This is a genomic window from Variovorax paradoxus B4, from assembly GCF_000463015.1.
GTDB lineage: Bacteria > Pseudomonadota > Gammaproteobacteria > Burkholderiales > Burkholderiaceae_C > Variovorax > Variovorax paradoxus_E.
In genome coordinates this window covers 56,625-111,357 of record NC_022234.1, presented here as the reverse complement: position 1 = coordinate 111,357, position 54,733 = coordinate 56,625, and the positions used below count along the sequence as shown (strand labels likewise).

Genomic DNA, 54,733 nt, shown 5'->3' with positions numbered 1-54,733 from the left:
CCGATCCAGCTCGTGCTGCCGTTTCCGCCGGGCGGCTCCTTCGACCCGATCTTCCGCACGCTGGCCGAGGCCGCCTCCAGGGACCTGGGCCAGCCCATCGTGCTGATGCACAAGCCGGGCGCGGGCGGCGTCACCGGCACCGCATCGCTGGCGACCATGAACGAAGCCGACGGCTACACGATCGCGGTGATGCACAACTCCGTGATCCGCGCGCCGCTGGTGCAGAAGGTGAGCTGGGACCCGCTCAAGGACTTCAGCTACCTGATCGGGCTGGCCGGCCTCACCACCGGCATCGTGGTGGCCACCGACGCGCCCTGGAAGACGCTGCCCGAGCTGCTGGCCGACGCCAGGAAGCGCCCCGGCGCCGTCAGCTGGGGCAACGTCGGTGCGATCAGCATCAACCGCATCTACGCCGAGCGGCTCGCCAGGCAGGCGGGCACCTCCTTCAACCTGGTGCCCTACAAGGGCGGCAGCGAGGCCTTCCAGGCGGTGATCGGCCGCCATCTCGACGTCTATGGCGACCCCGGCTTCGGGCCCCAGGTGCAGGGCGGCAAGGTGCGCCTGCTCGCCACCTTCACCGCCGAGCGCCTGAAGCGCTACGACGCGCCGACCGTGAAGGAACTGGGCCACGACATGGTGATCGAGTCGCCGGTGGGACTGGTGGCGCCGAAGAACCTCGATCCGAAGATCGCCGCCAGGCTGCACGCGGCCTTCGTCAAGGCTGCGGCAGACCCGGCCTACCTCCAGCAGCTGGAGCTGTTCGACATGCAGCCCAAGCTGATGACCGGCGAGAGCTATGCCGACTACGCCCGTGCGCAGTTCGAGCGCGATCGCAAGATGCTGGCCGAGATCGGCTTCAAGCCGGAGTGAACACAGCGATGAACACCATGGATTTTTCCGCCTTCGATTTCTCGGGCCGCCACGTGGCCGTGGCCGGTGGCTCCAGCGGCATCAACTTCGGCATCGCGCAGGCCTTCGCGCGCGCCGGCGCGCGCCTCACGGTGCTCAGCCGCTCGGCCGACAAGGTGGCCACGGCCGCGCAGCAGCTCGAAGCGCTCGGCACGCAGGCGCTGGGCATTCCGGCCGACGTGCGCCAGCCCGAGACGCTGGAAAGCGCCTTCGCGCAGGGCGCGCAGCGCTTCGGCCCCATCGACGTGCTGGTCTCGGGCGCCGCGGGCAACTTTCTCGCGAGTGCACTCGACATGTCGCCCAATGCCTTCAAGACGGTGGTCGACATCGACCTGCTGGGCAGCTTCAACGTCGCGCGGCTCGCGCATGCGCACCTGCGCCGGCCCGGTGCCTGCGTGATCCAGATCTCGGCCGGCCAGGCCTTCACGCCCACGCCTTTCCAGGCCCATGTGTGCGCGGCCAAGGCCGGGGTCGACATGCTGACGCAGGTGCTGGCGCTGGAGTGGGGGCCGCAGGGCATCCGCATCAACTCCATCGTGCCCGGGCCAATCGCCGACACCGAAGGCCTGAAGCGCCTCGCGCCGACCGACGACACGATGGCCGCGATGGCCCAGCGCGTGCCGCTCAAGCGCCTGGGCCGCATCGAGGACATCAGCCGCATGGCGATGATGCTCGCGAGCGACTGGGGCTCCTACATCACGGGCGCCGTCATTCCCGTGGACGGCGGACTTGCGTTGACCGGGCCGCGCGACTTCACGGCGGCGGCTGCCGCGTCGAAGCGGGAGTCCGCGTCATGAGCCTGCACCTCGCGAGCGCGCCGCAAGGAGGCGATGACCGGCCGCGCAGCGGACCGCAGCGCCATGTGCCCTTCTCCGAGCACCTGGGCCTGCGGGTCGAGCGCGCCCAAGGCGGCGAATCCCTGGTGTCGGTGGCGCTGCGCCCCGAACTGCTGAACAACCACGCGAGCGGCCATGGCGGCGTGCTGATGACCCTGCTCGACAGCGCCATGGCGCATGCCGCGCTCTCGCGCATCGACTATGCACGCGAGGTTGTCACCGTCGACATGCACATCGCCTTCATGCGGCCCGCGGGCGGGCTGCTGCAGGCGCAAGGGCGCGCCACCGGCGGCGGCCGCTCGGTGTGTTTTTGCGAAGCCACCGTCACGGACGCCAGCGGCGACGTGGCGGCGCGCGCGATGGGCACCTTCCGCTACCGCGATATCGCATGAGCGCAGCGCCGAGGGTGCCCCACTGAGCGTTTCGGCCAATCGTTTTGGGCCGATCCGCGATTGCCGAAGCCTGCGCACCGGCGGAGACTTCATTCCATCGTCACCGCGTCCCGCACAGGAGTTTCCATGACACGTATGCAGCGCCCCGTCCATGTGGTCGGCGTGGGCATGATCCCCTTCACCAAGCCCGGTGCCAGCGACCCTTACACCGTGATGGGTGCGCGCGCCGCGAAGCTCGCGCTCGACGATGCCGGCGTCGACTACGCGCTGGTGCAGCAGGCCTACGTCGGCTATGTCTACGGCGACTCCACCGCGGGGCAGGCCGCCATCTACGGCGTCGGCTTGAGCGGCATTCCGGTCTTCAACCTCAACAACAACTGCTCCACCGGCTCCAGCGCGCTGTTCCTCGCGCGCCAGGCGGTCGAAAGCGGCATGGTGGAATGCGCGATCGCGCTCGGCTTCGAGCAGATGCAGCCCGGCGCGCTCAAGGGCGCCTATGACGACCGCCCCTCGCCGATGGCGCGCTTCGCCGAGGTGATGGCCGAAAAGCAGGGCTACGTGCCCGAAGCGCCGCGCGCCGCGCAGTTCTTCGGCGGCGCGGGCCGCGACTACATGGCGCAGCACGGCATCCGCCGCGACACCTTCGGCCGCATCTCGGTGAAGGCGCGCCAGCATGCCGCGCGCAACCCGCTCGCGGTGTTCCGCCAGACGCTGACGCTGGACGAGGTGATGGCCTCGCCGCTGGTGTTCGATCCGCTCACGCGCTTCCAGTGCTGCCCGCCCACCTGCGGCGCAGCCGCGGCCATCGTCTGCTCGGCCGAGTTCGCGCAGAAGCACGGCCTCGACATGCGCGTGGTGATCGCCGCGCAGACCATGACCACCGACACGGCCTCCACCTTCGAGAGCAGGGACATGCGCAAGCTGGTCGGCTATGACATGACCGCCGCCGCGGCCCGCCAGGTGTACGAAGACGCCGGCATCGGCCCCGAGGAGCTCGACGTGGTGGAGCTGCACGACTGCTTCACCGCCAACGAGCTCATCACCTACGAGGCGCTGGGCCTCACGCCCGAGGGCACGGCCGAGCGCTTCATCGTCGAGGGCGACAACACCTATGGCGGGCGCGTGGTGACCAACCCGTCGGGCGGCCTGCTCTCGAAAGGCCATCCGCTCGGCGCCACCGGCCTTGCGCAATGCGCGGAACTGGTGTGGCAGCTGCGCGGCCAGGCCGAGCAGCGCCAGGTGGAAGGCGCGCGCCTCGCGCTGCAGCACAACCTGGGCCTGGGTGGTGCCTGCGTGGTGACGCTCTACCAGGCGACCTGAATGATCGACCGCCGCCACATCGGCCACACGCTCCCGCCCTTCCAGGCGGAAGCGGAGAAAGGCCGCCTGCGCTTCTTCGCCAAGGCCACGGGCCAGACGGACCCGATCTACATCGACGAGGCCGCCGCGCGCGATGCGGGGCACCCGGGCCTGCCGGTGCCGCCCACCTTTCTCTTCTGCCTGGAGATGGAGGCGCCCAACCCAGCTGCCATTCGCGAGCTGCTCGGCATGGACTACCGCAGCCTGCTGCACGGCGAGCAGGGCTTCAGCTACCACGCGATGGCCTATGCGGGCGACATGCTCACGTTCTGCCAGCGCATCGACGACATCTACGACAAGAAGAACGGCGCGCTCGAGTTCGTCGTGCGCAAGACCCGTGTCAGCAACCAGCAGGGCGAACTCGTGGCCGAGCTGCGCTGCGTGACCGTGGTGCGCAATCCATGACCGGAAGCCTCACGATGACGACCGCCACCTTTCCCGACTGGAATGCACTGCAGCCCGGCGACGCCCTGCCCCCGCTCGAATTGCCGCCGATCCGCCGGCTCGACCTGGCGCTCTACTGCGGCGCCTCGGGCGACCACAACCCGATCCACGTCGACATCGACTTCGCGAAATCTGCCGGCATGCCCGACGTGTTCGCGCACGGCATGCTGTCGGCGGCCTGGCTCGCGCGGCTGCTGACCCACTGGGTGCCTCAGTCGGCGATCCGTTCGCTCGACCTGCGCTTTGCCGCCATCACCCATGTGGGCGAACGCATCCGCTGCACCGGCACGGTGGCCGAGAAGTTCGAGCACGAGGGCCGGCGCAGCGTGCGGCTGAAGCTCATGACGGCCAACCACGAAGGCATCGCCAAACTGAGCGCCGAGGCACTCGTCGCCTGGCCCTGACACACCCCCGAGGAGACAACACGTGAACAGCAGCAACAGGAAACTCGAAGGCAAGGTGGCCATCGTCTCCGGCTCCGGCCGCGGCATCGGGCGCGAGATTGCGCTCAAACTGGCGAGCGACGGCGCGCGCGTGGTCATCAACGACCTCGACGCCGAACCGGCCGCGCAGACCGTCAATGACATCGTGGCCGCGGGCGGCAGCGCCATCGCCTGCGCCGGCAGCGTGACGGACGCCGGCTTTGCCGACCGCTTCGTGCGCACCGCGGTCGACAGCTATGGCGGCCTGGACATCGTCGTCAACAATGCCGGCTACACCTGGGACAACGTGGTGCAGAAGATGAGCGACGAGCAGTGGGAGGCGATGCTGGCCGTGCACCTGACCGCGCCCTTCCGCATCCTGCGCGCGGCCTCGAACTTCATCCGCGACGCGGCCAAGCGCGAGGCCGACGAAGGCCGTGAAGTGTTCCGCAAGGTGGTCAATATCTCGTCCACCTCGGGCGTGTACGGCAACGCGGGCCAGGCCAACTACGCAGCCGCCAAGGCCGGCATCAACGGCCTGACCAAGGCCATGGCCAAGGAATGGGGCCGCTACAAGGTCACGGTCAACAGCGTCGCCTTCGGCCTGATCAAGACCCGGCTGACCGAAGCCGATGCCAGCGCGGGCGCGAGCATCGACATCGAGGGCCGGCAGATCAAGGTCGGCGTCAACCCGCAGATCCTCAAGAATGCCGAGGCGCTGATTCCGCTCGGCCGCGGCGGCACGCCGCAGGAGGCGGCGGGCGCGGTCTACCTGTTCTGCATTCCGGAGTCGAACTACGTGAGCGGCCAGGTGCTGGTCTGCGGGGGCGGCCGGCCGTGAGCCGCCGGGCCGCTCCCAAGGCGAACAGCACCGCAGCGCGCAGCGCGGAGGTTTCCATATGAACGTCACCCGGCCGTGGATGAATGAAGAACTCGAGATGCTGCGCGCCAGCGCACGCCGCTTCTTCGAGCGCGAGTGCGTGCCGCATGAACCGCGATGGCGCGCGCAGCACCACGCCGACCGCGAGATCTGGACGAAGGCCGGCCGGGCCGGCCTGCTGTGCGCCAGCATCCCCGAGGCCTACGGCGGCGGCGGCGGCAGCTTCCTGCACGAGGCGGTGATCTGCGAGGAGCAGATGCGCGCCATGGCGCAGAGCTTCAGCAACAACGTGCACAGCGGCATCGTCGCCCACTACCTGCTGGCCTACGGCACGGAAGCGCAGAAGCAGCGCTGGCTGCCGCGCATGGCCAGCGGCGAGCTGGTGGCGGCCATCGCAATGACCGAGCCCGGCGCAGGCACCGACCTGCAGCGCATCAAGGCGCAGGCACGGCGCGACGGCGACCACTGGCGCATCAGCGGCAGCAAGACCTTCATCACCAACGGCATGCACGCGGGCCTGGTCTGCGTCGCGGCCAAGACCGATGCGGCGGCCGGCGGCAAGGGCATTTCTCTGCTGATGGTCGAGACCGAAGGCACGCCGGGTTTCCGCCGCGGACCGCTGCTCGACAAGATGGGCCAGAAGACGCTGGACACCACCGAGCTGTTCTTCGACGACGTGCGCGTGCCGGCCGACAGCCTGCTGGGCGGCGAAGAGGGCCGCGGCTTCGCCCAGCTCATGCAGCAGCTGCCGCGCGAGCGCCTGCTGATCGCGGTCGGCGCGGTGGCGACCATGAAGCGCGCGATCGGCGATACGCTGGAATACGTGCGCGACCGCCAGGTGTTCGGCCAACCGCTCTTGAAGATGCAGAACACCCGCTTCAAGCTGGCCGAGTGCGAGACGCAGGCGCAGGTGGCGCGCGCCTTCGTGGACGACTGCATCGCGCGCCTGATGCGCGGCGAGCTCGACGTGCCGACGGCCGCCATGGCCAAGTGGTGGACCACCGACGCCTGCTGCCGCATCGTCGACGAATGCCTGCAGCTGCATGGTGGCTACGGCTTCATGAACGAATACCCGATCGCGCGGCTCTATGCCGACGTGCGCGTGGGCCGCATCTACGGCGGCGCCAACGAGGTGATGAAGGAAATCATCGCCCGGGCGATGGAGAAGCAATGAACGCCAGGCCGCCGCACTTCCGCTTCTGGCCCAAGGGCGTGGCGCGCGAGCTGCGCGTGCCGCGCGCCACGCTGCTGGATTACCTGGACACCGCGGCGCGCCGCTATCCCGACAAGCCGGCCATCGTCTACTGCGGCGCGGCCACTTCCTATGCGCAGCTGCGCCAGCGCGTCGATGCGCTGGCCGGCTACCTGCAGCAGCGCCTGGGCGTCGCGCCCGGCGACCGCGTGCTGCTCGCGAGCCAGAACTCCCCGCAGTTCGTGACGGCCTTCTACGCCGTGCTGCGCGCCGGCGCCGTGGTGGTGCCGGTGAATCCGATGAGCAAGGCCGCGGAGGTGCGGCACTATGCGGCGGACAGCAGTGCGCGCATTGCCTTCGTCGCGCAAGAGCTGCTGCCCGCGCTCGCGTTCGGCGAAGGCGAAGGCGAGCTACGCGCCGCGCTCGTCCATGCCTATGTCGACGCGACCGATGCGTCGGCGAGCGACGACACGCTGCCCGACTGGGTCACGGCGCCACGCGCACCGCTCGACAACGCGTGCCTGCACGACTTCGAGCAGGCGATCGCGCTCGGCCTCGCGCCCGCGGCATTGCCCTTGTCGCCCGACGACCTCGCCGTGCTGCCCTACACCTCGGGCACCACCGGCCACCCCAAGGGCTGCATGCACACCCATGCGACGCTGCTGGCCTCGCTCGCTTCCTCGGCGGTGTGGAAGCAGCTGCATGTGGAGACGGTCACGCTGGCCGTCGCGCCGCTCTTTCACATGCTGGGCCTGCAGAATGGCATGAACCTGCCGATGTTCCTGGGCGCCACCGCGGTGATGATGCCGCGCTGGGACCCGGCGATGGCCGCGCGCCTGATCGAGCGCCATGCGGTCACCGCCTGGTCGGCCCCGCCGGCCATGGTGATCGACCTGTTCTCCCATCCCGAAGCCGAGCGGCGCGACCTCTCGAGCCTGGCGCTGCTATCGGGCGGCGGCGCCGCGATGCCCGAGGCCGTGGCCGCGATGCTCTCGCAGCGCCACGGCCTCTCGTACAACGAGGGCTATGGCCTGACCGAGACCGCGTCCTTCCTGCACGCCAACCCACCCGCGCGCGGCAAGCGCCAGTGCCTGGGCATGCCGACGCAGGGCGTGGATTCGCGCATTGTCGACCCGGTCACGTTCGAGGAACTGCCGGCCGGCGAGGTGGGCGAGCTGGTGACGCGCGGCGCGCAGCTCATGAAAGGCTACTGGCGCAACCCGGAAGCCGACCGCGAGGCCTTCATCGAGATCGGCGGCCGGCGCTTCTTCCGCACCGGCGACCTGGCGTCGATGGACGAAGACGGCTACTTCTTCCTGCGCGACCGGCTCAAGCGAATGATCAATGCCTCGGGCTACAAGGTCTGGCCCACCGAGGTGGAGAACGCGATGTACGAGCATCCGGCCATCCACGAGGCCTGCGTGATCGCGGTGCCCGACGGCAGGCGCGGAGAGTCGGTCAAGGCGCTGGTGGTGCTCAAGCCCCAAGAGCGCGGCCGCATCGGCGAAGACGACATCGTCACCTGGTGCCGCGAGCGCATGGCCGTCTACAAGGCGCCGCGCGTGGTCGAGTTCCTCGAGAGCCTGCCGAAGTCCGGCACCGGAAAGATCCTCTGGCGCGAGCTGCAGGAAGCGCACCGCGCTGCCGCCCAGGAGCAAGCACACCCATGAACGATTTCTCCGCACTGCGCTGCGAGCGCCACGGCAGCACCGCGCTGCTGACGCTGGACACGCCCGCCAACCGCAACGCCTTCACCCCCGCCATGCGCGAAGAACTCGCCCGGGCCATCGCGCAGGTGCGCGGCGACTCCGAGGTGCGCGCACTGGTGCTCGCGGGCGCCAACGGCCAGTTCTGCTCGGGCGGCGACCTGCGCGGCATTGCCGACGCGAAGCTCGACAACGCCGGCTGGCGCGAGCGCATGCAGGCCACGCAGCGCTGGTTCAGCGAACTGATCCAGCTCGACAAGCCCGTGATCGCCGCGGTCGATGGCGCGGCCTACGGCGCGGGCTTCAGCCTCGCGCTGGCGGCCGACTTCGTGCTCGCGAGCCCGCGCGCGCGCTTCTGCATGTCGTTCCTCAAACTCGGCCTGGTGCCGGACTGCGGCGCCTTCTACACGCTGCCGCGCGTGGTGGGCGCCCAGCGCGCCCGCGAGCTGATGCTGTCGGCGCGCGAGGTCGGCGCCGCCGAGGCGCTCGAACTCGGCATTGCCATGGAACTGCACGAACCCGAGCAACTGCTGCCGCGCGCGCTGGCGCTGGCCGAAAGCTTTGCCGGCGCCTCGCCGCTGGCCGTGAGCCTGGTGAAGCGCGCCACCGGCGATGCGGGCGCGCTGGCCGCGCTGCTCGACACCGAGGCGAACGTGCAGGCGCTGGCCTTCGGCAGTGCCGAGCACCGCGAGGCGGTGACCCGTTTCTTGAACAAGAAGCCGCTGCCCTTCCAGTGGCCGGCCCACAAGGAGCAAGCCCAATGAACGACCACGGCATCGGCGTGCAGGCCTTCCACCAGCGCGAGCTGGATGCCGGCCGCTTCCTGCTGCAGCGCTGCGGCGGCTGCGGCCGCCACGTCTACTACCCGCGCGAAAGCTGCCCGCACTGCGGCGGCGCGGCGCTCGAATGGAAGGCACCCGGCGGCCTCGGCACCGTGCATGCCGTGACGACCGTGCGGCGCAAGCCGGCCGATGGCGGCGACCTCAACGTGAGCCTGGTCGAACTCGACGAAGGCGTGCGGCTCATGAGCCGCATCGAGAACCTCGCGCCCGAAGCGGTGCGCATCGGCCAGCGCGTCCGCGCACGGGTGCTGGTGAAGGACGGCCGCGGCCTGGTGCTGTTCGATGCCGTCGAAGGAGCCACTCGATGAGCGCCGGACTCAAAGCCTTGCGCGGCAGCGCAGCCATTGCGGGCGCCGCCACCTTCGGCTGCGGCGAGACGCCGGGCTTCACCGACATGGAGCTGCTGGCGCGCGCCGCGCGGGCGGCCGTGGCGGATGCAGGCCTCGACATGCGCGACATCGACGGGCTGTGCACCGCCAGCGCCTCGGCCGCGATGTGGGCCCTGCCGGTGGTCGAATACCTGGGCCTCGATCCGCGCTACATCGACGGCACCATGCTGGGCGGCAGCAGCTTCATCGCGCACCTGCTGCCCGCGATGCAGGCCATCCGTTCCGGCCAGTGCAGTGCGGTGCTCATCTGCTACGGCAGCGCGCAGCGCAGCGCCGCCTTCGGCCGGCGCGAGATCGTGGCGGCGCGCCGCTTCCTCGATCCGCAGCCCTACGAGCATCCCTACGAGCCGATGCTGCCGGTGTCGGCCTACGCGCTGGCGGCTTCCCGCCATATGCACGAGTTCGGCACCACGCGCGAGCAACTCGCTGACGTGGCGGTGGCGGCGCGCGCATGGGCCGGACTCAACCCGGAGGCCTTCATGCGCGAGCCGCTCACACGCGAGGAGGTGCTGGGCGCCCGCATGGTGTCGGACCCGCTGAGCGTGCGCGACTGCTGCCTGGTCACCGACGGCGCCGGCGCCTGCGTGCTGGTGAGCGCCGAGCGCGCAAGGGACCTGCCGAAGCAGCCGGTCTACGTGCTGGGCAACGCCACGGCGGTGTGGAACCGGCAAATCTCCTCGATGGCAGACCTCACCGTCACGGCGGCGAGCCAGTCGGGCCGCGAGGCCTTCGCGATGGCCGGGCTCACCCCCAGGGACATGGACGTGGTGCAGCTGTACGACGCCTTCACCATCAACACGCTGCTGTTCCTCGAGGACCTGGGCTTCTGCCCCAAGGGCGAAGGCGGCCGCTTCGTCGCCGATGGCGCCATCGCACCGGGCGGGCGGCTGCCCGTGAACACCAACGGCGGTGGGCTGTCCTGCGTGCATCCCGGCATGTACGGCATCTTCGCGCTCATCGAGGCCGTGCGGCAGTTGCGCGGCGAATGCGGCGAGCGGCAGGTGAAGAACGCGCACACCGCGCTCGCGCATGGCAACGGCGGCATGTTGTCCAGCCAGGCCACCGCGATCCTGGGCACGGCCGAAGCGCTGCGTTGAGTTTTTCCCACCCCCGAAGAGGAGACAAGCCCATGAAGACAACATCGATACTGGTACGAAGGCTCTGCGCGGCCGCAGGCCTGGCGCTTCTGCTCGCCGCGCCGGCGCTGGCCCAAACAGCCACGCAAACGGCCGCGCAGCCCGCCTATCCAAGCCAGCCGCTCAAGCTGATCGTGCCCTACCCCGCCGGCGGCGCCACCGACTCCCTGGCGCGCACCATCGGCCAGAAGCTGCAGGAAGCCTGGGGGCAGCCTGCGATGGTGGAGAACCGCCCCGGCGCCGGCGGCACCATCGGCAATGGCTTCGTCGCCAAGGCGCCGGCCGACGGCCACACGCTGCTCATCGCCATCACCGCGCTGATCCAGCAGCCGCCGCTCATGGACAAGCTCGCCTACGACCCGCTGAAGGACTTCGCGCCCGTCACCATGATCGCGCGCAGCCCCAGCATGCTGGCCGTGCCGCTGGACTCGCCCGCAAGGAACCTGAAGGACTTCATCGCCATGGTGAAGCAGAGCCCCGGCAAGTACAACTTCGGCAGCTACGGCGCCGGCACCTCGTCGCACATCCAGGGCGCGCTCTTGAACATGCAGGCCGGCATCGACCTGGTGCACGTGCCCTTCCAGGGCGCCGCGCCGCTGGTCACCAACCTGGTAGGCGGCCAGCTCGCCTCGGCCTTCATCGACAGCGCCACCGCCCGGCCGCATCTCAAGTCGATGCGCCCGCTGGCCGTGACCGGCACGCAGCGCATGCCCGGCCTGCCCGACGTGCCCACTTTCGCCGAACTGGGCTTTCACTCCTTCGACCCCTATGGCTGGTTCGGCGTGTTCCTGCCAGCCGCCACGCCCGCGCCGGTGGTGCAGAAGCTGTCCGATGAGATCGACCGCATCGTGCACCTGCCCAACGTGAGCGCCAAGATCGAGGCGCTGGGCCTGCAGGTAGGCGGCGGCAAGCCGGAAGCGTTCCAGAAAGTAGTGCGCGCGGATGCCGCCATCTACGCGAAGATCATCAAGGACGCGAACATCCGCCTGGCGCAGTGAGCGCGGATGCAGCGCGCGCCGCTGCGGCTACGCCGGCGCCGTGCCCTTGACCGCCCACGCGAGCGCGGCATAGGAGCGAGCGCCATCGGCTTCGCCGTCGAGATAGGCCGCTTCGACGGCGTCGCGCAGCCGTGAGCGCGCGGCCGCATCCAGCGTGGCAACGTATTCCGCGCCGGGCCCGTCCTTTCCCTCGAAGGGTGCCCAGTAGTCGGCGAACGAGGCGAATTCCATGCGGATGGCGAGCGTCGTCTCCTCCACGCGCTTGAACCCGGCGTCGCGCCAGGCCCGCGCCAGTTCGCCGGGCCGCGTCAGGGGCCGCGTGTAGTTGCGGGCGCGGCGCTCGCCGGCCTCCGGGTCGAGCACGGCGGCAGTGTCGAAGAACAGGCGGTTGGAGACCCAGCCGCCGCGTGCGTCCCACACTGCCGCGCCGACCACCGCTCCCGGCTTGGCGACGCGGCGCATCTCGGCAATGGCCTTGCCTGCCTCCGGAACGAAGTGCAGGACCAACAGCGAGAGAACGCGGTCGAAGCTCTGCGCGGGGAACGGCAGCGCACAGGCGTCGGCCACCTCGAAAACAATGCGCGCATCCTCGTTGTGGCGCCTGGCATGTTCGATGTAGGGCTGCGCGATGTCCACGCCCCGCACTTCGCCGGCGCCGGTGCGGCGGGCCACGGCAAAGGCCAGATGGCCGGTGCCGCATCCGACGTCGAGGATGCGGTCGCCGTCCGCGGTGCCGACAAAGTCCAGGAAGGGCAGCGCGAGGAGGCGGCTCCAGCGGCCCATCAACCGTTCATAGCCATCGCCGTCAGCGGCGACGAAGGTCGAAGACGTGGTGCTCATGGAAATCCCTCCGCACGGCCGGGCGCATTGGAGATGCCGTGCAGGCAGATGCTATGCCTCGGCCGATGGCTGCGTCAACGCCGATGCGCCTGTCGGTTTTCAGCCTGGTTCGAATTTCTGCAGCACCGATGCTTGGATAGAGGTGCGGAATCGAAGCGGGCAAACTCTCAGGCTGCCCGACCAAGGACCCTGGAACGGAGCACTTGAAAAAATCCGTGCGCACGTCGGCCTCGGCGATTTTCCAACGAACGGCGAATGACGGCCTATGGCATAGGCCGTGGCCAGACGGGCATCAGTCGTAGCTGGCGGTCAGGCCGACCGACGAGTACGCGCTGCGTCCGTGGATCGCGATGTAGAAGTCACCGGGCAGGGGATTGCTGATCGCGATGGCTTCGTTGCTGCCGTTGACGTAGGGGCGATAGTCCCAGGCCGTCAACGACGGGAGTGCGCCGAGGCGGACGTACATGTCGCCATCACCACCGCCGACGGGGCCGGCCATGTTGATGTTCAGCTGCGCGATGCCGGGGGGGACCGTGATCCTGTAATAGCTCCAGCTGTCGGTGTCGCCTGCCAGGCCTTGGGCGGCCTGGTTGTTCAACAGTTGCGTAAGGGGCGGCCGGGTGTCCATCTTGAAGGAGTGCACCATGACGTCCCATCCGGTCGCAGCAGAGGTGCTGAGCCATGCCACTGCAAAATTCCCCACCGGATCCATTGCCAGGAGCGGGCTGGCTCCAAATTGGGGTTGCGGCGGGTCGACTCGAAATTCATCGGCAATTGGAGTTCCATCGCTGCGAAATTGTCTTGCCGCCAACGTAGAGCTCTGGGGGCCACCGACCACGCCACTTGATGCAATCCATGAAACGACAAAATCTCCATTCTCTGCAATCCCCGGATTTGGCCCGGGTTCGCCTTCGTGGATGCGTTGGTTGACTCGCACCAATCCGCCGGGGTTGCCATTCGCGTCATAGGGCCGCGCGTATATGTTCCAGGTGTAGTTGTCATCCTGGGAAGCGCTCCACGTGATGATGGATTTGCCCCCGGGTTCCACGGCAATACGGCCGCCTGAACTGTATATCGATCGGATGGCGCTGACGACAAGTGCCGGGGTCAGCGCAACACCTGCGCGGCTGAAGCGCTGCAACATGATGTTGGATTGGTTTGCCGTCGGACCGGGTCTGGTCGCAAATGACAATGCGATGTTTCCCGCATCGTCGGTGGCAATCGAACTCGGGCCGGAGAGTTTGTCCGGGGCATCCGATGCAACGATGACTTCAGGACCGATGGGCATCCCGCTGGGGTTGAATCGCCTGATTGCAATCGTCCGAGGCGCCCCTTCCGAGGCCGAGCGCGAGTAGGCTGCAGTGATATTGCCATCCGTATCCATGCTGGCGACTGTGCTCGATGAATCCGGGGTTGTTTGAAAACTGGAGAGCAGATTTCCGTCTCTGTCATAAGCCATGACTCTCCCAGGGTGGCTTCCAAAGACGAAATTACCGGCGCGATCAACCGAAAAGTTCGCATACGTCGGAGGCGCCTGGATCTGGTGTCTTGTCAGAAAAGGCGTTCCTGAGGACCTTATTCTTTGAGCGTATGTGGCATTTGCTGCGGCGTCGAACCAGATCAGAAGTTTTTCTCCGTTTGAGCCTGCGGAGAAGTAAGTCGGACGCTGATTGCCGGCCGTGGCGGTATTCACCATGACGGGATCGCCGAGCGGCGCGGCCTGCCCCTGAGAAGCAGTGACAAGTCCCGACAGGCAGCCCACTGACATCAAAAGTCGTCTCAGCAAGGTATGAGGCATGGATTCCTTCTTTCCCAGTTGTGATCTCGATGATTTGCTCTTCGATTGGCGGCTCGAAGTCATGATGTCTTGGTCGATGAAGTTGTCAACGTAGAGTTAAGTTGCCATCGGCGCTCCGCGTGGGTCCTTCCAGCAGCGGTGATGCACGGGTAATTCGAACCACGATCCCAGACATCGAGTTCGAAATGCACGGCTGCTCTCCTTGGGCGAGCGAATGACCGATTCGCAGTGATTGCCGGTATTCGAAGGGTTCGCGCAAATAGGTACTATCGACCAGGAGCAGTCGTTCGACTCAAGCCTCCAGTCGGGGCAGAATGACCGGCGTTCACGCACGAACGCTCACGGCCACGCCGTGCCATAGCTCCTCGAACTTGGTCACTACATCGGCTCCTCATTTCAACTTCGTCGGTGACTCATCCTGGGAGCGAACGTCAACCTCGAAGCTGGCAGCGTCGTCTGCAACTACCGCAATGAACGGCCCGAGCATGAAATTCTGGTTCGCCTAGGCTCGACGCTTCGTAGCATCGACTCCGAGAAGTTCGGCGCGATGCTGCGCGTATTGGCGCCAATGCCGTGCCCGCTCCCGGGACGCTTCTGCTGCCTTCGGCTGTCGTTCGAGCAGACTACGGCCGCTTTGAATGGGCCTCAGCACTCATCAAGCGAGTTGGTGAGACGCAATGTGCCAAGCAGAAGAAGCGTTGCCTTTGCTGGGACTCGATCGGATCCGTTGGCTCCAGCACATCAGAATGCTGTCACATTCCATTCGTAATCCATCGCGACTTCACTTAGCAGGCGTAAGCGCCCTGCCGGTTCGCATGCCAGTGCGGACAGAATCTTCTCGTTCATGCGACGCATTGTTGCCTTGGCTTCGTCAACGAATTCGGAGGAAAGTCCCTGGTCCTCATATCGCATCACAAATGCGCGTGCGGCAGTCCCGATGACGAAGTAGAGGCTCGCGTTGTCTGCATCCGCTTTCATGAGATCAATCGCTGACCTGTAGAGCGCCTTGAAGGCGTCGGTGCCCAGACTGGAGTCGTTGAATTGATCGCTGATTTGCCTGAAGTTCATGACGTTTCCTTTATGAGTGACTCATTGGCGCCCACCCCACCGCGAGCTTGTGACCACGCCGAAGGGTCCGATAGAAATTCATCCAGTTCGCCCAATGCGGCGGCGCCGAAGTCGTTGCGCGTCCGAGCAACGGCCAGGATGTCGCGCCAAGTGGCCAGCGCATGCACCTCGACGCCCAGCGTTGCAAGAAGCGCCCTGGCACCGAAGGTGCCGTAGTCGAAGATGACAAAGGCGTCCTGCACCTTGGCGCCGGCGCTGCGCAATGCGCCGATGAACGCGACTTTCGATGCACCCGCGGCCATCATGTCGTCCACCAGCAGCACCTTGGCGCCTTTGCGGATCACGCCCTCGACCTGGTTCATTCCAGCCGCCCGCTTGCGGACGTACTGCAAAGGCAGCTCGCGCGCCTGCGCAATCCAGGCGGCGAAGGCAATACCGCTGGCCTCGCCGCCTGCAATCGACGCAACCTCCCGCATGGCCTCGCCGGTCTGCAGTCGGTCGATGGCACGGGCGACGAGGTCTCTGCGAACAGCCGGAAATGAAATGAGCCGCCGGCAATCCATGTAGACAGGGCTGACCCAGCCGGACGGCAGGCGAAAAGGCTCGTCGGCACGAACCGTCACGCAGCCCGAGTCGATCAAGCAGGCGGCAACCGCCTGTGCTGGGTCTGGGGAAGCATGCGATGAGCTCATCCGTGGATTCCGATCTATTGAAGACGTTCGAGCAGCTTTCGCAGGTGCTGCGCACCCGCTTTGCCCTTGTAGGCAGACTTCCAGAGCTTGGCGATCATGTCCTCATACATGCGTACCGCCTCGGGAGATGCGGTGACGGTGGCGATACCATTCCTGACATTGGGCAATTCGCCGAGGCGGAACGGGCTGACCGCGAGCACGCTGCTTTCACGACCAGAAAACACCTGGAAGGTCGATGCCGGCATAGCGTCATCGATCAGTCCGATCTGCACGTCGATCGGCTCGCTTTCCATCAGGTCGGCGATTCGATCCACCTCGCGCCTTGCCGCGAGCCTGCGCACCGCCCGGGTCTTTTCTGGCAAGTCGACCCTGCCCACCAGGCCGGTCTGCACGAAGCGTTCGAGTTCGCGCAAACCGATCAGGCTGACGATGTGGGGCCTGCGCTTCTGGAAGAACGCGCGCCGCTCCGCCATGATCTGCAGCATCTTGTCGATGTCTGCCGCGCTGGGCGCCTTGGCTTGGCTCCCGGGCGAAGCTTCGACCAGCATCTCGCGCAAGAGCGGCAAGTAGCCGTCAGAGGTGAGCAGCAAGGAGATCGGCTCGAAGTGCGCCAGGATGCGATCGGCGGACTCTTCCAGCTGGCGCATTCGTTCGAACAGGCCAAGAGCGGTCGGGTAGTACTCGACTTCGACGCCGAGCAAGGACGCCATGGAGGTGTTCAGCAGCGCGGCCAGACGCTCCAGGGTCTCGATCTTGACGATCTCGCCCTTCTCCAGCCGATAGACCACCGCCCTGGAAATGCCCAGTTGTTCCGCGACGTCCTCGGCAAGCAAGGACGCGCCCACGCGATACGCCCTCAACCTGTTGCCCAGGGCCGCATAGTCGATGGACGACTTGTAGTCTCGGTCGGCAGCTTTCATCTCGTTTTTCACTCCCGGAGTCGAAAAAGAGACTATAGAGGATCGCGCACCGAAGGTCATCAGGAGGCGCTCCATGCGAGCTTGGTGCCGCCCAGGAACGGATGAATCGTGGCACCGCCCGGCACCGGAATGTCTTCAGGCACCAGATAGTCGGTGCGGGTCCACGTCACCTTGTCTTCATTCGGTGGCAAGCCGTAGAAGCGCGGGCCATTGAGGCTGGAGAAGGCTTCGAGACTGCCGAGCGCCTTCTCCTCGTCGAACACGGTGCAATAGCTGTGCATTGCAGCGGGCGCGTTGAAGATGCCAGCGCAGCCGCATCCCGCTTCCTTGAGCGCGCGGAAGTGAGGCGCCGAATCCGTGCCAAGAAAGAACCTTGGATCTCCCGAGGTGGCGGCCTTGCGCAGCGCCAGGTGATGGCGCTCCCGCTTGAGGACGGGAAGGCAATAGAAATGCGGCCGCAGCCCGCCAGTGAACATCGCGTTGCGGTTGAACATCAGGTGCTGCGGGGTGATCGTCGCGCCCAGGCGGCCGCTCGTATCGGCCAGCACGAAATCGGCGGCCGACTCGGTCGTGATGTGCTCCAGCACGACCTTGAGGGCAGGGAAGTCTTTCAGCAAGGGGCGAAGGATGGTCTCGATGAACACAGCCTCACCGGGGTCTAGCGCCGCGAGAATCCGCTCGCGGTAGTCCCGTGCCAGCGCAACCGTGGTGATCGGTGGCTTCAGGTTGGGCATGACGATGGCGCGAGCGAACTGCTTCGTCGTGTGCCGCAGCAAGGCTTTCAGGACCTCGCCGTCGCGCAGATGCAGATGCCAGTCGTCGGGTCGGCGCAGGGTGATGGATCGCGTCATCGGGCGCCTCATGCAAGTTGTGCGAATGAACTGTGCATGGCCTGCACGCCGAGCATGAAGTCGCCCATGTCCATGGCCTCATGCGGGTTGTGCGACCCGTTCTGGTTGCGCACAAATAGCATGCCGCTTGGAATACCGGCATTGGCAAACAGGGATGCGTCGTGCCCTGCGCCGCTGGGAATCACTTCAAAGCGTGTGCCCTGGTCCGAGCAGGCCTTCGAAAGAACGTCGCAGATGGACGTGTCCATGGTGGCGGGATCGCTCAGCAGGCGGCGGTCGAACTCGAAGCGAACGCCGCGCTCGCGCTCGATGGCCGTGCATTCGGTGCGCATCAGCTGGTAGAAAGCTTCCAGCGTGTCGGTGCTCTTGCTGCGCGCCTCCAGACTGAAGCTGACGTGCCCCGGGATGCGCGAGATCGAGTGCTCAGACGGATCGGTGGTCACGATGCCTGTCGTCACGACCAGGTCGGTCCCACGTTCGAGGAGGACGCGCCAATGTTCGTCAATGCGCATGATCAGGTCGGCCACTGCAAACATGGCGTCGTGACGTAGCCAGCGCGGCACCACGCCGGAATGCTGCGCGTCACCGTGGCACACGACCCGGTTGTGACGCACGTTGCCCCGGATGCCGGATACGACGGCCAATGGCAGCTGGCGCGCGATCATCACCGGCCCCTGCTCGATGTGAAGTTCGAGATAAGCCTTGACCCTGGATCTGTCGATGAGGACCTGTTGCGTGCGGATCGCCTCGATGTCGGCCCCGCAGGCCAGCATGCAGTCGGCCATCGTCTGGCCGGTCGTGCGTTGCTTGAGATCGAGGTCGGCCGTACTGATCTTGCCGAACAGCGCGCCCGAGCCTATGTAGGCCTTGCCGAACCATGCACTTTCCTCGCCACGGAATGCAACCACCTCGAGCGGCCGCCGGTAGCGCGTGCCACTGCGCTTCTGCTCCAGCAAGCACAGCAGTCCGGCGACAACGCCGGCGTAGCCATCGAAATTCCCGCCTTGCGGAACAGAGTCGATGTGGGATCCGGTCCACGAGACCACCGGCGAGGCGCCGGACCCGGGCAAGCGAAACACCAGATTGGCCGCCCGATCGGCATGCACGTCGAGCCCCTGCTGCTTCGCGAACTCGCGCAGGTACTCGGCTGTTGCCGATTCGCCGCGTCCATAGCTCTCGCGTGTGACGCCGATGCCATCGAAGGACAGATCGCGCACGTCCGAAAAAAGCATTTCAGCAATGGACTGAAGGCCGGGAACATTCATGGACGCGGCCTTCACCCCGATTGCTGTGCAAAGCGCAGCCAGCGGTCCGACAACTGCCGGTCGAGCTTGACCTGGCCGGTCAGCTCGCGAATGTTCTCGACGCCGATCTCCTGGCAAAGGGACTCGAGCCCGTCGATGATCTTCTGCATGGCGCCGGGATCGATGAACGAAGCGGTGCCGACCTGGACCGCGCTCGCGCCGGCCAGCATGAACTCGACCGCATCCTCCGCGGACGAGATGCCGCCACAACCGATGATCGGTATGCGCACGCTGCGGTAGCACTGGTGCACCATCCGCAGCACGATCGGTTTGATCGCCGGTCCCGACAAGCCCCCCATGACGTTGCCGAGCTTGGGCTTGCGGGTGCGGACATCGATCGACATGCCAAGCACCGTGTTACCCATCACCAGGGCGTCGGCGCCGGCCTCCTCGGCCGCCTTGGCGACGGCAGCGATGTGCGAGGCGTTCGGCGTGAGTTTGGCCCAGAACGGGTGGCTGGTGCGCCGGCGGATCGCGCCGACCACCTTGTAGGTGGTCTCGGGCGTCATGGCGAAGGCCATGCCATCGGCCTCCAGGTTCGGGCAGGAGATGTTGGCTTCGATCACCGCGACCTCCGGCAACGACATCTCGGCCACCGCATCTGCGAATTCGTCGACCGTGTCGGCGGAGATCGAGACGACGACCGGTGTGTCGTAGCGCGTGTAGGCGGGGAGCACCGACTCACGGTAGTAGGCCAGCCCCTTGCTCGGGATGCCGATCGAGTTGAGCATGCCGCTGTAGGTCTCGGCCACGCGCGGCGTCGGGTTTCCCGCGCGGCATTTCGGGGACACGCTCTTGATCACGAGCGCGCCAAGATTGTTCAGATCGAGCGCTTCGGCGTACTCGATGGCGAAGCAGCCCGAAGCGGGCATCACCGGGTTGCGAAGGCCAAGCTCTCCGACCCTGACAGACAGATCAGCCAAACTCCACCTCCCCGACGACGTCGCTGATGGGAAACACAGGGCCTTCGCGGCAGACACGAAGGAATTGCTTGTCGCCGTCCTTGTCAAACAAGCGCACGCACGAGAGGCACACGCCCATTCCGCACGCCATTCGTTGCTCCATGGCGACCTCGCCGCGCGTACCTGGAAAGTCTTTCAGCAGCTGTTGCAGGCGCATGAGGATGCGATGCGAGCCGCACGTGTAGACCACGTCGTGGTGCTCGGCGCCCAGCAGGCGCCGCACCAGCTGTTCCATGGCCTCGACCGAGGAGCTTCCGTCGCTGTCGAATACGCAGTGAACGTCGGCATCGACGCCGCGCAGGAACTCGTCGCGCATCAGGTCCTTCGGTGTGCGGGCCGACATGACGGAGGTGATCCGGATACCTGCCTTTGCCGCATGCTGGAGCAGCGGCGCCATCGTCGCCAGGCCTACGCCGCGCGCCACGACCATGATCCGCTGGAAACCCGGCTCCAGTCCAAAGGTGTTGCCGAGCGGCCCCACGATGTCCATCTGGCCGCCGACTTCGAGATGCGACAGCGCATGGGTGCCCGCACCGGTGACGTTGTAGAGAAACTCGACGGTTCCGGCCTCGGGTCCCACGCCGTAGACGCTCATGGGCCGCAGCAGGAACGGACTCAGGTCATGGGTGCTCGGGCACTTCAACTGGTAGAACTGGCCAGGCTTGGTGGCGGCGGCGAGGTCCGCTTTCGCGGTCAGCTTGAGGTATTTGTAGCGGTCGTTGACCCAGCGGTGTTCGCGGACTTCGCAGCGATGCGAGGCGACGCTGTATGCATTGCGCTGGAAGCAGTGCTGTGCCGTTGAAGAGCATTTCAACGCGACCGGCGCAAAGCCCGGCGATTGTTTTTCAATGGAGGCTTGCATCACTCGAGTTCCTTGCCTTTGAGCTCCGGAATGAGGAAGAGCGTTGCAACCATGTCCAGCACGTAGATGGCGGCAAGCAGGGCAATTGCCATCTGGAAGGAGTACGCCGACGCCAGTGCCCCGACGACTACCGGGCCGAATCCACCGACGCCGCGCCCGATGTTGAAGAGCACGTTCTGCGCCGTGGCACGCGCCTCGGTCGGGTAGGCCTCGGACATCAGCGCACCGTAGCCCCCCAGCATTCCGTTCACGAACATGCCCAGCACCGCGCCTGCCCACAGCATCGTGATTGGATCGCTCAGTTGCGAGTAGGTCAGCACCATCGCGACGGCGCCAGCCTGGAACAGGAGGAAACTGGGTTTGCGGCCGATGCGGTCTGCGATCTGGCCGAACACGAAGATGCCGGCCATCATCCCGAGGATGGTCACCGAGGTCCACATCGCCGACTTGGTGAGATTGAAGCCGAGCTTGTTGGCCAGGAAGCTGGGCATCCAGATCATGATGCCGTAGTAGCCGAAGTTCTGGACCGCGCAGAGGATCACGATGCCGAGGCTGGTGCGCGTCGTGCGCCTGTCCTTGACGAGCAGATGGAACGCCTTCAGCTTGGCGTCCTTGACCTTCGCCTTGCGAACGAAGACTTCGGGTTCGTGCAGGCGATTGCGAATGACCCAGGCCACGACGGCCGGAAGGATGCCGACCATGAACATGCCGCGCCATCCGATGTGCGGCAGCAGGAGCGGCGTCAGCAAGGCGGCTCCAAGCACGCCGAGTTGCCATCCCAGTGCCACGTACGAGGACACCCGTGCCCGCTTGTTGGCCGGCCATGTTTCGGCGGCCAGCGCCATGCCGATGCCGAACTCGCCTCCGAGGCCAATTCCGGCGATCGTGCGATACGCGAGCAGATCCCAGTAGCCCTGGGCGAAGGCGCACAGGCCGGTGAAGACGGCAAACAGCATGATGGTCCAGGTCATCACGCGAATGCGGCCGAAATGGTCGCTCAGCGAGCCGAACACGATGCCGCCGGCGACGGCACCAATGAGCGTCCACGTCACCAACGAGCCGGCCTGGCCGGCGCTCAGGTGCAGGTCGGCAGAGATGGCCGGGAGCATGAAGCCCAGGATGAGCAGGTCAAACCCATCCATCGCATAGCCGATCGCCGAGCCGGCAAGCGCTTTCCATGCATAGCCACTGACCTTTTCGCAGTCCTGCGGGATTGCCGCTGATTTGAGAGTCGTATCCACGTACATCGCTCCAGCAAAGGCGCCATTCGCACCCAGAGGTTGTTCGGCCGACGGGTGACTCCCATTAGCTGGGGCCTAAGCCGGTTCGAATTTCGATATTAGTCTCAAAAATGATATTTGCAAAGGATTTGGCATTGGGTTAAACCCCGGACGGCTCCTTGCACTCGCGAGGCCTTGCGCCTCGGCCGTTCGCTTGCCGCCGCGTCGAGACAATTGAACGAGAGGCCGAGGAAGACCCTCGACTTCCGCAAACCGGGCGATATGCGCACCTTCCTGGAGGACGGCGATGCCGTCATCTTGCGCGGCTACTGCGAACTTGAGGGCTTCCGGCGCATCGGCTTTTGGCGAGTGCCGCGGCACCGTCGCGCCAGCGCGCGGGTAGCAGTTTCCAGCTTGCGGAAAGGCGAAGAATCTACGACCCCGACGCGTGCGAACACCTATGACGCCTTCACGCCGCATACCTGCCATTGCACCTCGGGTGTCGAGGGACAGCAGCGGGCCCTTTGCGTTGGCGGGCCGTCCGGCTACAGTCGGCCAGGAGCAGAAGTACGTCCCGGGCCTCCAGTTTTCGTGCGAAAGCGTGCCGACGGTCCGCTATCCGTGGATACATTCACCCAGACGCGAAAGGCAGCTGGAGCACGCCTGTTCAGATAGGCCAACAGATGTTGAGGGAAACGTTGTGAAATTCGTATGTCCATGCGGAGCTGTTGTGCGAGACAACACTGACTATCAGGAACACAAGGCCTACTTCATCCCCGACCAACTGTACGAGGGCGCTGCGGAGAGAATCGAAGCAGGCGGTGAAGTCTGGGCGGAGATGAGACGCGTAACTCGTCCGATGTACCAATGCAGCGATTGCTGCCGATTGTTCCTGAGTGATGACGCTGGAAACTTGGTCTCCTTCAAACCGGACGACAGCACCCGGTTCGGGATTCTCAAGGGCAAACTATGAGTCGCAATTGACCAGCAAGTCTCGGCCAAAAGCCGCCCTTCAACGTCGCCCTCCAGTTCCACAAAAGCGCATGAAAATCCCGTAGATCTTCAACCTGTCCTGAGCTTGCCCATGCAGGTGCGTCGGGTCGCGACGTCACGTTCAGGCGCGGATATGCAGAGGCGCGAACGACTTCACCAAATCATCCAACGCCTTCAACTGCGCGAGGAATGGCTCCAACTGGTCCAACGGCAGAGCGCTGGGACCGTTGCATTTAGCCTGCGTTGGGTCAGGATGAGCTTCAAGAAAGAGGCCCGCTAAGCCCACCGCTAGGCCCGCACGCGCCAGTTCAGCCACTTGCTCGCGTCGCCCGCCAGAGACGGCAGTGACCTGCCCGATTTAATCGAGACAGTTTTTCCTGGAAGACGGCGGGTTGCAGTTCTTTGCGGAGTTCCAGTTTGAACTCCGCCGGGGTCAAGTATTGCAGGCTGCTGTGGGGACGGACCTCGTTGTAGTGATTGCGCCAGGCTTCGATCAAGACAGCGGCTTCGCGGCGCGAGCGAAACCACTCGATGGACTGGCACTCGTCGCGGAACTTGCCGTTGAAGCTCTCGTCGGTGCCGTTCTGCCAAGGCTTGCCCGGGTCGTTGAGCACAGTGGCGATGCCGGCGTGCGCGATCCACTCCAGGATGGCCTGGCTGACGAACTCGGGCCCGTTGTCCGAGCGCATGAACAGCGGTGCCCCGTGCAGGCTCACCAGGCGCGGCAGCACCTCGATCACCCGTTTGGACCGGATGGCCCCGGCCACATCGATGGCCAGGCGCTCGCGGGCCTACTCGTCCAGCACCGTCAGGCATTTGATCTGCTGGCCGCTGGCCGTGGTGTCGAAGACGAAGTCGTAGGCCCAGACCATGTTGGCCTTGAACGGCGTGGGATGCGCGGGCGCACCGAGGCGATGCGCTTGTGCGGCCGTTTCCGGGGCACCAGCAGGCCTGCCTGGCGCCACAGGCGATGTGTGCGTGACCAACTCAGCTCGAAGCCGCTGCGACGCAGGAACACGCGAATGCGGCGATAGCCGTAGCGCGGATATTGGGCCGAGAGTGCCTTCATCGCCGCGAGCACCGGCGCATCCTTGACTGGCCGGATCACCTGCAGGATACGCACCATCTTTGGTGCCGGTGCAGGAGCACCTCAGGTCTTCTCGAAAGCGGGCCTGAAGACCGCGGCCGCGAAATCCGCGAGCGTCGTCGGAGTGATCTCGGCCGGGCCTTTGTCGTACTCGCCATCCAGACGTCCCGTGGAGAACGCCGCGCTCATCTCCACCAGCTGCGCGGCGGCATTCGCGGAGAAGCCCTGCTGCATCAGCGCTGCCCTGCCCTGTTCCGGATCCGATTGGACATACGCGAGATCCGGCTTGCCGATGGCCGCGCCGAGCACCGCTGTGGCATCTTTCATCGTGTAAAGGCTTGGCGCGCGCAGATGGAGCACGTGCTTGCCCTTGCCTGAAGGCGTACGCAACTCGCGCGCCACGACTTGCGCGATGTCGGCGGTTGCCACCATCGGCAGCGGTGAGTCGGGCGCAGTCATGTCCGCATACGCGCCGATGGTCCGGATCATCTCGATCGCGATCAGGTGGTTCTCGAAGAAGTAACCAGGTCGCAGGTGCAGCACGTCCACATCGGCGAGTTCGTTCAGGCGCCGCTCCTGCCGGTGCAGGCCCGCGATCGGACCGGTCCCCGAGCTCAGGTTCGCGCCGACGCTGCTGAGATTCACGACGCGTTTCAGGCCGGCCGCAGCGATGGCGCGCGTGATTGCATTGCCCAGCCGATCCTGCTCGGCCGCCATGTCGTGCGCTGCGTAATCGGTAGGGATCATCGTGTAGGCAGCCGTGGCGCCCGCGAATGCGTGGGCCAGGAAGTCCGCATCGCCGATGTCGCCAGCCGCGATCTCCGCCCCCGCAGCCTTGACGGAGGCGAGCGATCCCGTATTGCGACCGACAACGCGTACCGGTGTCCCTTGTCCGAGCAGCAGTGCCGCGACTTTGGATGTGATGTTGCCGTTGGAGCCGAGGAGCACGTACATGGCAGTTCCCTTCATGGGTGATGTTGCGATGGGTGCCATGGTGCGCGTCGCGGTTGTTTTGAGAAAGCGCCTGCGGGAGAATTCATTGTCCAGTTCCGGAGAACAATCGCATGAAGGCTCCCGCCATCTCCTTTGGCCGCCTGGCGGCCTTCGTTGCAGTCGCCGAGGCTGGAACCTTCACTGCGGCTGCCGAACGTCTGAACACGACCAAGTCCGCTGTCAGCCAGGCGGTGGCGGTGCTCGAACGGGAGTTGGGCACGCAGCTGCTGCAGCGATCCACGCGCAAGCTCGCGATCACCGAAGCTGGCGAGGCATTTCTCTCCGACTGCCGCCAGCTGCTGGCCGGCGCCGAGGCCGCGATGGAGCGGGCACGCACCGGGCACGCGCAGCCTTCGGGGACATTGCGGCTCACCAGCCCCCAGGGATCGGCCGGCATGGTCGCCAGCTGGATCGCGACCTACAGCGAACGCTATCCCGCAATGCGCGTGGACTATGTGCCCACGGACCGCAAGCTCGACCTGATCGCCGAGCACTTCGATCTCGCGATTCGCGTCGGACCGATGGCTGATTCCGGCCTTCGCGCGGTGGTGCTCGAGGAGCTCGGGCTTTGGACTGTCGCGGCGGCCAGCTACCTTGCCCGGCATGGCACGCCGCGCAAGCCTGCGGAGCTTGCGGGCCACGAGTGGATCGCGCTGTCGCTGCTGCCCGCCCCTTGGTCGATCGATTTCGAGCGCGGCGGCCGCAAGGTCCGTGTGAAGCTGCGTGGCTCGATATCGGCGGCGAGCACGGACGCCGTGCTGCAGCTGGTGAGCCAGGGCGCAGGCATCTCCTTTTTTCCCAGTACGGCAGATCTGCGCGCCGAGGTGGAGGCCGGGCGGCTCGTTCGTCTTTTTCCTGGCTGGGCGTCGGGGCGCATGTTTCTCTATGCGGCGTATCCGGGCAACATCGCTCCTCCCGCGAAGACGCGCGCGTTCATCGATCTTGCGAAGGAAGCGGTGCGATCTGCGGGTTCGTAGGGTGCGGCGGCCGAAGACGGCTGGCTTCGCAGCACAATGGCCCCGATGACACGCACCATCGAGCTCACCACTGGCCGCAACTGGCCGGAGCTGACGCTTGGCGTCCTATCCACAACAAAGGGCATGCATGGATTCACCGCTAGGAACCGTCATCATCTACGCCAGAGACATGCAAAAGGCTGCTGCTTTCTATGCCCGGCATTTCGGCTTCCTTACCAATGGTGAGGTCATCGAGGGCCTGATCGAACTGAAGCATCCGGGCGGCGGCGCCGGCATGCTCATCCATCAGGCAGCCAAGTCCGTGAAGCTTGGGCAAGTGGGCGTGAAGCTGAGCTTTCATGTGAACGACGTGGCAGCCTTTGCCGCACAAGCCAAGCTTCGAGGTCTCGTATTCGGTACAGTGCACGAAGTCAACGGGTATGCGTTCGCGAATGCCAAGGACCTCGACAAGAACTCCATCTGCATCTCGAGCCGAGCGCATCGTGCTACCACGGCTTGATGGCAATTGACGGCCAGGAGCGGTTCTTCGAGAGTTGCCATGAACGTTGAACACTTGAACCTTGAGTTGCCCGCTTGGGCCTTGCCTCGCTCGCTCTCGCTCGTTGAGGAGTACGAAAGAGAGTTTGACCTCAAGCTACCTGCGGACTATCACGGCTTTCTTGCAGCCCATGGGGGCGCACTGGTGAATGCAACCTGTCCGTTCATGGAGCCTACACCGCTTGGAGATGTGACCCCTGTTGATCGGTTCTACGGATTCATGCAAACAGGTCGGTCCGATGATGTCCGCCAAGCTACGAGGATGATTGATGGAGCACCAGATGTTGTTGCGGTTGCTTCTGATCTGATGGGCGGCATGCTGTGGATGAAATGCACAGGGGACGATACCGGCTGCATCTATTTTCATGACCCACAGCAGCGCTGGACCTGGCCTGATGAACAATTTCGTCGGACTTTCCGGCTGGCGCCGTCCATTGAGCGTTATTTGGAGTTGCGTACGGCAGGCTCCTTGCCGAAGAAGAGGCGTGGCTACGAGAACGTTTACCTTGTTGCCCGGTCATTTAGCGACCTCATCGAAAAATTGGTGCAAGTCGAAGACGTCGACTAACCAGCTTCGGGGCACCCGACCAACGAGCAAGGCTTCTTAGTTCTAGCAAGGGAGCTTCTATGGATTTCGAGTCGCTGCTGGGGCGGCAGTTGAAGGACGACAAGGTTGTTGAAGTATTGGATGCGCAGGACATGCAAGTCGTCTCCGATTTCGACCGGACACACGAGAACCTTGAGGATGTTTATTGGGCTGCAGCACAAGCCTCCGGCTTTCAGTTCCGATTCGACCAAGACCAGAAGCTGGACGTTGTGTTTCTCTATATCGAGGCCAGCGAGGGTTTCAGGCCTATCGCGCGTGACGAAGCGGGCATCCCCTTGTATGAGAGCTTCGATGAAGCGAAGCAGGGCTTCACGCGGGAGGGAATTCCTTTCAGGGAGAGCCCCGGGGAAAAATGGTGGGTCAAAGGCGATTTTGGGTCCAACACGCGGCACTATCCGTTTCGGGACGACACGCTGTTTCGTGTCACGCTGAGCACCAAAGCGGCATAGGCCTCCAGAATGAATCATCAATTTGACGAGTTGAAGATTGCTCTGAGGCACTTGTCATTCTTGAGGGGCGCAATGCTTTTGGCCCCAGAACGGATCGTCGGTTTGTAGTGCTTTGGCTCTCTGATTCGACGGATCCCGTGATGAATAGGTCGGCCAGAGAACTAAACAGCGACGCAGTATTTTTGGCCTACTCGTCCGAGTACGCAGAATAAGGCCCTGTTGATCGATTCAACCGCCTTGCCTTCACAATGCGCTGATGCCCTCGGAAGCCGACCTCAATCTTGCCGAAATTCCCTACGAGTCGGGGAGCCTCCAGTTCCGCTACACGCGCTACATGGCACCCGGCGGCGCCCACTGGATTCGACACGGCCTGTTCGTTGCCTACCACGAGAACGGCGTCATGAGTTCCGAAGGCAGCTACTTCGAGGGGAAGGAACATGGCGCCTGGCGCGACTTCCATGCGAACGGCCAGCTGGCGTCCGAAGGCAACTACCACCACGGCCAGGAGGTCGGGACGTGGCGCTTCTGGGGCCCTGACGGAAGTGAACAGCCTCCGACGAAGCACGACGACTGTCGACCAGCTTCGGACATCGCTCGGTAAGACACCGCGGGAACCGGTCATTCGCCCAAGCAAGGAGGACAGTTGTGCATTTTGAACTCGATGATGGGGAAGCTCTGCACGAAGAAGCACCAGAGACGTTCTACATCCCTCCTCGGGAGCAGCGAGCTAACCTCCAACCTGGTCAACTCGCCAAGCTGGTGTTTCGCATCGAGCATGATGAGACAGTTGACGTTGAACGGATGTGGGTGATCGTCGAAGAAGTCACCGCTACCGGCTACGTCGGTTCGCTGAATAGTCAGCCGGTGTCCACGGACGAACTGCAGATCGGCGCTTTAGTCCCATTTGGCCCTGAACACATCATTCAGATCTACGACGACGAGTGACGGGCGTTGCTGCTGTCGACCAGTACCGGTCATTTGAACGGATGTCGGTCTCAGGTTTCTCCCGGCTTCCAGTCTGGGCTGAAGCCACCCAGCGTGGGGTGGTACATCTCGTCGCCATCGTGCTGAGTGAACTCGACGTTCAATCGGTCCTCACGCAGGCCCAGCAGTTCGATGCAATGAGCGCACAACGCTTTGGCTACCGCCATCCGAAGTTCGGCTGGCCGGCCCCGGCGAATGTCCAACATCAGCAAGGAAACGGGAACAGGAACCTTGCCCACTTCGGCGATGCGCCAGATAGCACCTGCGCCCAATTCCCGAATCGCTACGGATATCCGCCGAATATCAACGCTCATCATCGAAGCATAGGTCTCGCACATCCGAGCCGCGAGCTGTTGCTTCAAGTCCTCGGGATAGCTGTCGTTGACGTCGAGTTGCAGGTAAGGCACAGGATTTCCTTGGAAAGTCTAGCGCTGGCGGCCTGCAGGCTGATCACTACAGCGCACACCGGACTTCGCCAATTGCCGTCAAGGCAAGACGGCAGCGGATCAGACTTGATTAAGTTTGAATGCTTCCTTGCGCTCACGTCGCTCAGCGTCGAACGACTTGCTGAGCGTCGCGGAAAGTTCTTCCCTGCGCATCTCTTTCCCGCATTCCTGGCACATCGGGCCCAATCCCGGATCCTTTCCGCACGGAACGTGCGTGTAGCGAATGGCCACCTCTTGCTTCTTGGACTTGCACCAAGTCTCACCCCACGCGCGAAATGCCAGAAGTACGGGGTAGAACCCGATGCCCATCCCGGTGAGGTAGTACTCGTTCCGCAGCGGCCTTGTGTTGTACGGCCGGCGTTCGATCATTCCGTCTGATTCGAGTTTCTTCAGCCGACCTGCCAGCATCTGTGGCGTGGCCTGTATCTGCGCCTGAATCTCCTCGAAGCGATGGTTCCCGAGGAACAACTCGCGCAGCACCAGAACTGTCCAACGGTCGCCGACGATCTTCTGAGCCAACGCGACCGGGCAGAGGGTGTCCTGTACCACCGATGGCGACGCGCTTCTAGCCATTGTTTTCCTCGCATTTCATGTGGCTATGATAATCATAGGTAAAGTTGCCGTGCTCGCGAGAGGGCCTATCAACCAGTCGCGAGCCGCGGAATCAGCTGATGCACCGCGAATAGAAGCTACTGATACAGAAAGGTTTTCAAGATGTCTGAAGCTACAAAACTGAATCTTGCCGCAATCGCCGACCGCTACGCTGCGGCATGGCTCTCGCACGATCCCCAAGCCATTGTCGCGCTGCATGCGCCTGACTCGGCCTTCCAGGCCCATGGCCGTAGTGGAGAGGTCAAGGGCAAGGCGGCGCTGCTCAAAGAGTTCGCCGGGGTGTTTGAGCTCTATCCCAATTTCGGCGTCGAGGTACGCCGCCTTCTTCTTGGCGACAAGCACTGGACACTCGATTGGGATCTGACGTTCCAACCGCCCGGAAAAGAGCCCAGAAAGTTCCATGCGCTCGATGTCGTGGAGGTGGATGACGCTGGACTTGTCACAAGGAAAGATACCTTCTTCGATTTTGCTCAAGCCAAAGCAGCACTCGAAGCGAAGTGAGGGTCAAAACATGACGAACGCAAAAACCTCCACCGCTGCTCCCGTGACACCGCTGTTCGATCGACCATTGATCAACGCGCTGCCGGTCGAGCATCTGTGCGATCTCAGCATCGACCTGGAACTCGGCCAGGTGATCAAGACTCATCTCGGCACCCGCTTGACCTTCGTGGTCAAGGGCGGACGCTTCGAAGGCCCCCGCTTCCGAGGCGAAATGCTGCCGGGCGGCGGCGATTGGGTCCACCTTGGTGCTGACGGGATCAGCCGCATGGATGTTCGCGCCACCTTGCGCACCCATGATGGCGTTCTCATTCACTATGACTCGCAAGGCCTCCTCAGGTACCCGGCGGATGGCCGTGAGCGTCTGGCCAAGGGCGAGCGGCTGTCCTTTGATGAAACATACATCCGTCCAACGCCCAGGTTCGAGACGTCCGACGAGCGCTACGCCTGGCTTTCCGGAATGGTCACCGTCGGCTACGGCGAATACGGCCCTGGCCGCATCGATCATCGGATGTATTGCATCCTGTGACGTGACCTGCGCGGAGCGCGAAGAGCATCCTCCCGCTGGGCGGCGAAGCCCCTCGCCTTGATCGCCTTGGACTCTGAATCGGTGCGCAGGGCTTGGGCAAGATGCGATCACACTCCAATCGCAGCATTCCAGAACGCGTTCGCGGCCTTCCCCAAAAGCTCGCTGTCGCGATAGAGCCTTATTTCCAAGGGCACTTCCCAATCGTTGCTCGCCGCGGCGACAAGCCGGCGCTGGTCGATATCGTCCTGCACCAGTGTCAGCGGCAACCACGCGATCCCCCTTCCGTCCAGCACCATCGTTCTGAGGACAGAGGCGAGATGGGCCGTGAAGACGGCTTGCGCCGGAACCGACTCCAGCCTGCGACCGATCACTGCGCGCATGATGCGTCCCAGTCCTGATTCCTCCGTGTACTGGAGCATGGGTACTGCAGGTCCGCCTTGGCGCGCGAGCTGATAGCGCGCGTTACCCTCCTCGTCCGGCGCCGACACCGCCATCAGCAGATCCTCACCGATCCGGGCCGACCTGTACGGCTCTGCATCCAGCGCCCCTTGCGCCTTGCTGTGCGCGTGGCTCAACACAAACTGGACCTTGCTTTGCAGCATCAGTGCTTCGCAACGCTGAAGCACGTCGGACATCAGTTGCACCGGCCCGAGCGTCGTATTCGATTCGAGGCTTCGCAACCATCGCGGCAGAAAAGTGAACGAGAGCGCATGCGTGGACGCGATGCGCAAGGTGACCGAACTGGCCTCGGCGACCTTCTTGGCGTCGCCCGGCACCCGCGCGACTCTGGCGATCAATTCCTGTGCCACACCGATGAACCATTCGCCGACTTCGGTCAGCTTGGCGGGCTGCGAACTCCTGTCGAAAAGCTCGGCGCCGATCCACTCCTCCAGCGCGCGAATGCGCCGGCTGAACGCGGGTTGGGAGCTGTGGCGGTCCTCCGCGGCGCGCGAAAAATTTCCCGTGGCAGCCAGGGCCACGAAGTCTTCAAGCCAGATCAGATTCATGTGCGGTTCGTCCAGTGCATGGAAGCAGCGAAAAGGAGCATTGGCCCAAAAATCCCGCGCGGCGGACCATAGAGGCTCTCAATCAAACACCCTCTGGAACCAACCATGAAGATCGTCGAAATCCGCGAGAAAACCATCCCCATCAGCTCGCCCATCCGCAACGCCTATATCGACTTTAGCAAGATGACGCTGAGTCTTGTCGCGGTGATCACCGACGTGATCCGCGACGGCAAGCCGGTCGTCGGCTACGGTTTCAATTCGAACGGCCGCTATGGCCAGGGCAAGCTGATGCGCGAGCGGTTCATCCCGCGCATCCTCGAAGCGGATCCGGCTTCGCTCGTCGACGACACGGGCGACAACCTCGACCCGCACAAGATCTGGAACACGATGTTCACCAACGAGAAGCCGGGCGGCCATGGTGAACGCTCCGTGGCGATCGGCACCATCGACATGGCGGTGTGGGACGCTGTGGCCAAGATCGAGGGCAAGCCCCTTTTCCAGTTGCTGGCCGACCGCTATGGGGACGGCAAGCCCAATCGCAAGATCTTCGTCTACGCAGCGGGCGGCTACTACTACCCTGGGCAGGACCACAGGAAGCTCCAGGACGAGATGCGCAGCTACATCGACCGCGGCTACACGGTCGTCAAGAAGAAGATCGGCGGCGCCTCGCTCGACGAAGACCTTCGCCGCATCGATTCGATCATGGAAGTGCTGCAGGACGGTCAGAAGCTCTGCGTCGACGCGAACGGGCGCTTCGACCTTGAAACCGCCATCGCCTACGCCAAGGCGCTTTCGCAATACGACCTGTTCTGGTACGAGGAGCCGGGCGACCCGCTGGACTTCGAACTCCAGGCGGCGCTGCGCAACTTCTACAAAAACCCGATGGCCACGGGCGAAGATCTCTTCTCGATGCAGGATGCGCGCAACCTGATCCGCTACGGCGGCATGCGCCCCGACCGCGACTGGCTGCAGTTCGACTGCGCGCTGAGCTACGGCCTGGTGGAGTACCTGCGCACGCTCGAGATGCTCAAGGAGCACGGCTGGTCGGCCAGTCGCTGCATCCCCCATGGCGGACACCAGATGTCGCTGAACATTGCCGCCGGGCTCGGACTGGGCGGCAACGAGTCCTACCCCGACCTGTTCCAGCCGTTCGGCGGATTCCCGGATGGCGTGAAGGTCGAGAACAGCTATGTGACGCTGCCTGACCTGCCTGGCATCGGCTTCGAAGGCAAGGCCGATCTGTATCGCGAGATGCAGGCGCTGTCGGCCTGACGCCCGCAAACCCAAGGAGACAAGACCATGATCCATCTTTGGCGCTTTGGCGCCGGCCTCGCCGTGCTCGGATTCACTTCGTTGGCGTGCGCAGAGTTTCCCGACAAGCCCGTCACGCTGGTCGTGCCTTTTGCCGCCGGCGGCCCGAGCGACAAGATCGCCCGGGACCTGGCCGAGGCGCTTCGCAAGCCTCTGGGCCAGACCGTCGTCGTCGACAACGCCGCCGGCGCGGGCGGCACCATCGGCTCGGCCAAGGTTGCCCGTGCCGCGCCGGACGGCTACACGCTGCTGGTGCATCACATCGGCATGGCAACCGCACCGGCCCTGTACCGCAAGCTCAGCTACAAGGTGCCGGAAGATTTTGAAACCCTGGGTCTTATCAACGAAGCGCCCTCGGTGCTGATAGGCAAGCCGAGCCTCGCTGCCGGCAACTTCGCCGAGTTGCGCCAGTGGATCGCGTCGAATGGCGGCAAGGTGAACCTCGCCAACGCGGGGATAGGTTCCGCATCGCACCTGTGCGGCCTGATGCTCCAGGGCGCACTGAAGACGAGCATGACGCCCGTGCCCTACAAGGGGACCGCGCCGGCGATGACGGACCTCATCGGCGGCCAGGTCGATGTGATGTGCGAACAGGCGACCAACGCGGTGCCGCAGATCGAGGGCAAGAAGGTCAAGGTCTACGGCGTCACCAGCTTGCAGCGGCTACCGCTCGCGGCACTGAAGGACACGCCGACCCTGTCTGAAGCCGGACTGAAAGACTTCAACGTACAAGTCTGGCACGGCTTGTACGCACCGCGCGGCACGCCTCCCGCAGTGCTCGCCAAGCTCAACGCCGCACTGCGCACCGCGTTGAAAGATCCTGATCTGATCAAGCGGGAAGAGGCGCTCGGCCTCACAGTCGTCAATGACGACCGACTCGACCCTGCCGGCCACAGGAAATACCTTGAAGCCGAAAAAGCGCGGTGGTCGAAGGTGATCAGGGACGCCGGCGAATACGCCGACTGATGCGACGAGGGCAGCGGGCCGACCGACCGCTCAGGGCTGGAAGCCCGAGCGCCGCACCACCGGCTCCCACTGCTGGCGGAAGGCCTTGAGCATCTGCACGGTCTCGGCCTGCGTGCTGACGACGGGCGTGATGTAGGCGGCGTTGGCGGCTTTCTGCAGCGCCGGTTCCTGCATGACCTCGCGGATCTTGCCGGCCAGCAGCTGCACCTTGGCCGGCGGCATCGAGGCCGGGGCAAAGAAGGTGTTCCAGCCGTCGGCATCGATCTTCATGCCGGCCTCGCGGAAGGTGGGGATGGTCGGCGCAAAGCTCACGCGCTTCTTGCCCGACACGGCGAGGATGCGGATCTTGCCGGCCACGTGCTGCCCATAGAGCGAGTCGAGCGTATCGATGGCGATCGGCAGGCTGCCGCCGCTCAGGTCGGCCGACAGCGGCGCCGAGCCGCCATAGCCCTTGATCTGCGGCTGCACGCTCAGCGCGTCGCCCACCATCAGGCCGAAGAAGTGCGGCAGGCTGCCGGTGGCCGGCACGCCGAAGACGGCCTCCTCCGGATGCGCCCAGAGCCGGCCCACCAGGAACATCGCGCGGTCGAGCTGCAGCTTGTTGCCCACGGCCAGTGCGAAGTCGTAGCTGCTGACCTGCGACACCGGCACGAAGTCCTTCTCGGCGTCGTAGCCCGCGTCCTTGAACACGAGCGGTGCCACCACCATCACCGCCGGGTTGCCGAGCATCAGCACGTTCTGCCCCGCGGCCGCGCGCCTGACCTCCTTGGCCGCGAGCCGGCCGCCTTCGCCGGGGCGGTTCTCCACCGTGACCGCCACGCCAAGTTTCGGGCCCAGCCGCTCGGCGACCAGGCGCGCGATGCGGTCGGTGCTGCCGCCGGCGGTGTAGCCGACCACGAGCGTGAGCGAGCCATCGAGCGCGGGCGCCTGGGCGTGGGCGAGGGGAGCGGCACCGGCGGCGAGCGCCAGGCACCATGCCGCGAGCTTGCGCCGGCAAAGGAATGCGGTCATCGGATCTTCCTGCTTGCAGTGGTGGCGAACGGGCGCGCGCGGGGCTTCACGGCGACAATCGCCAGCCCACATTCGTTTCTTCCCGTGTCATTTGTTACATGGTTATACACTCACAACAGACAGTTGATCTAATCCATCATCTGGGCGACGGAGGAGATATCCTCTTTTAAATTCAACAACTTAGCGTTGTCATTCATACACCAAACTTGGCCCCCCTCGACTTCCTCGTTGCTGAGTTCGCCGCGGTCGAACTGCGCCAGCCACATCTGGATGAGGTTGGCCGACAAGGCGTACTTGCTCTGGGCGTCACGCCGAAGCGAAGCCCTTCGTATGGTCGAAGACCACTGAAGACAGCCTTGCCAGCGTCGTGAGGTTTTACCTGCGAACTTTCCAACTCACCACACTACGGGATTTCTGCGTTTTCCAGTCTTGCGCCAGCCAGATCCTTGAGTGAGAGTTGCAGGCCGACGCCGGTATCCGGCCACGCGATCGCCAAGCCGGGGTCGTTCCATGCGATGCACCGCTCATGCACTGGCGCATAGTAATCAGTGGTCTTGTACAAAAACTCCGCCGTCTCGCTCAGCACCAGGAATCCGTGCGCAAACCCCTCAGGCACCCACAGCTGCCTGTGGTTGTCCTCGCTGAGCTCCACCCCCACCCATTTTCCGAAGGTAGGCGACGACTTGCGGATGTCCACGGCCACGTCGAACACTTCGCCCTGCGCCACACGCACCAGCTTGCCTTGCGGCTGCTGAATCTGATAGTGCAATCCGCGCAGCACGCCCTTGGCCGAGCGCGAATGGTTGTCCTGCACGAACTCGATGTGCCGCCCGACCGCCTCGTCGAACGCCTTGCCGTTGAAGCTCTCGTAGAAGAAGCCGCGCGCATCGCCGAAGACCTTCGGCTCGATGATCAGCACCTCGGGAATGGCGGTCGGCGTGGCCTTCACGAGCGCACCTCCTCGGCCAGCAGATGGTTCAGGTACTTGCCGTAGCCATTCTTCTGCAGCGGCGCGGCCAGCCTGGCCAGCTGCTCGCGGTCGATGAACCCATTGCGCCACGCGATCTCTTCCGGGCAGGCGATCTTCAGGCCCTGCCGGTGCTCCAGCGTGGCGATGAACTGGCCGGCTTCCAGCAGGCTCTCGTGCGTGCCGGTGTCCAGCCAAGCATAGCCGCGCTGCATGATCTGCACGTTGAGCTGGTCCAAGTCAAGGTAGGCCTGGTTGACCGCCGTGATCTCCAGTTCGCCGCGCGCACTCGGCTTCACGGCCTTGGCGATCTCGACCACCTGGTTGTCGTAGAAGTACAGGCCCGTGACGGCGTAGCTGCTCTTGGGCTTGGCCGGCTTCTCCTCGATGCTGCTGGCCTTGCCCTTGTCGTCGAAGGCCACCACGCCGTAGCGCTCGGGGTCGTGCACGTGATAGGCGAAGACGGTGGCGCCGGAGGGCTTCGAATCGGCATCGGCCAGCAGGTGCGCAAAGTCGTGGCCGTAGAAGATGTTGTCACCCAGCACCAGCGCGCTCGGCGAATTTCCTACGAATTTGTCGCCGATGATGAAGGCCTGTGCCAAACCATCGGGACTGGGCTGCACCGCGTACTGCAGGTTGATGCCCCACTGGCTGCCGTCGCCCAGCAGTTGCTGGAAGCGCGGCGTGTCCTGCGGCGTGCTGATGATCAGGATGTCGCGCATGCCGCCGAGCATCAGCGTGCTGAGCGGGTAGTAGATCATCGGCTTGTCGTACACCGGCAGCAGCTGCTTGCTGAGCGCGAGCGTGGCGGGGTGCAGCCGGGTGCCGGAGCCTCCGGCGAGGATGATGCCTTTGCGTTGCGTCGTCTTGGTCATGGGGTGTCGTGTCTCTTGTCTGCCATCAGAAAGTTTCGCGCAACATGCGCGCAACGCCGGACTGCCAGGTGGGCAGCACGAGGTCGAAGGTCGATTGCAGTTTCGTGGTGTCGAGGCGCGAGTTGTGCGGGCGCGTGGCCGGCGTCGGGAAGGCGCTGGTGGGCACGGGCTCGACCGCTTCGGGCCCGGCCTTGAGTGCGACCCCCGCCGCCTTCGCCTGCTCGATCACGAAGCGCGCATAGCCGTGCCAGGTGGTCTCGCCGCCGGCCACCGCGTGATACAGGCCAGCCTTGGCCGGGTCCTGCAAGGTGGCGCGAATGGCGTGCGCCGTGACGTCGGCCAGCAGCTCGGCGCCGGTGGGCGCGCCGAACTGGTCGTCGATGACGGTCAGGCGATCGCGCTCCTTGGCGATGCGCAGCATGGTCTTGGCAAAGTTGCCGCCGCGCGCGGCGTAGACCCAGCTGGTGCGGAAGATCAGGTGGCTGGCGCAGTGCTTTGCCACCAGCTGCTCGCCTTCGAGCTTGGTGCGGCCGTACACGCTGAGCGGACCGGTGGCGTCGTCTTCCTTCCAGGGCGTGCGGCCGCTGCCGTCGAAGACGTAGTCGGTGGAGTAGTGCACCATGAGTGCGCCGATCTGCTGCGCGGCCTCGGCCACCACGCCGGGCGAGGTGGCGTTGAGGGTGCGCGCGAACTCGGGCTCGCTCTCGGCCTTGTCGACGGCGGTGTGGGCCGCGGCATTGACGATGACGTCGGGGCGCACTTTGAGCACGGTGTCGGCCAGCTGCTCGGGGCGGCTGAAGTCGGCGTGGAAGTCGGTGCTGTCGAAGTCGAGCGCGACCAGCTCGCCCAGCGGCGCAAGGCTGCGCTGCAGCTCCCAGCCGACCTGGCCGCCCTTGCCCAGCAGCAGCAGCTTCATGCCGCCGCCTGGGCCGCGGGTGCGGCGTCGTATTGCTTCTCGACCCATGCGCGGTAGGCGCCGCTTTGCACGTTGCGCACCCATTCGCCGTGGGCCAGGTACCACTCGACGGTCTTGCGGATGCCGCTGTCGAAGGTTTCGGCGGGCTTCCAGCCGAGTTCGCGCTCGAGCTTGCGCGCGTCGATGGCGTAGCGGCGGTCGTGGCCGGGGCGGTCAGTGACGTAGCTGATCTGCGCCTTGTAGGGCTGGCCGTCGGCACGGGGGCGCAGTTCGTCGAGCAGGGCGCAGACGGTGTGGACGATCTCGATGTTGGGCTTCTCGTTCCAGCCGCCGACGTTGTAGGTCTCGCCGAGCTGGCCGGCTTCGAGCACGCGGCGGATGGCGCTGCAATGGTCCTTCACGTAGAGCCAGTCGCGCACCTGCATGCCGTCGCCGTACACGGGCAGGGGCTTGCCGGCCAGGGCGTTGACGATCATCAGCGGAATGAGCTTCTCGGGGAAGTGGAAGGGCCCGTAGTTGTTGGAGCAGTTGGTGGTGAGCACCGGCAGGCCGTAGGTGTGGTGCCAGGCGCGCACGAGGTGGTCGCTGGCGGCCTTGCTGGCCGAGTAGGGGCTGTTGGGCTCGTACTTGTTCTCTTCGGTGAAGGCGGGGTCGGTCTTGGAGAGCGAGCCGTAGACCTCGTCGGTGGACACGTGCAGGAAGCGGAAGGCGGCCTTCTGCTCGGCCGGCTGCGCGCTCCAGTGGCCGCGCACGGACTCGAGCAGGCGGAAGGTGCCGAGCACGTTGGTCTGCACGAAGTCTTCGGGGCCGTGGATGGAGCGGTCCACGTGCGATTCCGCGGCAAAGTTCACGATGGCGCGCGGCTTGTGCTCGGCCAGCAGGCGATCGACCAGGGCGCTGTCGCCGATGTCGCCCTGCACGAAGATGTGCCGCGGGTCGCCCTTGAGCGACGCGAGCGTCTCGAGGTTGCCGGCGTAGGTCAGTTTGTCGAGATTCACGACAGGCTCATCGCTGTGCGCCAGCCAGTCGAGTACGAAGTTGGCGCCGATGAAGCCCGCGCCGCCGGTTACCAGGATCATGGCACCTTGAACTCACTTGTTGATTCAGATGTGTGCACACCTACAAAAAGCATGCCAAAACCGGCTTGCGCGACGGCTTGAATCGATGCGTTGAAAAGTAGTGTCAACATCGAAGTTGCAGCGAGCGAATGCGCAGTCAGGTGACGCGCATTCATGCATGGTTCTACTTCCTCGAAAAAACTTTCGACACCTCGCTCAAGACAAGACAGCTTCGTCGCGATGCTGCTCAACGCAGAGCGATCGACCTGACAAGAGCACTCAAAAGGTGCCCTCCTGCTGCATTCCGCCAGATGCCAGTGCACAACCGACAGTGCATGCGTGCCCTCCGATCGAGATCCGCCGTCCCTCGCAAATAAGTAATGCCATTCAGTGAGCCGTTTCGCGTGACAGGCCTCCTTCTGCACGCGATTTCCACAGGCAGTGGCACTACTTCCAGCGCGGCGAATTTGGCATGGTTTTTGTGTGCAAGTGAATAAGCAAGTGAATTCACTTTGCACATCCCATCCAAGGATCGATCCGCAATGCCAATACAAAGACTCCAGACCAACGCACGCATGAGCCAGACCGTGATCGCCAACGGCTTCATCTTTCTCGCAGGCCAGGTGGCGAGCGACACCGCGGCCGACGCCGCAGGCCAGACCGCACAGATCGTCGCCAAGATCGATGCCTTGCTGAAAGAAGCAGGCAGCGACAAGACGCGCATCGTGCAGGCCACGATCTGGCTGGCCGACCACAAGACCTTCGCCGAGATGAACACGGTGTGGGACGCCTGGGTTCCCGAAGGCCATGCACCGGCGCGTGCCTGTGTGGAATCGGCGCTGGCCTTTCCGCCCTACACGGTCGAAATCGGCGTCATCGCGGCCGTCTGACGGAGCCCCGCAATGCATACCGTGGTCCTCGGTGCCGGCGTGGCGGGTGTTGCTACCGCCTGGTATCTTGCCGCGCAAGGACGCCAGGTGACGGTGATCGACCGCCAACCGCTCCCCGCCGCGGAGACCAGCTATGCCAATGCCGGCATGGTGGCGCCGGGGCACTCTTACACCTGGGCGTCGCCGCGCGCGCCGGGCATTCTCTGGCGCTCGCTGCGCGACGACAGCCAGGCACTCCGGCTGAAGCTCAACCCCGATCCGCGCATGTGGACCTGGCTGTGGAAGTTCATGCAGAACTGCACCGCCGAGCGCTCGCGCCTCAACACCAGCCGCAAGCTGGTGCTGTGCCGCTACTCGCAGGAACTGCTGCAGCAGCTGACCGCCGCGCAGGACCTGCAGTACGAGCGCATCAGTCGCGGCGCGCTCTATCTCTACCGCGACGACGCTTCGTTCGCACGCGGCAAGTCGAACATGCAGATCCTGGCCGACGGCGGCATGCAGCTGGACCTGCTGGACGGCGACGGCGTGGTGGCGCAGGAACCCGCGCTCGCCGACGCGCGCCCGCACATCGCCGGAGCCATCTACTGCCCGAGCGACGAGAGCGGCGATGCGCGCATGTTCACGCGGGCGCTCACCGAACGCTGCCGCGCGGCGGGCGTGAACTTCATGATGGATGCGAGCATCCAGCGCATCGAGGCCGATGCCAGCCGCATCCGCGCGGTGCACACCGACCAGGGCGCCATCGCCGCCGACGACTACGTGCTGGCGCTGGGGAGCTATTCGCCGATTGCCGCACGTCCGCTCGGCTACCGGCTGCCGATCTATCCGGTCAAGGGCTACTCGGTCACCTTTCCGACCGACACACATCACAGGCCGCCATCACTGGCCGGCGTCGACGAAAACAACCTCGTGGCCTGGGCCCGCTTCGGCGACCGCCTGCGCTTCACCGCCACGGCGGAGTTCAGCGGCTACGACACGCGGCATGCACCGGCGGACTTCGGTCCGATGCTGCGCGTGGCCCGCCAACTGTTTCCCGACGGCGCGGACTACGAGAAGCCCGACTTCTGGGCCGGCCTGCGTCCGATGACCCCCGAAGGCACGCCCATCCTGGGCAGGAGCCGGCACGACAACCTGTACCTCAACACCGGCCACGGCCACATGGGCTGGACCATGGCCTGCGGCACGGCACAGATAGTGACCGACATCATGAACGGCCGCCCCCCGGCCATCGACGTCACGGGAATGACCTTGAGATGAACCACACAGCGACACTGGGCGAGAAGAACTACACGATCCTGCCGTTCGCAATGGACGAAGGCGTGATGGCGCGTGCCGCCATCGGCCTCGTGGTGCTGGAGACCGACCAGACCATCGAGCACGAGTGGCGACAGATCATGCAGCTACCCGGCGTGGCCTACTTCGAGGCGCGCCTGCCGAGCCCGGCCGACATCGGCCTGGCCTCGCTGGCCCGGATGGAGGCGCACATCACGCCGGCCACGCGGCTCATCGTGCCCGACGTGGAACTCGACGTGGTCGCCTTCGGCTGCACCTCGGGCTCGATCGTGATCGGCGAGGACAAGGTGTTCAAGCAGATCCGCGACGCACGCCCGGGCGTGGCCTGCACCACGCCGATCACGGCCGCCATGGCCGGCCTGCATGCGCTGGGCGTGCGCCGCACCGCCCTGATCACGCCCTACGTGCATTCGATCAACGAGGTGTTCAGGCAGCACATCGAGGCCGGCGGGATCGAGGTTCCGCGCATCGGGACCTTCAACCATGCCAACGACAGCGAGGTGGCGCGCATCGACCGCGCCTCGTTGCGAGCGGCGATTCTCGCGGCCGGCGCGGCGTCCGACGTGGACGCAGTGTTCGTCGCCTGCACCAGCCTGCGCATGGCCGACCTGACGCGCGAGGTCGAGCAAGAACTCGGCAAGCCCGTGGTCTCGAGCAACTGCGCGATGGCCTGGCACGCGCTGCGCCTGGCCGAGGTGCGCGATTCCCTCCCCCGCTTCGGACGCCTGTTCGAAGTTTGAACTTCCCATTTTCAAAAGCCCCATGAACCGCAGACCCGAATCCGTCGTAAGCGTTCTCCCGCGCACCCTGCGCCGCGCCGGCATGACCGTCAACGATGTGCACAAGCGCCTGAAGGAAATGGTCATCGTCTACCGGATCAAGCCAGGCGAACGCGTCAACGAAGGCGAACTGGCGGAGGAACTGGACGTGAGCCGCACGCCCCTGCGCGAGGCGCTGCACCGGCTGGTGGCCGAGAACATGCTCACGCTGGTGCCCAACCGCGGCTTCTACGGACGGCAACTCGAACGGCAGGAGGTCTTCGACCTGTACGAGCTGCGCGGTGCCATCGAACTCGCATCCGTCAACCTGGCATTGCAGCGTGCGCCGCACGACGACGTCGTTCTGGCGCGAGACGCCTGGCTGGATGTGATGCAGCACACGGCCGCGATGTCGACCTACCAGCTGCTGGAAGCGGACGAGCGGTTCCACCTGTCGATCGCGCAGCTCTCCGGCAACCAGGAGATCGTGAAGTCGCTGCAGGCCGTCAACGCCCGCATCCACTACTTCCGATGGAGCGACCTGGAAGGCAAGAGCAAGGCCATGGAAGACGAACACCTGGCGCTGCTCGACGCCCTGCTGCGCCGCGACGCGCCGCTGTGCCGCGACGTCATCAGCGGCCATGTAGCGCACCGCATGGAAGACATCGTCCAGTTCATCCAGCACAGCGTGGTGCGGCTGTACGCCGGGCACTTGTAGGCGGCCTGCGCCATTCGCACCCCTCATCGCACACCGATTTTTCAAAACCTGGAGTACGCCGTGATCAAACACTTTTCGTCCAGTCTCTTCGCCGCCCTGCTGCTCAGTGCCGGACCTACCGGCGCCTTCGCCCAGGGCACCGTCAACGTGGGCGCGGTGCTGTCCCTCACGGGCGCCAGCGCCACCATTGGCGAGGACGTGCGCCGCGGCATCATGCTGGGCGTCGACCAGGTGAATTCCAAGGGCGGCGTGCTCGGCAAGAAATTCAACGTGATCGTCGAAGACTCGGGCGGCAACGCGACGACGGCGCTCAACGCGGCACGCAAGCTGGTCGGCGTGGACAAGGTGCCGGTGGTGATGGGCGAATACTCCTCGAGCATCACACTGCCGGTGGGGCAGTACCTGGTCAAGGAAGGCGTCACGCACCTCAACATCAACAGCAGCAGCATCAAGCTGAAAGACCTCGGTGCTACCTCCTTCGGCCTGCTCGGGCTGGAGAACTATGCCAACAGCTTCTCGGCCTCCGACACCTTTGCACTGGGCTATCGCAAGGTCGCGGTGATTGCGCCCAACAACGCCTACGGCCAGGGCGTACTGCAGGGCTACAAGGAAGCCTTCGAGAAGCTGGGCGGCAAGGTCGTCACCGAAGTGCTCTATGCCGCGGGGCAGTCCACTTATCGCCGCGAGCTCGAACAGATGTCGCGCAGCAACCCGGACGCCTTCGTCTACACCGCGTACGGCCAGGAGGCCGCGGTGATCAACCGCGAAGCGCACGACCTGGGCCTGCGCAAGACACCCTGGTACGCCATCCTCCTGAGCATGTGCGTGTCGGACACGCCGCCCGAGATCGCCAACGGGCAGCTCGGCATGGAGCTCGGCGCGGTGCAGGGGCCCGCGGGCAAGGCCTATGCCGAAGCCTTCACGACGAAATACAAGGAAGGCTTCAAGACCGCCTACACCGGCTACGGCTACGACGCCGTGCTGATGACCGCGGCCGCGATGGAGAAGGCCAGGTCGGCCGATGCCGCCGCCATCCAGGCCGCGCTCAAGGAGATCGGTCAGTCGTACGCGGGCGTCACCGGCGTCATCAGCTTCGACGCCAACCGGCAGCGCCTCAACCCGCCCTACGACCGTCTCAAGTACGAAAACGGAAAGATCGCGCAGCGCTGACCGGACGCCACGCACACAAGGCCGCTCACATGTTCCAGTTCCTGATCGACGCCCTTCTTCGCACGGCGGACCTCGCACTGGTCACGCTCGGACTGAGCATGCTCTACGGACTGGTCAAGTTCCCGAACATCGCCCATGTCCAGTACGCGATGTTCGGCGCCTATGCGAGCTACGCACTGTACGCAGCGGGTGCGCCGCTGGTCGGGGCGCTGCTGATCGCCAGCGTCGTCACAGGCGTGCTGGCGCTGGGCCTGCACCTACTGATCTTTCGCCGGCTGCTGCGCGCGGGGCCGTCGATTTCCATGGTCGGCTCGCTGGCCGTGTCGATGCTGGCCATCGCGCTGATGCAGGGGCTGGCCGGCTCGTTTCCGCGCATGTTCAAGCTCGGCCACACGGCGCCGCTGACCATCGCGGGGGCCCACATCTCCTACACCCAGTTCTACTTCGTCTGCACGACGGTGGTGCTGCTGGTGCTGGTGATGCTGCTGCTGTTCTACACGCGCCTTGGCCGCGCCATGCGCGCGCTCACCAACAACGCCGCGCTGGCCAATGCCTCGGGGCTGAACGCCGAGCGCATCACCTTTCTCGTGAGCTTTGCGAGCGGCATGGTGGCGAGCCTGGGGGGCAGCATGCTGTCGCTGTCGACCGGCGCGCACATCAACTTGGGCAACGACCTCCTGCTGCCGGTATTTGCCGCGGCCATCCTGGGTGGGCTCGGCAATCCGATGGGGGCGATTGCGGGGGCGCTGCTCATTGCGGTGACCGAGACCGCCGTGACCAACCTCAATTTCGGCTTTCTCTTCGGCGTGGACATGAAGTTCCTGCCGGTGACCTACATCAACGCCGCCTCCTTCCTGATCCTGCTGCTGGCGCTGCTGTTCAAGCCCTACGGGCTGTTCGACCACGAGGTGCGACGTGTTTGACTTCCTCGTATTCTCCCTGACTGTCGCGGGCATCTACGCCCTCATGGCGCTGGGCCTGAACCTGCAGGCGGGCTATGCGGGTCTGATGAACTTCGGCCACATCGCGTTCGCGGGCCTCGGGGCCTACGCGACGGGCATTGCCTTCACGCTCGGATGGGCGCCGCTGGCCGGGGCCGCCCTTGGCGTGCTCGCGGCGATGGCGCTGGGTTGGTGCATCGGCCGCATCGGCAACAAGCTGGCCAGCGACTACTGGGGCATCGCCACGCTGGCGATCGCCGAGATCCTGCGCACCATCGCGATCAACGAAGACTGGCTCACGGGTGGCTCCAACGGCATCAGCGCCATTCCCTCGCTGTTCGACGGCCTGGGCCGGCCCTGGAGCGGGCTGGCCTTCCTGGGCCTCGTCATGTTGGCCGTCGCGGTGTGCGCCCTGCTGTGCCGCCGGCTGGGCGACGGCCGCTTCGGCCGCGCGCTGCGGCTCATGCGCGAGGAGCCGCAGCTGGCGGCCTGCATGGGCTATGACCTGCGCTCGCTCAAGTCGCGCACGCTCATGGCCGGCGCGGCCATCACCGCGCTCGGCGGCTCGCTCTATGCCCACTACATGAGCTTCGTGAGCCCCGACTACATGTTCCCCGCGGAGACCTTCCTGCTGTGGACCATGGTGATGATCGGCGGCGTCGGCAGCACGGCCGGCGTGCTCGTCGGGGTGGCGCTGGTGCAGGCGGCGAACGTGCTGGCACCCTTCGCCAGGGAAGTGCTGGGCTTCGGCTCGGACGTGGCGGGCGCACTGCGCCTGGGTCTCATCGGCCTCATCCTGCTGGCCTGCCTGCTGTGGCGCAGCGAAGGCCTGGTGCCGGAAAAGCTTCGGAAGATGCCATGACCGCAGCACCCCACGCCCTGCTGGAAATGAAGGCCGTCGCCAAGGCCTTCAGCGGCAACCACGTGCTGCAGGACGTGAGCTTCGGCGTCGCGCCCGGCGAGATCGTCGGCCTGCTTGGGCCCAACGGGTCGGGCAAGAGCACGCTGCTCAACACCATCAACGGCTTCGAGACCATCGACCGCGGTGCGATCCGCCTGGCCGGCCGTCGCATCGACGGGCTGCCGGTCCATCGCGTGGCCGCGGCGGGCATCGGGCGCACCTTCCAGCTGCCTTCGATGCCGCGCAAGATGTCGGTGCTGGAGGTGGCCGTGGCGGCCGCCACCGCGCACCACGGCATCTGGGCCACGTTGGCGCGAAGCGCGGCGGCGGGCCGCACCGAACAGGCCGCGCTGCACAAGGCGGGGCAGCTGCTCGACCAGTTGCTGCTTTCCACCGTGCGCGACCTCCCGGCCGCTGCGCTCTCGGGTGGGCAGAAGAAGCTGCTGGGCATCGTCTGCGCGCTGATGGCGCAGCCCCGGCTGCTGATCCTGGACGAACCGACGGCCGGCGTGCACCCCAACCTGCGGCGCGACATCGTGGTTGCCTTGCGGGCCCTCAATGCCCAAGGCATGACGATGCTGATCGTCGAGCACGACATGCAGTTCATCCGCGAGGTCTGCACGCGCTGCGTCGTGCTGGACCGCGGCCGCATCGTCGCCGACTGCCGCCCCGACGAACTCGTGCGCAACGAGGAAGTGGTTCGCGCTTACCTCGGGCGCATCGAAGAGCCCGAGCCCGAGGAGGTGCTCCCGTGATCCAGGTCAAGCAGGTGGTCGCAGGCTACACGGCCGAGGTCGACATCCTCAAGGGCATCACGCTGCACGCCGCAAGGGCCGAGATCGTGACGCTGCTGGGACCCAACGGCTGCGGCAAGTCGACGTTGCTCAAGAGCATTGCCGGCTTCGTGCCACCGCGCAGCGGCGTGGTGCTGCTCGAAGGCCAGGACGTTTCGAGGATGCCGGCGCACGACAAGATCCGTCGCTGCGGCCTGGGCTTCGTGCCGCAGACCGAGAACGTCTTCAGCGCGTTGACGGTGCGCGAGAACATGCTGGTCGGTGGCCACTACCTGGGCAACACGCAATGCGAGCAGCGCATGCGCGAACTGTGCGCGCTGTACCCGATGCTCGGCCGCAAGTTCGGCGCGCGCGCGGCCTCGCTGTCGGGTGGCGAGCGGCAGATCCTGGCGCTGGCGCGCGCGCTCATGCCGCGGCCGCACATCCTGCTGCTCGACGAACCTTCGGCCGGGCTCTCGCCCAAGATGCTGCAGGAGGTCTTCGAAGCCATCGCCGAGATCCGCCGCAAGGAGGCCGTCACGATCCTGATGGTCGAGCAGAACGCCATGGAGGCGCTGCGCATCTCGGACCGCGCCTACATCCTGTCGATGGGCACCGTCGCCCTCTCGGGTGCGGCCCGCTCGCTCATGCACGACCCGCAGGTGCAGGAACTCTATCTGGGCAGGCCGTCGCCGTGAAAAGCGCGCGCCAGGCATGCCGGACAGCACCCGAGGGTCGCGATCCGACCCCGGGCTCCGGACCCTTTACCAAGGAGGAACGGCCATGACCAGAGCGTCCACGCAATCCACGCTGCAGGCGAGGTCCTACGAGAACTTCGTCATCGTCATCGCACCGCTGCTGAACAGCGTCAGCGGCATCGCGATCGATCTCTACGCGCCCAGCATGCCCGCCATCGGGCGCGAGTTCGGCGTCAGCGCGATCGTGATGCAGGGAAGCATCTCGGTCACGCTGATTGCCTATGCGATCGGCCAGCTGTTTTTCGGCCTGATCGCCGACGGGCGCGGCCGGCTGCCGGCCATCCTGCCGGGCCTCGCGCTCTTCATCGCGGGAAGCCTGGTGGCGATGATGGCCGGCGACATCACGCAGCTGCTCATCGGCCGCGCGATGCAGGGCTTTGCCATCGGCGCCTGCCAGGTGGTGGCGCGCGCACTGCTGGTGGACAACATCCAGGGCGAGCGCTTCTATGTCGCGGTGGTCTACCTGAGCCTCGCCTGGGGTCTGGGCCCGGTGCTGGCACCTTTCATCGGCGGCCTGGTCGAGCAGTACGCGGGCTGGCGCTGGAACTTCGCGCTGTATGCGGGCTACAGCGCGGTGCTGCTGGCGCTCAGCCTCAGGCTGCAGGAGTCGCTCGCGCCCAGCCGACGCAAGAGCCTGCGCCAGTCGCTCGGCGGCTATGTGCTGATCCTGGGCAACCCGCGTTTCCTGTCGGCGACGCTGGCCCTGGGGTGCAGCCTGTCGGTGTTCCTGATCTGGAACATCATCGGTCCCTTCGTCATCCAGGACCGGCTGCAGCGAAGCCCGTCCTACTTCGGCACCACCGCGCTGCTCGCGGGCGTGTGCTACCTCGTGGGCACGCTGCTCAACCGCACGCTGATCCGGACCGTGAGCGGCCGCACCCTCATGCTGGCCGGGCTCGCCGCCTGCGTGCTGGGCATCTTCGCGATGCTGTGCACGCCAGCCGCCCTGGTGCTGCCGACCCTGCTGGCCGGCGTGATGCTGACGAACTTCGGCCAGGGCCTCCTGTTCTCCAACGTGGTGGCGCTGACGATGACGCTCTACCCCGATCGCGCCGGCGCCACCGCGAGCCTGCTGGGCTGCGGAATGATGGTCTGTGCCGGCATCAGCTCAGCGCTGGTCGGGCATCTTCCGGTCGGCACCAACCTGTCGGTCTCGCTCCCGTTCGCCGCGCTGCTCGTGCTGCAGGGCCTGGGCATCTGGGGCGCGCTCCGGTCCACCGCCTTGCGCAAGGCCGTCGATCATGAATGCCAAGTTTGACGCCCGCAGCCTGGACCACCGGCTGCTGCAGACCCTGCGGCAACGGGCGGTCGCGGCCGTGAACGAGGGGTGCAGCGTGGCCCAGGTCGCGCTGGTCTACGGCCTGAACCGGCGCACGGTGTTTCGCTGGGTCGCGGACTACCGGCGCGACGGGCCGCAGGCCCTGCTGGCCAAGCCCATTCCCGGACGGCCCAAGCGGCGCGACGCGAATGCCGTGTCGGAGCCGATGCAGCCGGCGCGCAGCGAATGAGCACCGCTGCATGCCCGGGCGTGCCTGCTTTTCCCCGGTGCAGTGCAAGCCCCGCAATACCGCTTCAAGTCGTGTTTTGGTGCAGGAAAAGAGCGCCCGGCGCTCGCGAGGCCTGAGCACGCAGCGCGCCCGAACACCGTCTCGTCCGGAGATGAAACCGCATTGTCCCGACCGACGGAAAAGTAGAGCCACTTGGTCGCTATTTGGTCCAGAGAATGAAATGACAAAGCTCGATGTGACATAACTTTTAAGGCCGATGTGGCAATTGATTTGCACCGCAGAGATTCCATTCATTTTCCCTGCTGCAGTGCAGCACATGGCATATATTTTGCTGAATAACGTTGCGGTTTATTTTTGACTCAACTGGCTTTTTAAACCTATTTTATTAGGAAAAATAATTCCATTGCCACCATTCGCAGGCGGGGTGCCGCAGAGGAGACTTTCTTTAACCCTACGTCACAGGATGAACAAAAATGTCTTGGAATGAAGCACTGATAGATGAGGAAATTTCCATCTTGCAAAGAATTCGCTCCGACGTAGGAGCGAGGGTATTGCCGCAGCGGCTTTATGAAGAATTCGTAAAGACCTACAAGAAGATCTCCACCGAACTGGTGATCTTCGACGAAGGTGGCAATGTCTGGCTGACCCAGCGGCCGAGCAAGGAAAGGCAGCCTGACGAGCCCTTCGCGGGGCAATGGCACAACCCGGGTGTCATGCACAATTTCAACGAATCCATCGACAACGCCTGGGAGCGGCTGTGCAAGGACGAATTGGGAACGGACGTGGTGGCCGACGGGCCTCAATTCATCAAGATCCTTGAATTCAGCGAATCGAAGCGGGGGCATTACCTGTCGCTGCTCTATATCACGCGCTACCGCAGCGGCAAATTGACGAGCAGCACGCCCTCCGGCTTTTACAAGCCGAGCGACCTGCCGAAGCCGATCTTCGAGCCGCACGAAAAACTGATCATTCCCGAAGCGATCAAGGCGGCAGCGTCCCTCGGGTGGCTGCAATGATGAATTCCGGAAAGCGCAAGGCGCGGTATGCGGGCGCCTTTTCGGTCGCCCCGACGATTTTCGACGAGCGCGGCGAACTCGATCTCGACGGCCAGAAGCGCTGTATCGATTTCATCATCGAAGCGGGCGCCGACGGGCTGTGCATATTGGCCAATTATTCGGAGCAATTCGCCCTGTCGGACCGCGAGCGCGAAATCCTCACCACCACGATCTTCGAGCATGTGGCCGGGCGCGTCCCGGTCATCGCGACCACCAGCCATTTCAGCTCCCAGATCTGCGCCGACCGCAGCAAGCGCGCTGCGCAGGCGGGTGCGGCCATGGTCATGGTCATGCCGCCCTACCACGGCGCCACCATCCGGGCCAGCGAGTCCGGGGTGGGGGAGTTCTACCGGCGCGTGGCCGACGGCCTCGACATACCGATCATGTTGCAGGACGCCCCGATGAGCGGCACACCGCTGTCCGCGGCCTTTCTGGCGCAGCTCGCGCACGACGTGCCGGCGGTGTGCTATTTCAAGATCGAGGTGGCGCAATCGGCCGGCAAGCTGCGCGAACTGATCCGCCTGGGCGGCGATGCCATCGAGGGACCGTGGGACGGTGAAGAGGCCATCACGCTGTTCGCCGACCTGGAAGCCGGCGCGACCGGCAGCATCCTGGGCGCCGGCTATCCCGACGGCCTGCAGCCGATCATCCGCGACTACCTCGCAGGGAACCGCGAACAGGCGATGCGCGGCTACGAGCGATGGCTGCCCCTCATCAACTACGAGAACCGGCAGTGCGGCCTGCTGGCCAGCAAGGCGTTGATGAAGGCTGGCGGAATCATCCGCTGCGACCTGGCGCGGCACCCGATCCCCGCGCTGCATCCCGCGACCGAGGCCGGGTTGATCGAAATCGCTCGGAACCTCGACGCGATGGTTCTGCGCTGGGCGCGTTGACCCCGGAAGAAAGGTGCTGCTCATGGCTTCTCAGACCATCAAACAGGTTCGTGCCTACACCTTGCGTGGCGGCGGGGCCGACTACCACGACCAGTCCGACGGGCACTGGATCGACGACCACATCTCGACGCCGATGAGCAAGTACCCCGAATACCGCCAGAGCCGCCGCAGCTTCGGCATCAACGTGCTCGGCACGCTGGTGGTGGAAGTCGAGGCCAGCGACGGCACCGTGGGCTTCGCAGTCACGACCGGCGGCGAGCCGGGGGCCTTCATCGTGGAAAAGCACCTGGCGCGCTTCATCGAAGGGGCCCGGGTCACCGACGTCGAGAAGATCTGGGACCAGATGTACCAGTCGACCCTCTACTACGGCCGCAAGGGCATCGTGCTGAACACGCTCTCCGCGGTGGACCTGGCGCTGTGGGACCTGATGGGCAAGCTGCGCGAGGAGCCGGTGCACCAGCTGCTCGGCGGCGCCGTGCGCAACGAACTGCAGTTCTATGCCACCGGCGCGCGCCCGGACCTCGCGAAGCAGATGGGTTTCATCGGCGGCAAGCTGCCGCTGCAGCACGGCCCGGCCGAAGGCGAGGAAGGCCTGCGGCGCAATCTCGAGAAGCTGGCCCACATGCGCGAGCTGGTCGGCCCCGACTTCTGGCTGATGTACGACTGCTGGATGAGCCTGGACCTCAACTACGCCACGCGGCTGGCGCACGCCGCCGCTGATTTCAGGCTCAAGTGGATCGAAGAGGCGCTGCCGCCGGACGACTACTGGGGCTATGCGGCGCTGCGCAAGAACATGCCCGCCGGCATGATGGTCTCGACCGGCGAGCACGAGGCCACGCGCTGGGGCTTCCGCCTGCTCCTCGAGATGGGATGCTGCGACATCATCCAGCCCGACGTGAACTGGTGCGGCGGCCTGACGGAACTGGTCAAGATCTCTGCGCTGGCCGATGCGCACGGCGCGCTGGTGGTGCCGCACGGCTCGTCGGTCTACAGCTATCACTTCGTCATCACGCGGCACAACAGCCCGTTTGCCGAGTTCCTGATGATGGCGCCCAAGGCCGATGAAGTGGTGCCGATGTTCAACCCGCTGCTGCTGGACGAACCGATTCCGCAGCAGGGGCGGATGTCGGTGAACCAGCTCGACAAGCCGGGTTTCGGGGTGCGCCTGAACCCCGAATGCATGCTCGAGCGGCCCTACAGCCACTGAGGTGCGCAAGCGATGCCCGTGCGATCCTTCAGGCTCCAGCTGAACCCGGGCCAGGCGGCGGAATACCGGCGCCGCCACGACGCCCTCTGGCCCGAGCTGGCGGCATTGCTGCAGCAGGCGGGCATCGAGGACTACCGCATCTTTCTCGACGAGAAGGACGGCGCGCTCTACGGTGTCATGCGCTACCGGCGCGACGACCTGCTCGAAGCGTTGCCCCGTTCGCCCGTGATGCAGCGCTGGTGGGCCTACATGGCGGACATCATGCAAACCCATCCCGATCATTCTCCCGTCAGCGTCGAGCTGCTGCCGGTCTTCGCCTTCCCGCCCGAATCAGCCACCTGAAGGAGCGCTGCGCATGCTGCTAGCCAACAAGACCGTGATCGTGACCGGCGCCTCGCGCGGCATCGGCCGTGCCGTCGCGCTGGAATGCGCGCGCCAGGGAGCGCGCGTCATCATCGGGCACAGCGGCAGTGCCCAGGGCCGGACGGCCGCTTTCTCGCTGATGGAGGAAATCTCCGGCTTCGGCAGCCATGGCATCGAGGTAGGCAGCGATGCCGCCGATCCGGACACCGGCGCCAGGCTGGTCACGGCGGCGCTCGACGCCTTCGGGGGCGTGGACGTGTTCGTCAACAACGCCGGCATCTGCCCCTTCCATTCCTTTCTCGACATGCCCCGCGAAACCTACTTGCGCACGGTCGACACCAACCTGAACGGCGCCTACTTCGCGGTCCAGGCCGCCGCCAACCAGATGAAGAAACAAGGCAGCGGCGGCGCCATCATCGCCGTCAGTTCGATCAGCGCGCTGGTCGGGGGCGGCATGCAGACGCACTACACACCGACCAAGGCAGGGCTGCACTCGCTGATGCAGTCCTGCGCCATCGCGCTCGGACCCTACGGCATCCGCTGCAACACCGTGCTGCCGGGCACCATCGCCACCGACATCAACCAGGAAGACTTGGCCGATGAGGAAAAGCGCGCCTACATGATCCGGCGCACCACGCTGGGCCGGCTGGGCGCGCCCGAGGACATCGCCGGCCCGGTCGTCTTTCTGGCGTCGGACATGGCCCGCTATGTCACGGGCGCCGCGCTGCTGGTGGACGGCGGCATGTTCGTCAATCTTCAATGACCCCCGAACTCTGGCTGGAAACGCCCGGCGCGGGGTCGGGCACCTATACCGGGCCGATCGTCGATTCGCACATTCACCTGTTCGATCCCCGCCGCCCGCAAGGCATTCCGTGGCCTCCGAAATACGATGCGATCCATCGGCCCACGCTCCCTGCGGACTACTTCGCCGCGTCGGGGAAGCACTGCGTCACCGGTGCCATCGCCGTCGAAGCGAGTCCCTGGCAAGACGACAATTTCTGGCTGCTGGAAACGCTGCGCGTCGACGCCCGGATGCTCGGCTTCGTCGGCAACCTGGTGCCCGGTGCCGACGACTTTCGCCCCGCGCTGGAACGGCTGGCGGCCGAGCCCCTGTTCCTCGGAATCCGATGCGGCAACCTCTGGGATCGCGACCTGCGCGAAGGAGTCCGAAACCCCGCGTTCATTGACGACCTGCGCGCGCTGGCCGAGAGCGGCCGCAGCCTCGACAGCGCCAACCCCGATGCACGATTGATCGAGGCCCTGCTGGAGATCGCCCACCAGGTGCCGGCACTGAGGATCGTGGTCGACCACCTGCCCGGCGCCGTCATCCCGGTCTATCAGGAACAGACCTTCCTGCATAACCTGCGGACGCTGGCGGCGCATCCCGGGGTGTTCGCGAAGATCTCCCAGATTCCCGTGAACGCGAGCGATTCGGCACAGGCCCGCAACCGCCTGGACACCCTGTGGGAACTGTTCGGCGAAGACCGGTGCCTGTTTGGCAGCGACTGGCCCAACAGCCTGCACGAGGCCCCGTTTCCCGACATCCTGGGCTCGGCCCTGTGGTTCATGCGGGACAAATCCGAGCTGGCAAAGACGAAGTTCTTTTCGACGAACTCGGCTCGCGCCTACCGCTGAAACAGCATCCGGGATCGGCGCCGCCTGCCCCGGGCCAGGGCCGCCATGGGCGCTCCTCCTAAAATCGGACCATTCCCCTCAGATGCTGGGCCTCTGGTGTTCCTGCTTACGCGATTTGCGCTCCCTGCGCCTTCAAAAGATCACCGACAGCACGAGCTTTGCGACAGCTTGATGGAAATTGCTGCTGGAAGCTCTTCGCGAATGCACACGAAAGCACACGAGCCCTTCTAGTTTGTTGTTTTTCTTCGGGTTTCCGATTTATCCATCACTTCCGCGCGAGCCCGACCTGATGCACGACACGCAAGGCATGCAAGCCTTCCCCGATGCCAGCGCCCTGCGCGCGCCCCGCTCCCTGGACGAGCTGCTCCTGTACCGGCTTTCGCGCGCAGTGCGCACCGCCAGCGGCATGGCCACGCGCCTGGTCGAGGGCGGCTTCGGCATCACGCGCCGCGAGTGGGGAATGATCGGCACGCTCGCGCAGCACGGCGAGATGACCTCCTCGGCGCTGGCCGCGCATCTGCAGCTGGACCGCGTGCGCACCTCGCGCGGCCTGCGCAGCCTGGTCGAGAAGAAGCTGGTGTCGCGCCGGCAGGACGAGGAAGACCGGCGCGGTGTGCATGTGCGGCTGAGCCCCTCGGGCCGGCAGCTCTTCGAGCGGGTGTTTCCGCGCATCGCGGCCCTCAACACCGATCTGCTCGCCGGCATCGAGCCCGCGCAGCTCGACATCTTCCTGCAGTGCCTGCAGCATCTCGAACAGCGCGCGAGCGCTCTGAGCGCACAGGGCGTGGTGGCGGAGAAGGCCGACCGGCGCGCGGGCGGCACGCGCCACCGGTGGCCGGAGGCGGGCTGAATCCTGCGGATGCGGCCGCAGAACAGTCCGCGCGCTGGCACGCATCGTGCGAAACGATGGCAATGTCTTCTCTCTCCCTCGATCTTTTCCACCAGCGGCTTCGCCGGATGGCCGGCCACGCCCAGCCGCTGCGGGTGTTGCTCACGCTCGGCAGCCTGATGGCCATCGGCAGCCT

Annotated in this window: 62 protein-coding genes and 2 pseudogenes (2 of these 64 only partly in view); 42 read left to right on the top strand and 22 right to left on the bottom strand. The window is 65.1% G+C overall.

The features are described 5' to 3' along the window. From VAPA_RS27640 to VAPA_RS27580, 13 genes are all read left to right on the top strand, one after another. A protein-coding gene (locus VAPA_RS27640; RefSeq protein ID WP_021003510.1) for a tripartite tricarboxylate transporter substrate binding protein crosses the window boundary here: on the top strand, positions 1–870 show its 3' portion. 111 nt of this gene lie to the left of the window's left edge; 870 of the gene's 981 nt are visible here — the last part of the coding sequence; the start codon falls outside the window, past its left edge; the stop codon is at positions 868–870. Positions 871–887: 17 nt separating this feature from the next. Continuing rightward, positions 888–1,706: an SDR family oxidoreductase gene (locus tag VAPA_RS27635; protein WP_041946772.1), complete on the top strand. Its 819-nt coding sequence runs from the start codon at positions 888–890 to the stop codon at positions 1,704–1,706. Continuing rightward, positions 1,703–2,137: a PaaI family thioesterase gene (locus VAPA_RS27630; RefSeq protein ID WP_021003508.1), complete on the top strand. Its 435-nt coding sequence runs from the start codon at positions 1,703–1,705 to the stop codon at positions 2,135–2,137. The genes VAPA_RS27635 and VAPA_RS27630 overlap by 4 nt, the downstream gene beginning before the upstream one ends. A 135-nt stretch (positions 2,138–2,272) precedes the next feature. Then, positions 2,273–3,457, top strand: coding sequence for a lipid-transfer protein (locus VAPA_RS27625; RefSeq protein ID WP_196232604.1), 1,185 nt, complete (start codon positions 2,273–2,275; stop codon positions 3,455–3,457). Next, positions 3,458–3,901 (top strand): MaoC family dehydratase N-terminal domain-containing protein, encoded by a 444-nt coding sequence (locus VAPA_RS27620; protein ID WP_021003506.1) that lies wholly within the window; start codon positions 3,458–3,460, stop codon positions 3,899–3,901. Between the two features lie 14 nt (positions 3,902–3,915). Continuing rightward, positions 3,916–4,344 (top strand): MaoC family dehydratase, encoded by a 429-nt coding sequence (locus VAPA_RS27615; RefSeq protein WP_041946646.1) that lies wholly within the window; start codon positions 3,916–3,918, stop codon positions 4,342–4,344. Positions 4,345–4,366: 22 nt separating this feature from the next. Then, on the top strand, positions 4,367–5,203 hold the full coding sequence (locus VAPA_RS27610) for an SDR family NAD(P)-dependent oxidoreductase (protein ID WP_021003504.1): 837 nt from the start codon (positions 4,367–4,369) through the stop codon (positions 5,201–5,203). Between the two features lie 58 nt (positions 5,204–5,261). Further along, positions 5,262–6,416, top strand: coding sequence for an acyl-CoA dehydrogenase family protein (locus VAPA_RS27605; protein ID WP_021003503.1), 1,155 nt, complete (start codon positions 5,262–5,264; stop codon positions 6,414–6,416). Beyond that, positions 6,413–8,104 (top strand): long-chain-fatty-acid--CoA ligase, encoded by a 1,692-nt coding sequence (locus VAPA_RS27600; RefSeq protein WP_021003502.1) that lies wholly within the window; start codon positions 6,413–6,415, stop codon positions 8,102–8,104. The genes VAPA_RS27605 and VAPA_RS27600 overlap by 4 nt, the downstream gene beginning before the upstream one ends. Further along, positions 8,101–8,904, top strand: a complete 804-nt coding sequence (locus VAPA_RS27595) for an enoyl-CoA hydratase/isomerase family protein (protein ID WP_021003501.1) — start codon at positions 8,101–8,103, stop codon at positions 8,902–8,904. Before VAPA_RS27600 ends, VAPA_RS27595 begins: the two co-directional genes overlap by 4 nt. Continuing rightward, positions 8,901–9,290: a Zn-ribbon domain-containing OB-fold protein gene (locus tag VAPA_RS27590; protein WP_021003500.1), complete on the top strand. Its 390-nt coding sequence runs from the start codon at positions 8,901–8,903 to the stop codon at positions 9,288–9,290. The genes VAPA_RS27595 and VAPA_RS27590 overlap by 4 nt, the downstream gene beginning before the upstream one ends. Next, the gene (locus VAPA_RS27585) at positions 9,287–10,468 is read left to right on the top strand and encodes a thiolase (protein ID WP_021003499.1); all 1,182 of its coding nucleotides are present in this window, start codon (positions 9,287–9,289) and stop codon (positions 10,466–10,468) included. Before VAPA_RS27590 ends, VAPA_RS27585 begins: the two co-directional genes overlap by 4 nt. Positions 10,469–10,500: 32 nt before the next feature. After that, positions 10,501–11,505: a tripartite tricarboxylate transporter substrate binding protein gene (locus VAPA_RS27580; protein ID WP_021003498.1), complete on the top strand. Its 1,005-nt coding sequence runs from the start codon at positions 10,501–10,503 to the stop codon at positions 11,503–11,505. A gap of 27 nt (positions 11,506–11,532) precedes the next feature. Here the strand turns inward: VAPA_RS27580 and VAPA_RS27575 are convergent, their stop codons facing one another. From VAPA_RS27575 to VAPA_RS27515, 13 genes and pseudogenes are all read right to left on the bottom strand, one after another. Continuing rightward, on the bottom strand, positions 11,533–12,345 hold the full coding sequence (locus VAPA_RS27575; RefSeq protein ID WP_021003497.1) for a class I SAM-dependent methyltransferase: 813 nt from the start codon (positions 12,343–12,345) through the stop codon (positions 11,533–11,535). A gap of 292 nt (positions 12,346–12,637) precedes the next feature. Next, positions 12,638–14,206 (bottom strand): pre-peptidase C-terminal domain-containing protein, encoded by a 1,569-nt coding sequence (locus VAPA_RS34610; protein WP_155248129.1) that lies wholly within the window; start codon positions 14,204–14,206, stop codon positions 12,638–12,640. A 678-nt stretch (positions 14,207–14,884) separates the two neighbouring features. After that, positions 14,885–15,211: a hypothetical protein gene (locus tag VAPA_RS27565; RefSeq protein WP_021003495.1), complete on the bottom strand. Its 327-nt coding sequence runs from the start codon at positions 15,209–15,211 to the stop codon at positions 14,885–14,887. After that, positions 15,208–15,903 carry an orotate phosphoribosyltransferase gene (locus VAPA_RS27560; RefSeq protein ID WP_021003494.1) on the bottom strand — a complete coding sequence of 232 codons (696 nt, stop codon included), beginning with the start codon at positions 15,901–15,903 and terminating at the stop codon, positions 15,208–15,210. The genes VAPA_RS27565 and VAPA_RS27560 overlap by 4 nt, the downstream gene beginning before the upstream one ends. A 14-nt stretch (positions 15,904–15,917) precedes the next feature. Then, a complete protein-coding gene (locus VAPA_RS27555; protein WP_021003493.1) occupies positions 15,918–16,823 on the bottom strand; it encodes a helix-turn-helix domain-containing protein in 906 nt (301 codons plus the stop codon). A 59-nt stretch (positions 16,824–16,882) separates the two neighbouring features. After that, entirely contained in the window at positions 16,883–17,674 is a 792-nt protein-coding gene (locus VAPA_RS27550; protein WP_021003492.1) for a dihydroorotase, read from the bottom strand. An 8-nt stretch (positions 17,675–17,682) separates the two neighbouring features. Next, positions 17,683–18,939 carry a hydantoinase/carbamoylase family amidase gene (locus VAPA_RS27545; RefSeq protein ID WP_021003491.1) on the bottom strand — a complete coding sequence of 419 codons (1,257 nt, stop codon included), beginning with the start codon at positions 18,937–18,939 and terminating at the stop codon, positions 17,683–17,685. Positions 18,940–18,950: 11 nt separating this feature from the next. Continuing rightward, complete coding sequence (locus tag VAPA_RS27540) at positions 18,951–19,901, bottom strand: dihydroorotate dehydrogenase (RefSeq protein ID WP_021003490.1); 951 nt, start codon at positions 19,899–19,901, stop codon at positions 18,951–18,953. Next, the gene (locus VAPA_RS27535; RefSeq protein ID WP_021003489.1) at positions 19,894–20,802 is read right to left on the bottom strand and encodes a dihydroorotate dehydrogenase electron transfer subunit; all 909 of its coding nucleotides are present in this window, start codon (positions 20,800–20,802) and stop codon (positions 19,894–19,896) included. Before VAPA_RS27535 ends, VAPA_RS27540 begins: the two co-directional genes overlap by 8 nt. Further along, positions 20,802–22,049, bottom strand: coding sequence for an MFS transporter (locus tag VAPA_RS27530; RefSeq protein ID WP_041946644.1), 1,248 nt, complete (start codon positions 22,047–22,049; stop codon positions 20,802–20,804). Before VAPA_RS27530 ends, VAPA_RS27535 begins: the two co-directional genes overlap by 1 nt. 1,087 nt (positions 22,050–23,136) lie before the next feature. Beyond that, positions 23,137–23,358: pseudogene (locus VAPA_RS34140) on the bottom strand (3-deoxy-8-phosphooctulonate synthase); the annotation flags it as partial. Between the two features lie 73 nt (positions 23,359–23,431). Continuing rightward, a pseudogene (locus VAPA_RS33640) lies at positions 23,432–24,111 on the bottom strand (IS3 family transposase); the annotation flags it as partial. 54 nt (positions 24,112–24,165) lie between these two features. Continuing rightward, positions 24,166–25,056: an NmrA family NAD(P)-binding protein gene (locus VAPA_RS27515; protein ID WP_021003484.1), complete on the bottom strand. Its 891-nt coding sequence runs from the start codon at positions 25,054–25,056 to the stop codon at positions 24,166–24,168. A 110-nt stretch (positions 25,057–25,166) separates the two neighbouring features. Here VAPA_RS27515 and VAPA_RS27510 point away from each other — a divergent pair, with 110 nt between their 5' ends. The 6 genes from VAPA_RS27510 to VAPA_RS27485 all read left to right on the top strand — a co-directional run bounded on the left by VAPA_RS27510 (position 25,167) and on the right by VAPA_RS27485 (position 28,610). Beyond that, a complete protein-coding gene (locus VAPA_RS27510) occupies positions 25,167–26,072 on the top strand; it encodes a LysR family transcriptional regulator (RefSeq protein WP_021003483.1) in 906 nt (301 codons plus the stop codon). Positions 26,073–26,199: 127 nt separating this feature from the next. Further along, positions 26,200–26,571 (top strand): VOC family protein, encoded by a 372-nt coding sequence (locus VAPA_RS27505; protein WP_021003482.1) that lies wholly within the window; start codon positions 26,200–26,202, stop codon positions 26,569–26,571. Positions 26,572–26,610: 39 nt separating this feature from the next. Next, complete coding sequence (locus VAPA_RS34605; protein WP_021003481.1) at positions 26,611–27,177, top strand: SMI1/KNR4 family protein; 567 nt, start codon at positions 26,611–26,613, stop codon at positions 27,175–27,177. 59 nt (positions 27,178–27,236) lie between these two features. Continuing rightward, a complete protein-coding gene (locus VAPA_RS27495) occupies positions 27,237–27,665 on the top strand; it encodes a hypothetical protein (protein ID WP_021003480.1) in 429 nt (142 codons plus the stop codon). A gap of 256 nt (positions 27,666–27,921) precedes the next feature. Next, complete coding sequence (locus tag VAPA_RS27490; protein ID WP_021003479.1) at positions 27,922–28,266, top strand: toxin-antitoxin system YwqK family antitoxin; 345 nt, start codon at positions 27,922–27,924, stop codon at positions 28,264–28,266. A 44-nt stretch (positions 28,267–28,310) separates the two neighbouring features. Beyond that, the gene (locus tag VAPA_RS27485) at positions 28,311–28,610 is read left to right on the top strand and encodes a hypothetical protein (protein WP_021003478.1); all 300 of its coding nucleotides are present in this window, start codon (positions 28,311–28,313) and stop codon (positions 28,608–28,610) included. 50 nt (positions 28,611–28,660) lie between these two features. Here the strand turns inward: VAPA_RS27485 and VAPA_RS27480 are convergent, their stop codons facing one another. Continuing rightward, positions 28,661–29,056, bottom strand: coding sequence for a hypothetical protein (locus VAPA_RS27480; RefSeq protein WP_021003477.1), 396 nt, complete (start codon positions 29,054–29,056; stop codon positions 28,661–28,663). 99 nt (positions 29,057–29,155) lie between these two features. Further along, complete coding sequence (locus VAPA_RS27475) at positions 29,156–29,668, bottom strand: winged helix-turn-helix transcriptional regulator (protein WP_021003476.1); 513 nt, start codon at positions 29,666–29,668, stop codon at positions 29,156–29,158. A gap of 141 nt (positions 29,669–29,809) precedes the next feature. Here VAPA_RS27475 and VAPA_RS27470 point away from each other — a divergent pair, with 141 nt between their 5' ends. Continuing rightward, a complete protein-coding gene (locus VAPA_RS27470) occupies positions 29,810–30,208 on the top strand; it encodes a nuclear transport factor 2 family protein (protein WP_021003475.1) in 399 nt (132 codons plus the stop codon). A 10-nt stretch (positions 30,209–30,218) separates the two neighbouring features. Continuing rightward, positions 30,219–30,734 carry a DUF3237 domain-containing protein gene (locus VAPA_RS27465; protein WP_021003474.1) on the top strand — a complete coding sequence of 172 codons (516 nt, stop codon included), beginning with the start codon at positions 30,219–30,221 and terminating at the stop codon, positions 30,732–30,734. A gap of 107 nt (positions 30,735–30,841) precedes the next feature. On the opposite strand, the gene VAPA_RS27460 is transcribed toward VAPA_RS27465, so the two are convergent. Further along, positions 30,842–31,741 carry a LysR family transcriptional regulator gene (locus VAPA_RS27460; RefSeq protein ID WP_021003473.1) on the bottom strand — a complete coding sequence of 300 codons (900 nt, stop codon included), beginning with the start codon at positions 31,739–31,741 and terminating at the stop codon, positions 30,842–30,844. A 105-nt stretch (positions 31,742–31,846) separates the two neighbouring features. On the opposite strand from VAPA_RS27460, the gene VAPA_RS27455 reads away from it, so the two are divergent. Together VAPA_RS27455 and VAPA_RS27450 are read left to right on the top strand one after the other, a co-directional pair. Further along, the gene (locus VAPA_RS27455) at positions 31,847–33,013 is read left to right on the top strand and encodes a mandelate racemase/muconate lactonizing enzyme family protein (protein WP_021003472.1); all 1,167 of its coding nucleotides are present in this window, start codon (positions 31,847–31,849) and stop codon (positions 33,011–33,013) included. Between the two features lie 27 nt (positions 33,014–33,040). Next, positions 33,041–34,018: a tripartite tricarboxylate transporter substrate-binding protein gene (locus VAPA_RS27450; RefSeq protein ID WP_021003471.1), complete on the top strand. Its 978-nt coding sequence runs from the start codon at positions 33,041–33,043 to the stop codon at positions 34,016–34,018. Between the two features lie 30 nt (positions 34,019–34,048). Here VAPA_RS27450 and VAPA_RS27445 read toward each other — a convergent pair whose 3' ends face one another. From VAPA_RS27445 to rfbB, 6 genes are all read right to left on the bottom strand, one after another. Next, the gene (locus VAPA_RS27445; RefSeq protein WP_021003470.1) at positions 34,049–35,029 is read right to left on the bottom strand and encodes a tripartite tricarboxylate transporter substrate-binding protein; all 981 of its coding nucleotides are present in this window, start codon (positions 35,027–35,029) and stop codon (positions 34,049–34,051) included. A 128-nt stretch (positions 35,030–35,157) separates the two neighbouring features. Next, complete coding sequence (locus tag VAPA_RS34600; protein WP_021003469.1) at positions 35,158–35,316, bottom strand: hypothetical protein; 159 nt, start codon at positions 35,314–35,316, stop codon at positions 35,158–35,160. Positions 35,317–35,432: 116 nt separating this feature from the next. After that, complete coding sequence (rfbC, locus tag VAPA_RS27440) at positions 35,433–35,978, bottom strand: dTDP-4-dehydrorhamnose 3,5-epimerase (RefSeq protein ID WP_021003468.1); 546 nt, start codon at positions 35,976–35,978, stop codon at positions 35,433–35,435. Continuing rightward, on the bottom strand, positions 35,975–36,871 hold the full coding sequence (gene rfbA / locus VAPA_RS27435) for a glucose-1-phosphate thymidylyltransferase RfbA (RefSeq protein WP_021003467.1): 897 nt from the start codon (positions 36,869–36,871) through the stop codon (positions 35,975–35,977). Before rfbA ends, rfbC begins: the two co-directional genes overlap by 4 nt. A gap of 25 nt (positions 36,872–36,896) precedes the next feature. Then, a complete protein-coding gene (rfbD, locus tag VAPA_RS27430; protein ID WP_021003466.1) occupies positions 36,897–37,787 on the bottom strand; it encodes a dTDP-4-dehydrorhamnose reductase in 891 nt (296 codons plus the stop codon). Next, positions 37,784–38,866, bottom strand: a complete 1,083-nt coding sequence (gene rfbB / locus VAPA_RS27425) for a dTDP-glucose 4,6-dehydratase (RefSeq protein WP_021003465.1) — start codon at positions 38,864–38,866, stop codon at positions 37,784–37,786. Before rfbB ends, rfbD begins: the two co-directional genes overlap by 4 nt. A gap of 521 nt (positions 38,867–39,387) precedes the next feature. On the opposite strand from rfbB, the gene VAPA_RS27420 reads away from it, so the two are divergent. The 19 genes from VAPA_RS27420 to yccS form a co-directional block, all read left to right on the top strand. Next, on the top strand, positions 39,388–39,735 hold the full coding sequence (locus VAPA_RS27420; RefSeq protein WP_021003464.1) for a RidA family protein: 348 nt from the start codon (positions 39,388–39,390) through the stop codon (positions 39,733–39,735). A gap of 12 nt (positions 39,736–39,747) precedes the next feature. After that, positions 39,748–40,992, top strand: coding sequence for a D-amino acid dehydrogenase (locus VAPA_RS27415; protein ID WP_021003463.1), 1,245 nt, complete (start codon positions 39,748–39,750; stop codon positions 40,990–40,992). Continuing rightward, the gene (locus VAPA_RS27410) at positions 40,989–41,768 is read left to right on the top strand and encodes a maleate cis-trans isomerase family protein (protein ID WP_021003462.1); all 780 of its coding nucleotides are present in this window, start codon (positions 40,989–40,991) and stop codon (positions 41,766–41,768) included. The genes VAPA_RS27415 and VAPA_RS27410 overlap by 4 nt, the downstream gene beginning before the upstream one ends. A 22-nt stretch (positions 41,769–41,790) precedes the next feature. Beyond that, complete coding sequence (locus VAPA_RS27405) at positions 41,791–42,504, top strand: GntR family transcriptional regulator (protein WP_021003461.1); 714 nt, start codon at positions 41,791–41,793, stop codon at positions 42,502–42,504. A gap of 63 nt (positions 42,505–42,567) precedes the next feature. After that, positions 42,568–43,674 (top strand): ABC transporter substrate-binding protein, encoded by a 1,107-nt coding sequence (locus tag VAPA_RS27400; protein WP_041946764.1) that lies wholly within the window; start codon positions 42,568–42,570, stop codon positions 43,672–43,674. Positions 43,675–43,703: 29 nt separating this feature from the next. Further along, positions 43,704–44,597 carry a branched-chain amino acid ABC transporter permease gene (locus VAPA_RS27395; RefSeq protein WP_021003459.1) on the top strand — a complete coding sequence of 298 codons (894 nt, stop codon included), beginning with the start codon at positions 43,704–43,706 and terminating at the stop codon, positions 44,595–44,597. Further along, positions 44,590–45,477 carry a branched-chain amino acid ABC transporter permease gene (locus VAPA_RS27390; protein WP_021003458.1) on the top strand — a complete coding sequence of 296 codons (888 nt, stop codon included), beginning with the start codon at positions 44,590–44,592 and terminating at the stop codon, positions 45,475–45,477. The genes VAPA_RS27395 and VAPA_RS27390 overlap by 8 nt, the downstream gene beginning before the upstream one ends. Further along, on the top strand, positions 45,474–46,271 hold the full coding sequence (locus tag VAPA_RS27385; protein ID WP_021003457.1) for an ABC transporter ATP-binding protein: 798 nt from the start codon (positions 45,474–45,476) through the stop codon (positions 46,269–46,271). Before VAPA_RS27390 ends, VAPA_RS27385 begins: the two co-directional genes overlap by 4 nt. After that, positions 46,268–46,987 (top strand): ABC transporter ATP-binding protein, encoded by a 720-nt coding sequence (locus tag VAPA_RS27380; RefSeq protein WP_021003456.1) that lies wholly within the window; start codon positions 46,268–46,270, stop codon positions 46,985–46,987. The genes VAPA_RS27385 and VAPA_RS27380 overlap by 4 nt, the downstream gene beginning before the upstream one ends. An 85-nt stretch (positions 46,988–47,072) precedes the next feature. Further along, positions 47,073–48,305: a multidrug effflux MFS transporter gene (locus VAPA_RS27375; protein ID WP_021003455.1), complete on the top strand. Its 1,233-nt coding sequence runs from the start codon at positions 47,073–47,075 to the stop codon at positions 48,303–48,305. After that, positions 48,289–48,555: a helix-turn-helix domain-containing protein gene (locus tag VAPA_RS27370; protein WP_021003454.1), complete on the top strand. Its 267-nt coding sequence runs from the start codon at positions 48,289–48,291 to the stop codon at positions 48,553–48,555. The genes VAPA_RS27375 and VAPA_RS27370 overlap by 17 nt, the downstream gene beginning before the upstream one ends. Before the next feature lie 473 nt (positions 48,556–49,028). After that, a complete protein-coding gene (locus tag VAPA_RS27365) occupies positions 49,029–49,571 on the top strand; it encodes an NUDIX hydrolase (RefSeq protein ID WP_155248128.1) in 543 nt (180 codons plus the stop codon). Beyond that, positions 49,568–50,503 (top strand): dihydrodipicolinate synthase family protein, encoded by a 936-nt coding sequence (locus VAPA_RS27360; RefSeq protein ID WP_021003452.1) that lies wholly within the window; start codon positions 49,568–49,570, stop codon positions 50,501–50,503. Before VAPA_RS27365 ends, VAPA_RS27360 begins: the two co-directional genes overlap by 4 nt. 22 nt (positions 50,504–50,525) lie before the next feature. Then, positions 50,526–51,710: an L-rhamnonate dehydratase gene (gene rhmD / locus VAPA_RS27355; protein ID WP_021003451.1), complete on the top strand. Its 1,185-nt coding sequence runs from the start codon at positions 50,526–50,528 to the stop codon at positions 51,708–51,710. A gap of 12 nt (positions 51,711–51,722) precedes the next feature. Next, positions 51,723–52,052 (top strand): L-rhamnose mutarotase, encoded by a 330-nt coding sequence (locus tag VAPA_RS27350; protein ID WP_021003450.1) that lies wholly within the window; start codon positions 51,723–51,725, stop codon positions 52,050–52,052. Positions 52,053–52,065: 13 nt separating this feature from the next. Next, positions 52,066–52,836 carry an SDR family NAD(P)-dependent oxidoreductase gene (locus VAPA_RS27345; protein ID WP_021003449.1) on the top strand — a complete coding sequence of 257 codons (771 nt, stop codon included), beginning with the start codon at positions 52,066–52,068 and terminating at the stop codon, positions 52,834–52,836. After that, positions 52,833–53,708, top strand: coding sequence for an amidohydrolase family protein (locus VAPA_RS27340; protein WP_021003448.1), 876 nt, complete (start codon positions 52,833–52,835; stop codon positions 53,706–53,708). Before VAPA_RS27345 ends, VAPA_RS27340 begins: the two co-directional genes overlap by 4 nt. Positions 53,709–53,997: 289 nt before the next feature. After that, positions 53,998–54,558 (top strand): MarR family winged helix-turn-helix transcriptional regulator, encoded by a 561-nt coding sequence (locus tag VAPA_RS27335; protein WP_021003447.1) that lies wholly within the window; start codon positions 53,998–54,000, stop codon positions 54,556–54,558. Positions 54,559–54,620: 62 nt separating this feature from the next. Continuing rightward, positions 54,621–54,733 carry the 5' end (the start) of a YccS family putative transporter gene (gene yccS, locus VAPA_RS27330; protein WP_021003446.1) on the top strand. The gene runs 2,104 nt beyond the window's last position, so the window shows 113 of its 2,217 coding nt (coding positions 1–113); its start codon is at positions 54,621–54,623; its stop codon lies off the right edge, out of view.

Excerpts from the sequence above, each read along its gene's own strand:
- VAPA_RS27635 (WP_041946772.1), top strand. The coding sequence starts at position 888 with ATGGATTTTTCCGCCTTCGATTTCTCGGGCCGCCACGTGGCCGTGGCC.
- VAPA_RS27630 (WP_021003508.1), top strand. The coding sequence starts at position 1,703 with ATGAGCCTGCACCTCGCGAGCGCGCCGCAAGGAGGCGATGACCGGCCG.
- VAPA_RS27625 (WP_196232604.1), top strand. The coding sequence starts at position 2,273 with ATGCAGCGCCCCGTCCATGTGGTCGGCGTGGGCATGATCCCCTTCACC.
- VAPA_RS27620 (WP_021003506.1), top strand. The coding sequence starts at position 3,458 with ATGATCGACCGCCGCCACATCGGCCACACGCTCCCGCCCTTCCAGGCG.
- VAPA_RS27615 (WP_041946646.1), top strand. The coding sequence starts at position 3,916 with ATGACGACCGCCACCTTTCCCGACTGGAATGCACTGCAGCCCGGCGAC.
- VAPA_RS27605 (WP_021003503.1), top strand. The coding sequence starts at position 5,262 with ATGAACGTCACCCGGCCGTGGATGAATGAAGAACTCGAGATGCTGCGC.
- VAPA_RS27600 (WP_021003502.1), top strand. The coding sequence starts at position 6,413 with ATGAACGCCAGGCCGCCGCACTTCCGCTTCTGGCCCAAGGGCGTGGCG.
- VAPA_RS27595 (WP_021003501.1), top strand. The coding sequence starts at position 8,101 with ATGAACGATTTCTCCGCACTGCGCTGCGAGCGCCACGGCAGCACCGCG.
- VAPA_RS27590 (WP_021003500.1), top strand. The coding sequence starts at position 8,901 with ATGAACGACCACGGCATCGGCGTGCAGGCCTTCCACCAGCGCGAGCTG.
- VAPA_RS27585 (WP_021003499.1), top strand. The coding sequence starts at position 9,287 with ATGAGCGCCGGACTCAAAGCCTTGCGCGGCAGCGCAGCCATTGCGGGC.
- VAPA_RS27580 (WP_021003498.1), top strand. The coding sequence starts at position 10,501 with ATGAAGACAACATCGATACTGGTACGAAGGCTCTGCGCGGCCGCAGGC.
- VAPA_RS27575 (WP_021003497.1), bottom strand. The coding sequence starts at position 12,345 with ATGAGCACCACGTCTTCGACCTTCGTCGCCGCTGACGGCGATGGCTAT.
- VAPA_RS34610 (WP_155248129.1), bottom strand. The coding sequence starts at position 14,206 with ATGACTTCGAGCCGCCAATCGAAGAGCAAATCATCGAGATCACAACTG.
- VAPA_RS27565 (WP_021003495.1), bottom strand. The coding sequence starts at position 15,211 with ATGAACTTCAGGCAAATCAGCGATCAATTCAACGACTCCAGTCTGGGC.
- VAPA_RS27560 (WP_021003494.1), bottom strand. The coding sequence starts at position 15,903 with ATGAGCTCATCGCATGCTTCCCCAGACCCAGCACAGGCGGTTGCCGCC.
- VAPA_RS27555 (WP_021003493.1), bottom strand. The coding sequence starts at position 16,823 with ATGAAAGCTGCCGACCGAGACTACAAGTCGTCCATCGACTATGCGGCC.
- VAPA_RS27550 (WP_021003492.1), bottom strand. The coding sequence starts at position 17,674 with ATGACGCGATCCATCACCCTGCGCCGACCCGACGACTGGCATCTGCAT.
- VAPA_RS27545 (WP_021003491.1), bottom strand. The coding sequence starts at position 18,939 with ATGAATGTTCCCGGCCTTCAGTCCATTGCTGAAATGCTTTTTTCGGAC.
- VAPA_RS27535 (WP_021003489.1), bottom strand. The coding sequence starts at position 20,802 with ATGCAAGCCTCCATTGAAAAACAATCGCCGGGCTTTGCGCCGGTCGCG.
- VAPA_RS27530 (WP_041946644.1), bottom strand. The coding sequence starts at position 22,049 with ATGTACGTGGATACGACTCTCAAATCAGCGGCAATCCCGCAGGACTGC.
- VAPA_RS27515 (WP_021003484.1), bottom strand. The coding sequence starts at position 25,056 with ATGTACGTGCTCCTCGGCTCCAACGGCAACATCACATCCAAAGTCGCG.
- VAPA_RS27510 (WP_021003483.1), top strand. The coding sequence starts at position 25,167 with ATGAAGGCTCCCGCCATCTCCTTTGGCCGCCTGGCGGCCTTCGTTGCA.
- VAPA_RS27505 (WP_021003482.1), top strand. The coding sequence starts at position 26,200 with ATGGATTCACCGCTAGGAACCGTCATCATCTACGCCAGAGACATGCAA.
- VAPA_RS34605 (WP_021003481.1), top strand. The coding sequence starts at position 26,611 with ATGAACGTTGAACACTTGAACCTTGAGTTGCCCGCTTGGGCCTTGCCT.
- VAPA_RS27495 (WP_021003480.1), top strand. The coding sequence starts at position 27,237 with ATGGATTTCGAGTCGCTGCTGGGGCGGCAGTTGAAGGACGACAAGGTT.
- VAPA_RS27490 (WP_021003479.1), top strand. The coding sequence starts at position 27,922 with ATGCCCTCGGAAGCCGACCTCAATCTTGCCGAAATTCCCTACGAGTCG.
- VAPA_RS27475 (WP_021003476.1), bottom strand. The coding sequence starts at position 29,668 with ATGGCTAGAAGCGCGTCGCCATCGGTGGTACAGGACACCCTCTGCCCG.
- VAPA_RS27470 (WP_021003475.1), top strand. The coding sequence starts at position 29,810 with ATGTCTGAAGCTACAAAACTGAATCTTGCCGCAATCGCCGACCGCTAC.
- VAPA_RS27465 (WP_021003474.1), top strand. The coding sequence starts at position 30,219 with ATGACGAACGCAAAAACCTCCACCGCTGCTCCCGTGACACCGCTGTTC.
- VAPA_RS27460 (WP_021003473.1), bottom strand. The coding sequence starts at position 31,741 with ATGAATCTGATCTGGCTTGAAGACTTCGTGGCCCTGGCTGCCACGGGA.
- VAPA_RS27455 (WP_021003472.1), top strand. The coding sequence starts at position 31,847 with ATGAAGATCGTCGAAATCCGCGAGAAAACCATCCCCATCAGCTCGCCC.
- VAPA_RS27450 (WP_021003471.1), top strand. The coding sequence starts at position 33,041 with ATGATCCATCTTTGGCGCTTTGGCGCCGGCCTCGCCGTGCTCGGATTC.
- VAPA_RS27445 (WP_021003470.1), bottom strand. The coding sequence starts at position 35,029 with ATGACCGCATTCCTTTGCCGGCGCAAGCTCGCGGCATGGTGCCTGGCG.
- rfbA (WP_021003467.1), bottom strand. The coding sequence starts at position 36,871 with ATGACCAAGACGACGCAACGCAAAGGCATCATCCTCGCCGGAGGCTCC.
- rfbD (WP_021003466.1), bottom strand. The coding sequence starts at position 37,787 with ATGAAGCTGCTGCTGCTGGGCAAGGGCGGCCAGGTCGGCTGGGAGCTG.
- rfbB (WP_021003465.1), bottom strand. The coding sequence starts at position 38,866 with ATGATCCTGGTAACCGGCGGCGCGGGCTTCATCGGCGCCAACTTCGTA.
- VAPA_RS27420 (WP_021003464.1), top strand. The coding sequence starts at position 39,388 with ATGCCAATACAAAGACTCCAGACCAACGCACGCATGAGCCAGACCGTG.
- VAPA_RS27415 (WP_021003463.1), top strand. The coding sequence starts at position 39,748 with ATGCATACCGTGGTCCTCGGTGCCGGCGTGGCGGGTGTTGCTACCGCC.
- VAPA_RS27410 (WP_021003462.1), top strand. The coding sequence starts at position 40,989 with ATGAACCACACAGCGACACTGGGCGAGAAGAACTACACGATCCTGCCG.
- VAPA_RS27405 (WP_021003461.1), top strand. The coding sequence starts at position 41,791 with ATGAACCGCAGACCCGAATCCGTCGTAAGCGTTCTCCCGCGCACCCTG.
- VAPA_RS27395 (WP_021003459.1), top strand. The coding sequence starts at position 43,704 with ATGTTCCAGTTCCTGATCGACGCCCTTCTTCGCACGGCGGACCTCGCA.
- VAPA_RS27385 (WP_021003457.1), top strand. The coding sequence starts at position 45,474 with ATGACCGCAGCACCCCACGCCCTGCTGGAAATGAAGGCCGTCGCCAAG.
- VAPA_RS27375 (WP_021003455.1), top strand. The coding sequence starts at position 47,073 with ATGACCAGAGCGTCCACGCAATCCACGCTGCAGGCGAGGTCCTACGAG.
- VAPA_RS27370 (WP_021003454.1), top strand. The coding sequence starts at position 48,289 with ATGAATGCCAAGTTTGACGCCCGCAGCCTGGACCACCGGCTGCTGCAG.
- VAPA_RS27365 (WP_155248128.1), top strand. The coding sequence starts at position 49,029 with ATGTCTTGGAATGAAGCACTGATAGATGAGGAAATTTCCATCTTGCAA.
- VAPA_RS27360 (WP_021003452.1), top strand. The coding sequence starts at position 49,568 with ATGATGAATTCCGGAAAGCGCAAGGCGCGGTATGCGGGCGCCTTTTCG.
- rhmD (WP_021003451.1), top strand. The coding sequence starts at position 50,526 with ATGGCTTCTCAGACCATCAAACAGGTTCGTGCCTACACCTTGCGTGGC.
- VAPA_RS27350 (WP_021003450.1), top strand. The coding sequence starts at position 51,723 with ATGCCCGTGCGATCCTTCAGGCTCCAGCTGAACCCGGGCCAGGCGGCG.
- VAPA_RS27345 (WP_021003449.1), top strand. The coding sequence starts at position 52,066 with ATGCTGCTAGCCAACAAGACCGTGATCGTGACCGGCGCCTCGCGCGGC.
- VAPA_RS27340 (WP_021003448.1), top strand. The coding sequence starts at position 52,833 with ATGACCCCCGAACTCTGGCTGGAAACGCCCGGCGCGGGGTCGGGCACC.
- VAPA_RS27335 (WP_021003447.1), top strand. The coding sequence starts at position 53,998 with ATGCACGACACGCAAGGCATGCAAGCCTTCCCCGATGCCAGCGCCCTG.